Source organism: Streptomyces sp. NPDC043952 (assembly GCF_056435325.1).
Map to the genome: position 1 here is coordinate 225,288 of NZ_JBWKES010000007.1, position 56,632 is coordinate 281,919.

Here is a 56,632-nt window from a genome sequence, read left to right on the forward strand (position 1 = left end):
GTGGCGCGGAGGTTCGGGGGCTCTGGGCGTTCGGGGCTTCTCCAGTGGCGCCCGCCCGCCACCCTGCCGCACCGACGCCGCCCAGCCGCACCGCCGTTGCCCTGCCGCACCGTCGCCGCCCTGCCGCACCCGCCCGCCGCTCCGCCGCCGCACCCGCAGGCAGCGGGCCGCCGTACCCCGCTCACCCCTTCCCGCAGACGCCGGGCGCCGCATCAGCCGCCGCCGTGCCGCACCCGCGGACGCCCGGCCCCGCCCCGCCGCCGCCCTGCCGCACCCGCCGCCGGCCTGCCGCACCTGCGGGCGTCGTCTCCGCCCAGCCTCCCCCGCGGGCGTCGCGCCCGCTCAGCTTCTCCCGTGCGCGCCGTCCGTGCTCAGGCCCTCCCGTGGGCGCCGTCTCCGCTCAGCCCCCGTGGGCGCCGTCCCTGCTCAGGCCCTCCCGCGGGCCCCATCTCCGCTCAGCCTCTCCCACGAGCGCCATCTCCGCTCAGCCCCTCCCACGGGCCCCATCCCCGCCCAGCCCCACCCGCGGGCGCGTCGTCCCCATCCCCGCCCCCGTCGGCGCCGTACTCGCCCCGTCCCTCCCGTCGGCGCCGTACTCGCCCCGCCCCTCCCCCCGGCGCCTTCCCCGCGAGCGCCACCCCCACCCCGCCCCTCCCTCCCGCGCCACCCCTAGCCCCTCCCCCTCCTCCGCGCAACACGCTCGCAAGCCAATCGTTCGCTGTGTGCGACAGCCCTGTGAGAGGACTCGGAGAACGTGTTCAGACGCTGTTTGCCTCGAATCGATAACGGCTTCGAGAGAGGGTTTTTTGCGACATCTACGCGCGTTACGATGCCGCGAAGCCGTCGCCGCCGGGGTGTTCGGCTCAAGCGCCGACATGGCGCTCAGGTCAGGTGAAGGAGCCTTCCCGTGCGCCGGGTAGCCAAGCTTTCCGCTGCGTGTCTCGCCACCGCAGCCCTCGCCCTTTCCGCCACCGCGTGTGGCAAGACGTCCTCCGAAGACGCCGGCTCGTCCCCCTCGGGCGGCGCCAAGGGCGGTATCAAGATCGGTCTCGCCTACGACGTCGGCGGCCGTGGTGACCGGTCCTTCAACGACTCCGCCGCGCGCGGTGCCGACAAGGCCGAGAAGCAGTTCGGCGGCTCCATCAAGGAGCTGACCGCGAAGACCTCGGACACCCCCGCCGACCGGGTGCAGCGCCTCACCGACCTGGCCCAGGCCGGCTACAGCCCGATCATCGCCGTCGGTTACACCTACGCGCCCGCCGTGCAGCAGGTCGCCAAGCAGTTCCCGAAGACCTCCTTCGGCATCGTCGACTCGGTCGTGGACGGCAAGAACGTCAACAGCATCACGTTCACCGAGGAGCAGGGCTCCTACCTCGCCGGTGTCGCCGCCGCGCTGAAGACCAAGAAGAACCACGTCGGCTTCATCGGCGGTGTCGACACCCCGCTGATCAAGAAGTTCGAGGCCGGTTACGTGCAGGGCGTGCACGACACCAACCCCAAGGTGAAGGTCGACGTCCAGTACCTGACCCACGGCCAGGACACCTCCGGCTTCTCCAGCCCGGACAAGGGCCAGCAGGCCGCGCAGGGCATGCTCGACAACGGCACCGACGTCATCTACACCGCGGCCGGCTCCTCCGGCACCGGCGCGATCGAGGCCGTGAACGGCGTCAAGGGCGCCTGGGCGATCGGCGTGGACTCGGACCAGTACAACATTCCGGGCATGGCGAAGTACAAGAGCTCGATCCTGACCTCCATGGTCAAGAACGTCGACGTCGGTGTCTTCGACTTCATCCAGTCCGTCAAGAACGGCAAGCCGCTGGCGGGCAACAACGTGTACTCCCTCGCCAAGGGCGGTGTCTCCCTGGCCACCAGCGGTGGCTACCTGAAGGACATCCAGCCCAAGCTGGACGCCGCGAAGCAGAAGATCGTCGACGGCAAGATCAAGGTCAAGACCACCCCTTGATCCCACCTGAGTGACAGGTAAGGGTCCGGCCCGTCCGGACCCCGGCTCGGCGCGGGGGGCCGTTCGCGCTCCCTCCGCCGGGCCATAACAATGTGTCAACTCTACGCGTGTAGCTACGAGTTGCCGCGCTAGCGTCGCCGACGCCTGCCCTCCCTCCCCTTACGCAGCCCCTTTCCCCGAGGAGAGTGCGCCATCAACGCGTCCAGCCCTCCCGCTGCCGTCGAACTGCGCGGCATCACCAAGCGCTTCCCCGGCGTCGTCGCCAACCGCGACATCGACATCACCGTCGCCAAGGGCACCGTCCACGCCCTGTGCGGTGAGAACGGCGCCGGCAAGTCCACCCTGATGAAGATCCTCTACGGCATGCAGCAGCCGGACGAGGGCACCATCACGATCGACGGCGAGCAGGTCGTCCTGCACAACCCCGCCGACGCGATCGCCCGCGGCATCGGCATGGTGCACCAGCACTTCATGCTCGCCGACAACCTCACCGTCCTGGAAAACGTCGTCCTCGGCGCGGAGAAGCTCCACGGCATCGGCGGCAAGGCCCGCGCGAAGATCAAGGAGATCTCCGACGCGTACGGCCTGAACGTGCGCCCCGACGTCCTCGTCGAGGAGCTGGGCGTCGCCGACCGCCAGCGCGTGGAGATCCTCAAGGTCCTCTACCGCGGCGCCAGGACGCTCATCCTGGACGAGCCGACCGCCGTGCTCGTGCCCCAGGAGGTCGACGCCCTCTTCGACAACCTGCGCGAGCTGAAGGCCGAGGGCCTCACCGTCATCTTCATCTCCCACAAGCTGGGCGAGGTGCTGTCCGTCGCCGACGAGATCACCGTCATCCGGCGCGGTACGACGGTCGGCACCGCCGAGCCGGCCTCCACCACCCCCCGCCAGCTCGCCGAGATGATGGTCGGCAGCGAACTGCCCACCCCGGTGACCGAGGAGTCCACGGTCACCGACATCCCGATGCTCACCATCGAGGGGCTGCACCTCAGCCAGACCGACCTCGACGGCGTCGAGCGCGTCATCCTCGACCAGATCTCCCTGACCATCCACAAGGGGGAGATCCTCGGCATCGCCGGCGTGGAGGGCAACGGCCAGTCCGAGCTGGTCGAGGCCATCATGGGGATGCGCGACCCGGACGCCGGGACCATCACCCTCGACGGCACCGACATCTCGGGGCGCGCCACCCGGCAGCGCCGCGAGGCCGGCATCGGCTACATCCCCGAGGACCGCCACCGCCACGGCCTCCTGCTGGAAGCCCCGCTGTGGGAGAACCGCATCCTCGGCCACGTCACGGAGAAGCCCAACTCCCGCGGCGGCCTGCTGGACACCAAGGGCGCCCGCGCCGACACCGAGCGGATCGTGGCGTCGTACGACGTCCGCACCCCCGGCATCGACGTCACCGCGGCCTCGCTGTCCGGCGGCAACCAGCAGAAGCTGATCGTCGGCCGCGAGATGAGCCACGCCCCCAAGCTGCTGATCGCCGCCCACCCCACGCGCGGTGTGGACGTCGGCGCGCAGGCGGCCATCTGGGACCACATCCGCGAGGCCCGCCGCGAGGGCCTGGCCGTGCTGCTGATCTCCGCCGACCTGGACGAGCTGATCGGCCTGTCCGACACCCTGCGGGTGATGTACCGCGGCCGCCTGGTCGCCGACGCCGACCCCGCCACCATCACCCCCGAGGAGCTGGGCTCCGCCATGACGGGTGCGGCCACCGGCCACCTGGAGCACGCAGAGGACGACGCCCGATGAACAAGCTGACCTCACGGATCGACAAGGAGCGGCTGCTCCTCGGGATCGCGGCGCCGCTGCTCGCGATCGTCGCCGCGCTCGTCATCACCGCCCTGGTGATCCTCGCGACCGGCAAGAACCCCGGCCCCGCCTTCAGCGACATGATGACCTACGGCTTCGCCAGCGACAGCCAGGTCTACATCCTCAACAAGGCGTCCACGTACTACCTCGCGGGCATCTCGGTCGCCATCGGCTTCCGGATGAACCTGTTCAACATCGGCGTCGACGGCCAGTACCGGCTCGCCGCGTTCTTCGCCGCCGTCCTCGGCGGGGCGCTGACCCTGCCGGGCTGGCTCTCCATGCTGCTCATCCTCGTCTGCGCGATGGCGACCGGCGCGGTGTGGGCGGCCATCGCCGGTGTGCTCAAGGTGACCCGCGGCGTCAGCGAGGTCATCTCCACGATCATGCTGAACTCGATCGCCACCGCGATCATCGGCTACCTGCTCCAGCCCGGAAAGCTGGCGCAGCTCTACCAGGGCGGCACCGTCGTCGCCACCAAGCCGCTCCCGGCGGCCTCGCACTTCTTCCTGATCAACACCGGTCCGGGCGGCGATCTGGACGGCTTCATCGTCATCGCCGCGATCGTCGGCGTCGCCTACTGGTTCGTCCTCGGCCGCACCCGCTTCGGCTACGACCTGCGCACCGTCGGCCAGTCCGAGAGCGCGGCCACCGCGAGCGGTGTCTCGGTGAAGAAGATGGTCGTCACCAGCATGATCATCTCGGGTGCGGCGGCCGGTCTGATCGGCATGCCGACCCTGCTCAACGAGAGCTACCAGTACAGCAGCGACTTCCCGACCGGCATCGCCTTCACCGGCATCGCCATCGCGCTGCTCGGCCGCAACAACCCGATCGGCATCGCGCTCGGCGCCCTGCTGTGGGGCTTCCTGGAGCGCACCACCAACCACCTGGAGTTCCAGGGCTACGACAAGGAGATCCTCGGCGTGATCCAGGGCGTCATCGTCCTGTGCGTCGTGATCGCCTACGAGGTCGTACGCCGCTACGGCCTCAAGCGCCAGCAGCAGAAGGTCGGCGCCGAACTCGCCGCCCAGGCCGCCGCCGCCCCGAAGAAGAAGCTGGAGGTGGCGTGATGACTGCCACGATGACCGACGCGCCGCCGCCGGCGGCCCCCAAGGCTCCGGGCGCCGCCGCGCCCAAGGGTTCGAGCCGCTCGCTCGGCCAGATCCTGGTGCTCGTCGCGGGCGCGCTGCTGCTCCTGGCCGCGGTCCGGATGATCACCGGCTCGCAGGACCTGGATTCCGCGGGCCAGGTCAGCGCCGCCCTCGGGCTCGCCGTGCCGATCGGCCTGGCCGGTCTCGCCGGTCTGTGGTCGGAGCGGGCCGGCGTGGTCAACATCGGGCTTGAGGGCATGATGATCCTCGGCACCTTCGGCGCCGGCTGGGCCGGCTGGCAGACCAGCCCCTGGCTCGGCCTGCTGTGCGGCATCGGCTTCGGTGTCCTCGGCGGCCTGGTGCACGCGGTCGCCACCATCACCTTCGGCGTCGACCACATCGTCTCCGGTGTCGCGCTCAACCTGCTCGCGCTCGGTGCCACCCAGTACCTCGCCAAGCTGAGCTTCACCAGCGGCGCCGCCTCCAACGCCGGCGGCAACCCCAAGCAGTCCCCGCCCGTGGACGCCCTGCCGGACGTCACCGTTCCGGGTCTGTCCGACGGCCTCCAGTCGCTGGAGCAGCACCACTGGTTCCTGGTCTCCGACCTGGCCGGCATCCTCGGCGGCCTGGTCACCCACCTGTCCGTGGTGACCGTGCTGGCCGCGGTGCTGTTCGCGGGCAGCTGGTGGCTGCTGTGGCGCACCCCCTTCGGGCTGCGGCTGCGCTCCTGCGGCGAGAACCCGGTCGCGGCGGAGTCGCTCGGCGTCAACGTCTACACGTACAAGTACGCGGCCGTGGCCGTCTCCGGCGGTCTGGCCGGCCTCGGCGGCGCCTTCCTCGCGCTGGTCACCTCGCACACCTACCTGGAGGACCAGACCGGCGGCCGCGGCTACATCGGCCTCGCCGCGATGATCTTCGGCAACTGGCGTCCCGGCGGCCTCGCCATGGGCGCGGGCCTGTTCGGCTACTCCGACGCCCTCCAGCTGCGCAACGGCGGTACGACCGTGCACGCGCTGCTGCTCCTGCTGGTCGTGCTGCTCGTCGCCCTGGCCGCCTGGAAGGTGTACCGCAAGGCCGCGTGGCACGGCGCGATCAGCCTGGTCGTGGCGGCGGTCGTCATGGTCTGGTACCTGTTCACCGACGAGGTGCCGAGCGACTTCGTGGGCGCCACGCCGTACGTCGTCACGCTGCTGGTGCTGTCGCTGTCCGCGCAGCGCCTGCGGATGCCGAAGGCGGACGGCATGCGGTACCGGAAGGGCCAGGGCAAGTGACCGAGAACGCGGCCGGTTTCGACTGGGAGGCGCTGCGCGCCGAGGCACGGGAGGCGATGGCGCACGCCTACGCTCCCTACTCCGGCTACCCGGTCGGCGTGGCGGCCCTGGTCGACGACGGCCGCACCGTCACCGGCTGCAATGTCGAGAACGCCTCGTACGGCCTGGGCCTGTGCGCCGAGTGCGGCCTGGTGTCGCAGCTCCAGCGCACCGGCGGCGGTCGCCTGACGCACTTCACCTGCGTGGACGGCGAGGGCGCGCTGCTCGTGCCGTGCGGGCGCTGCCGTCAGCTGCTGTACGAGTTCGGCGGCCCGGAACTCCTCCTGGACACCCCCGCGGGCGTCCTGCCGCTGTCCGAGATGCTGCCCCAGGCCTTCGGCCCGGACCATCTCACCAAGTAACTCCCGTACGGCCCTCCTGCCGCGCCCGCGCGCAGGGGGGCCGTACTCCTTGCACCTCCCGGAAGGAAGCCACCAGCCATGGCCATGGACGCCATCTCCGTCATCCGCACCAAGCGGGACCGCGGCGAGCTGACCGACGCGCAGATCGACTGGGTCATCGACGCGTACACCCGTGGCGAGGTCGCCGACGAGCAGATGTCCGCGCTCGCCATGGCGATCCTGCTCAACGGCATGAACCGGCGCGAGATCGCCCGCTGGACGGCGGCCATGATCGCCTCCGGCGAGCGCATGGACTTCTCCACGCTGTCCCGCCCGACCGCCGACAAGCACTCCACCGGCGGCGTCGGCGACAAGATCACCCTGCCGCTGGCCCCGCTGGTCGCGGCCTGCGGCGCGGCCGTGCCGCAGCTGTCCGGCCGGGGTCTCGGCCACACCGGCGGCACCCTGGACAAGCTGGAGTCCATCCCCGGCTGGCGCGCGCTGCTCTCCAACGAGGAGATGCTGAGCGTGCTCGACGGCGTCGGCGCGGTGATCTGCGCGGCGGGCGACGGCCTCGCCCCCGCGGACAAGAAGCTGTACGCCCTGCGCGACGTCACCGGCACGGTCGAGGCGATCCCGCTGATCGCCTCCTCGATCATGTCCAAGAAGATCGCCGAGGGCACGGGCTCGCTGGTGCTGGACGTGAAGGTCGGCACCGGCGCGTTCATGAAGAACCTGGCCGACGCCCGCGAACTGGCCTCCACCATGGTCGGCCTGGGCACGGACCACGGTGTGCGTACGGTCGCCCTGCTCACCGACATGTCCACCCCGCTCGGCCGCACCGCGGGCAACGCGCTGGAGGTCCGCGAGTCGGTGGAGGTCCTCGCGGGCGGCGGCCCGGCGGACGTGGTCGAGCTGACCCTCGCGCTGGCGCGGGAGATGCTGGACGCGGCGGGCCTGAAGGACGCGGACCCGGCGAAGGCGCTGGCCGACGGCTCTGCGATGGACGCCTGGCGCCGGATGATCGCGGCCCAGGGCGGCGACCCGGACGCGCCGCTGCCCACCTCCCGCGAGCAGCACGTGATCACCGCCCCGTCCTCGGGTGTCCTGACCCGTCTGGACGCCTACGACATCGGCATCGGCGCCTGGCGCCTCGGCGCCGGCCGCGCCCGCAAGGAGGACCCGGTGCAGGCCGCCGCGGGCATCGAACTGCACGCCAAGCCGGGCGACACCGTCACCGCGGGCCAGCCCCTGCTGACCCTCCACACGGACACTCCCGAGCGCTTCGACTACGCCCTGGAGGCGGTGTCCGGCTCCTACGACATCGCGCCCGAGAACACGTCCTTCTCGGCGACGCCGGTCGTGCTGGAGCGTATCGCCTGACCTGCGGTTTCCTGGTACGGGTGAACGGGATCGGCTGAAGTCAGCCGGTCCCGTTCGGCGTCTGTGACGGTCTCAGGGACGGATGCATGGTCTGGCTCATGGACGGGTCCGGGGGTGCCCGCCCGCTTTTCGCTCCCACGCGCCGTGTCCGCCGGCCGGGCGGGTCACCCCAGGAGCGCGGCCACCCCCACCAGCACCGGCACCGACACCACCGTCGACAGGAGGATCGACTCGCGGGCCAGGGACTGGGCGACGTGGTAGCGGCTGGCGTAGGTGAAGAGGTTCTGGGCGGCGGGGAGGGCGGAGATGACGACGACGTCGAGGAGGGGGGCGCCGTGCAGGCCGAATACGCAGGTGGCGAGGGCCCAGGCGATCAGCGGCTGGCCCAGGGACTTCAACGCCACGGAGAGCAGGACGAGTTGACGTAGCAGTACCCGGTCAGTTCGGTCCGGTGTTCCTCCAGCGCGGCGTCGATCCCCGCCGCCCTCGCGTCACCCATCGCCCACCCACCCCTGTGGCCGTCCTGTACGCGCCTTCGCGCCCCGGCACTTGGGAAGCTACCGCAGCCCACTGACAACGACCGCCGGAGCAAGAAAGCGACCGGATCAGACCAGTTGCTTCACGGACATGAGTAGATGCCGATGATCCGCCGCCCCGACACCACTCAGCAGCACCCGCTGCCCCGCCCCGAGCATCTCGAACCGCAGCCGGGAACAGCCGAAGGAGGCCACCGCGTCCAGCAGATACGCCGGATTGAACGCCACCGTCAGCTCCGGCGCACCCCGCAGCACGGCCGGCAGCCGCTGCGCCGCCACATCGTCCCCGTACCCGGCCCGCACCAGCAGCGCGCCCTGCGCCGCCGCGAACTCCAGCCGCACCGGACTGTTCGCCTCCGCCACCACCGCGACCCGCCGCACCGCCTCCGCCAGCGCCGCGGTGTCCACCTCGGCGACCGAGGCATCCGCCAGCGCGAACAGCGTGCCGTACCCCGGCAGCCGCCCCTCCAGCCGGCGCAGCAGCGTCCGCGCGCCCCCGCCCTCGAACCCGACGGCCTCCGCGCCCGCCGCCCCCGGATCCAGCAGGATCCGCACCGAGCCGCAGCGGGCGAGCCCCCGCGCCGTCTCCAGCAGCCGCCGCGCGGGCACCAGCACCACCACCGGCTCCCCGGCCACCCCCGCCCCCGGCTTCCACTCCAGCCGCCGTACGGCATAGCGGTACCGGTCCGACGCCGACAAGGTCAGCTCCCCGCCGGCCAGCCGGAGCTGGACCCCGGTGAGCACCGGCAGCGTGTCATCGCGCCCCGCCGCCACCGCCACCTGCCCGACGGCCGCCGCGAACGCCTCCGCGTCCACCGCGCCGTACTCCGCCGGTGCCGGGGGCAGCGCCGGGTACTCCCCGTACGGCAGCGTCGACAGCCCGAACCGGGTGCCGTCCGCCGTCACGGTGAACTGCGACTCCTCCAGCGCGCAGCTCACCGGCCCCTCCGGCACCACCCGGCAGATGTCCAGCAGCCGCCGCCCGAGCACCAGCACCCGGCCCGGCGCGGCCACCTCCGCCCCGGTCTCCACCCGGACCGCGGTCTCGAAGTCGTATCCCGCCACCGTCAGCCGCCCGGCCCCGGCGGTCAGCAGCAGCCCGCCCAGCACCGGCACCGGCGTCCGCGCGGGCAGCGCCCGCGCCGCCCGGCCCACGGCCTCCGCCAGCTCCCCGCGCGCGATCCGGAACTCCATACGGCAAACCCCCTGCTCGACGGCCCAGTCGTCCCCGGACGCTATCCGCGCCCACTGACAACCGGCCCCGACCAGGGGGAACGCGCTGATCCGCGGTGAGGTGCTAGGCCGTGACCGGCTCCCGGCGGGCCGCGCGGGAGCCCAGGAGGGTGATGGTGACGACGCCCAGGACGGCGAGGAGGCCGACGGTCACCGTGCCCGGCCAGCCGTTCGCGTGGAAGGCGAGGGCGCCGACCGTGGAGCCGACGCTGGAGCCGATGTAGTAGGCGGACTGGTAGAGCGCGGAGGCCTGGGCACGGCCGTGGGTGGCGGTCTTGCTGACCGCCGAGGAGGCGACCGCGTGGCCCGCGAAGAAGCCCGCGGTGATCAGCACCAGGCCGAGCAGGACGAGGGGGAGAAAGGAGGCGAGGGAGAGGAGCAGGCCCGCCGTCGTCGTGCCGCCCGCCAGGTACAGCGCGCCGCGGCGGCCGAGCCGGCCCACCAGGCGGCCCGCCGTGGACGCCGAGACCGTGCCCACCAGGTAGACCAGGAAGATCGAGCCCACGATGCCCTGCGGCAGCCCGAACGGCGCGCCCGTCAGCCGGTAGCCGATCACCGTGTACACGCTGCCGAACACCGTCATGAACAGCGCGCCGATCGCGTACAGGCGGCGCAGCAGCGGGTCGGAGAGGTGGCTGCGGACCGTGCCCAGCAGCACGCGCGGGCGCAGCGAGCCCGCCGTGAAGTGCCGGGGTGCGGGCAGCAGCAGCCGGAACGCCACCGCGCACCCGACCGCGATCACCCCGATCACACCGACCGACACCCGCCAGCCCCACAGCTGCGCCACCCAGCCGGTGATCACCCGGCCGCTCATCCCGCCGACGCTGTTGCCCGCGACGAACAGGCCGATCGCCGTGACCAGCGCCCGCGGGCGCACCTCCTCGGCCAGGTACGCCTGCGCCGAGGCGGGCAGCCCGGCGAGGGCCGCGCCCTGCACCGCGCGCAGCGCGACCAGCGCGCCGATCGACGGCGCGAAGGGCACCAGCAGGCCGACGGCCACCGCGACCGCGAGCGAGGCCGTCATCACCGTACGCCGCCCGAAGCGCTCCGACAGGGCGCTCATCGGCAGCACGAACAGCGCGAGCCCGCCGGTCGCGGCCGCCACCGTCCAGCTCGCCTCGCTCGCCGCGACCCCGAAGTCGTCGGAGATCAGCGGCAGCAGGGCCTGGGTGGAGTAGAGAAGGGCGAAGGTCGCGACCCCGGCGAGGAAGAGGGCGAAGCTCATCCGGCGGTAGCCGGGGCCGCCGGGGGTCAGCCGGGAGTCGGAGGAAGAGGAGGTGCTGACAGGGGACGTGGCGTCCAGGGTGGTGGACGCCCCGGTACTGGCGGGAGACATGCTTCGACCGTAAGGACGTCCCTCTCATCCGTCCAATGCATGGAATCGCCATAATCGTTCTCATGGAGCATCAGCAGAGGTCACGGAAGCGGCTGTCACCGTCCAGTGACAGAGAAGACATGGCGCTGTTGCTCGCGCCCCGCCTCGCCTACTTCGCCGGGGTGGCCCGCAACGAGCACGTCACCCGCGCCGCCGGGGAGCTGAACGTCCCGCAGTCCACCCTCTCCCGCGCGATGGCCCGCCTTGAGCAGGACCTCGGTGTGGAACTGTTCGCCCGCCGCGGCCGCACCCTCGTCCTCACCACCGCCGGCCGCACCTTCCTCGCCTCCGTCGAGCGCGCCCTCGCCGAGGTGGAACGCGCCGCCGAGGAGGTCCGCGCCGACGCCGACCCCGCCACCGGCAAGGTCGCCTTCGGCTTCCTGCACACCATGGGCGCCGAGACCGTGCCCGGACTGCTGGGGGCCTTCCGCGCCGAGCACCCGCGCATCCGTTTCAGCCTGGTCCAGAACTACGGCGAGGCCATGCTGGAGGGCATGCGCGCCGGCCGCCTCGACCTCTGTCTGACCTCGCCCGTCCCGGACGCCCCCGATCTCGTCGCCCGCCGCCTGGACGAGCAGAAGCTCCGTCTCGTCGTCCCCGCCGACCACCGGCTCGCGGCCCGCCGCCGGATCCGGCTGGCCGAGGCGGCCGAGGAGAACTTCGTGACGCTGGAGCCCGGTTACGGACTGCGGCGCATCACCGACGCCCTGTGCCGCGAGGCCGGGTTCGCGCCCCGGATCGCCTTCGAGGGGGAGGAGGCCGAGACGCTGCGGGGCCTGGTCGCGGCCGGTCTCGGGGTCGCGCTGCTGCCGCCGCCGACGGTGCCGCGGCCGGGGGTGGTGGAACTGACCGTCACCGCGCCGCGCGCCGTCCGCGAGATCGGCGTCGCCTGGCCGGCCGACCGCCCGGACACCCCGCCGGTCGCCGCCTTCAAGAAGTTCCTGCTGTCGAGGCGGGGAAACCTGCTTCCTTCCTGAACGCCCTTGCCAGGCGCGGTGGTTCAGCGCCGCCGCAGCGACTTGCCGAACCCCACCGCCAGCGGCATCCGCAGCCCGATCGGCGGCGGCGCCGCCAGCGCGTCTTCGACCGGCCGGGAGAACGGGTGCCCGAACAGCGCGCCCCGCACGAAGTCGGCGGCCAGGCACTCCACTTCGTCCCGGTGGCCGCCCAGCCGGTGCCCGTCCGAGTGCACCTCGAACCGGCACACCTCCCGGTTCACCTTCTTCGCCCGCGCCACGAGCCGGAACGACAGCTCCGGATCACTGCGCTCGTCGTTCGTGCCGTGCACGATCAGCACCCGCCGCCCCACCAGCTGCTTCACCGGCTCGGCGGGCGCGGCCACATCCTCCTCGGGCAGCCAAGGCGCCAGCGCCACCACCGAGTTGACGGCTTCGTGCCCGCCCGCCCGCAGCGCCGCCCGGCCGCCCATCCCGACGCCGACCAGGCACACCGGCACATCTCCGTACCGCCGCCCGATCTCGTCGGCCGCCCACTCGGCGTCGGCGGCCGGATGCGCCTCGCTGCCGTTCCACCCGCGGTAGCGGTAGCGGACGGCGTGTACGGCCAGCCCCTCGCCCTTCGCCGCACGGACGAACCGCCGGCCCAGCGAGCGCACGAACACCGCCGGCCCCACCGGGGACGGCCTGCGCGCGGAGACCTCCTCCCCGCCGGGGAGCAACAGCACCGCCCCGCACACCGATTCCGGCCCCGGCCCGACCACCCTGCCCAGCCCGGCCGTCCGGACCGGCGTCGCTTGCTGTCCCATGACAGAACAGTGTCAGAAGCGGCGGTGTACGAAACCCGTACTGGCGGTCACCGTTGGGTCTCGGCGCAAAGGAGACGGAAAGCGGACGGAAAACGTCCCGCCATGTCCGGGTACGGACCCGGAGATTTCTACGCGCGTAGGCGTTACAGTGCGGAAATGACGAGCCAGACTGCACCGAAGGGGGCCGTCCCGGCGAACGTGCCGGGGCAGGTACCGACGCCGGACCAGATCCGCCGGGCGCCCAAGGTTCTGCTGCACGATCACCTCGACGGCGGGCTCCGGCCCGGCACCGTCGTCGAACTCGCCCGTGAGTCCGGATACGCGGAGCTTCCCGAGACCGATCCCGGCAAGCTCGGGATCTGGTTCCGCGAAGCCGCCGACTCCGGGTCGCTGGAGCGCTATCTGGAGACCTTCCGGCACACCGTCGGCGTGATGCAGACCCGCGACGCGCTGGTCCGGGTCGCCCGCGAGTGCGCCGAGGACCTCGCCGGGGACGGGGTGGTCTACGCCGAGGTGCGGTACGCCCCCGAGCAGCACCTGGAGCAGGGGCTGACCCTGGAGGAGGTCGTCGAGGCCGTCAACGAGGGCTTCCGGCAAGGCGAGCGGCTCGCTCGGGAGAACGGCCACCGGATCCGGGTCGGCGCCCTGCTCACCGCGATGCGGCACGCGGCCCGCTCCCTGGAGATCGCCGAACTCGCCAACCGCTACCGGGACTCCGGCGTCGTCGGCTTCGACATCGCCGGCGCCGAGGCCGGGCACCCGCCCACCCGGCACCTGGACGCCTTCGAGTACCTCAAGCGCGAGAACAACCACTTCACCATCCACGCCGGAGAAGCCTTCGGACTGCCCTCCATCTGGCAGGCGTTGCAGTGGTGCGGCGCCGACCGGCTCGGGCACGGGGTGCGGATCATCGACGACATCGAGGTACGCCCCGATGGGTCGGTGCGGCTCGGGCGGCTCGCGTCGTACGTCCGGGACAAGCGGATCCCGCTGGAGCTGTGCCCCAGCTCCAACCTCCAGACGGGGGCCGCGCCCTCCTACGCCGAGCATCCGATCGGCCTGCTGCGCAAGCTTCTGTTCCGGGCCACGGTTAATACCGACAATCGGCTTATGTCGCATACCAGCATGAGCCAGGAGTTCGAGCATCTTGTCGACGCGTTCGGGTACACGCTCGACGACCTCCAATGGTTCTCTGTCAATGGGATGAAATCAGCGTTCATTCCTTTCGATGAACGTCTCGCGATGATCAATGACGTCATCAAGCCCGGATACGCCGAACTGAAATCCGAATGGCTGTTTAGGTCCACCGCTCCCACCAGCGGTTCTGCGGAAACCGAGGGGTAAGTCGCCGTCGCTCTCGGTGCGGAATGCGGACGCGCTTTCACGAGGTGTCCGCATTTCGGTGTTTGCGGGCCGGGGTGCGGCGCGTTTACGGTCATGGACCGCTCCTGAAGTTTTCCGTCTCCGCATTCAAGGACGCATTCACCATGAAGCAGTCTGCCGTCAAGACCCTCGGTGTCGCCGCCCTCGGTGCCGCCTTCGCCGCCGTCGGCGCCGGCGCCGCCAACGCGGCCCCCGCCGCGCCCGACGCCACGCAGGTCACCAAGGCACTGCCGGGGGCCGTCGGGGCGCTCACCCAGGGGCAGGGCGCCGTCGCCTCCGGAGTGAGCGCCGCGAAGCCCGCCGTACAGCGGGTGCTCGCGCAGGGGCCGACCGGGCTGCTCGGCGGACTGCCGCTCGGCAGCACGGGCCTGCCCACGCACGGCATGGGCGTCAACGGGATCCCGCTCGGCTGACGCGGCCCTCCGGCCGGCGCCGTCCTTCGACACGGCCCCGCCGGGGCGTTCCGGGTCCGACCGGGGCGCCCCGGCGGTGTGCTGCGTCGCCGGGGCCACCGGGGTCACCAGCTGGTGGCGCGGGCCTTGTCCTCGGACGGCAGCAGGATCCACAGGGCTATGTAGAGCAGGAACTGGGGGCCCGGCAGCAGGCAGGACAGCACGAAGATCACGCGCATCGTGGTCGTGGAGGTACCGAAGCGGCGGGCCAGCCCCGCGCACACTCCGCCGATCATGCGGCCGTGGGTGGGTCGGGCAAGGGCGGTCATGACGCATCCTCCGTGGTCGTCGTGGTCGTCGGTCGACGCGATCAGCTGTCTACGACGATACGGACACGAAGGGGACGAAGCGTCACTCTAAGGAGCGATTCCGACCCTGGGAATCGTCGGGGTACGCCCCTGAGGAAGCCCCTCCTGGAAGGGGGCCGGCTCCGCCTCCAGCCGCTCGCGCAACCGCTCCCACCTGCGCAGACGCGCACGGGCCGCGGGCACGACGAGCAGATGGGCCAGGATCACCCCGGCCGTGTTCAGCAGCAGCGAGTCGACGTCCACCACCCGGCCGGGCACCCCGGTCTGGAGCAGGGCGATGCCGAGCGAGATCAGGCTGGCCGCGGCGGCGGTGCGCAGCAGCGAGGCGAGCGGGGAGACGGTCAGCCGCCCGTGGGCCATCGGCAGCAGCACCCCGAGCGGCGCGAGCAGCGCGAGCCCCTCACCGAGCGGCTTCACCGCGCCCGGCCACCCCAGCGCCAGGTCGGCGCGGATACCGGCCAGCGGGCGCAGGTTCGGTGGCGTCACCCAGGGGACGTCCAGCGGCCGCAGCATCAGCCAGGCGACGAAGATGAGGTGGGCGAGGAGGAGGATGCCTCCTGCCGTCCGGACGCGGATGGCGGCGATGCCGCCGAAGTCCCCTTGACCCTGCACGCCCCCCAAGACGCGCGGGCGCGCACGATCGGTTCCGCGTCGTGCACGAGCCGGCCCTCGAACGGTTTCGCATCGGGCGCGAGCTGGCCCTCGAACGTCCGGACGACCGGCCCGAAGAAGCGGGCAGCACCCCCGGTTCACCGGGCAGCGCCCCCGTTCACCGGGTGGGAAGACCGGCGCGGCACGGCCCCCTCGGACCGGCAGACGTGTCCCGGACCGGCAGGCGCGTCTCGGGTGCCGCAGGGCGGAGACCGGGGGGGCGTCGGGCCGGAGGAGCCTGAGCGCCGGGTGCCCGGTCCCGGACCCGGTCCCGCACGCACTGCTGGACACCGGCACCGCGATCGCCCGGGCGCTCACCGGCGGCGCGACCACCGAGCCCATGGCAGGGGCGTACGGCTCCTCGGGGGCGGTACGGCTCCCCGGCGCTTCGCTACTCCGTCCCTACTCCGTCTCCTCCGGTACCTCGCTCGCCGGTGGTGCCGTCGTGACCGGGTGGTTGCGGACGTCGTCCGTGCAGGCGTAGCGGCGCAGGGGCGAGGGGGCGGGGCCGCCCAGGGTGACCGAGCCGTCGCCCTCCGTCGCGGCGGAGTCGGAGAGGGTGCAGACCACCTGGGCCAGCCCGGCGGCGGGAAGGCGGGAGGGGGCGGTGCTCAGCCGGAGCGTGTCCTCGGGATCGTGCGGTGCGGGCCCGGAGACGCTCAGGCCGCCCGGCACGTACGTGGTGTAGCCCGCGGACCGCTCCGCCGACGAGGGGGCCGCGGCCAGCTGGTCCAGCAGGCCCTGGGCCACCATCACCCGGCGGCGGGCGTCGGGCGTGCCCTCGGGGACCCGTACCGTGCGGTCCACGGTCACCAGGGACGCTCCGCACAGCAGGAAGACCTGCACGGGCACGCCCTGCGCCGCCAGGTCCGGGCCCGCCAGCGAACAGGGCACCCGCGAAGGCGCCGGCCCGAAGTCGGTCGGTACCTGCGTGGCGCGGATCCCGCAGCCGGTGAGCAGGGCGCCCAGGAGGGGCAGGGCCAGCCAGCGGCGCCCGTGCCGTGATCGTCGTACCGTCGTCGTCATCGCCCCTCCTTCCCCTGCGCCGTGCCGCCGGCCTTCTTCTCTGCGTTCTGGCCGTTCTGGCCGTTCTGGCCGTTCCCGCCGTTCTCGTCCGGTTCCTCCGTCAGTTCGGACGCGTCCCGTGGCAATCGGAGGGTGAACACCGCGCCGCCCTCGGGGGAGTTGGCCGCGGTGATCTCGCCGCCGTGGATGTGCGCGTTCTCCATCGCGATGGAGAGGCCGAGGCCGCTGCCCTCCGAGCGGGGGCGGGAGGCGCTGGCCTTGTAGAAGCGGTCGAAGACGTGCGGGAGGACGTCCTCGGGGATGCCGGGGCCGTGGTCGCGGACCTGGATGACCACCGAGTCGGCCGCCTCGCGCACCGAGACCCGTACCGGCGAGCCGCCGTGCTTGAGGGCGTTGCCGATCAGGTTGGCGAGGATCACGTCGAGGCGGCGCGGATCGAGGCGGGCGTGGATGCCGCGCTCGGCGTCCAGCTCCACCGCGTCCAGCCAGGCGCGCGCGTCGATGCAGGCGGTGATCTGGTCGGCGACGTCGACGTCGTCCAGGACCAGCCGGGCGGTGCCCGCGTCGAAGCGGGTGACCTCCATGAGGTTCTCCACCAGGTTGTTCAGCCGGCGCGTCTCGCTGACGACCAGCCGGACCGCGGGCTCGATCATCGGGTCCATGCTGCCCGCGTCCGAGTCCAGCTCCTCCTCCAGCACCTCCGTGACGGCGGTGATGGCGGTCAGCGGCGTACGCAGCTCATGGCTCATGTCCGCGACGAAGCGCCGGGAGGCGTCGTCCCGCGCGGCCATCTCCGCGACACGCTTCTCCAGCGCCTCCGCCGCGTTGTTGAACGTCCGGGACAGATCGGCGAGTTCGTCCGTCCCCGACACCCGCAGCCGGGTGTCCAGCCTGCCCTCGCCGAGCCGCCGGGCGGCGACGCCGAGGCGGTGCACCGGCTTCAGTACGGTCGTGGCGGCGGCCTGCGCCAGCAGCGCGGCGCCGATCAGCGCGAGACCGGTGGCGATGCCCAGCGACCAGGCCAGCGAGTCGAGATCCTTCGCCTCCGGCTCAAGGGACTTCTCCATGTAGCCGGTCGGACCACCGCCGATCACCCGCGTACCGGCGACCAGATACGGCGTGCCGTGGTCCACCACCCGCTGCCAGTACAGGTGGTACGGCTGCTTGTTGGTGTCACTGATCTCCTGCTTCCGGCCCACCGCCGTCCGCAGCGACGCGGGCACGTCCTCCAGGGAGAACCCGTTGATGCCGCCCGAGTTGCCGTACACCGTCTTGCCGCGCGCGTCCTGGCCGACCAGGAGCACGCTGAAGCTCTCGCTGCTGGCCGCCATCTGCCCGGCGGTGCGCTGGAGTTCGTCCTGGGTGGGATGGGCCGGCAGCGCGCCCGCGCGGTTCTGCATCTCCTGGCGGAAGTCGCGCAGCACCGCGTCCTGGGCGCGGGTGAGCACCGCCTCGCGGTTGAGCCAGTAGGCGATGCCCGACGCCGACACCGCGGCGGTGAGGGCGACCAGCCCGAAGACGACGACGAGCCGCAGCCTGAGACTGGTGAGTTTGAGCCGGGACAGACCTCCCCTGCGGCCCGCGGACCAGCCGCGCAGCCCGCCTCGCGTATCGCTCACTGAGGAGTGTCCAGGCGGTAGCCGACACCACGGACGGTACGGATCAGGGTCGGGGACGAGGGGACGTCCTCCACCTTGGCGCGCAGCCGCTGCACGCACGCGTCGACCAGGCGGGAGTCGCCCAGGTAGTCGTGCTCCCACACCAGCCGCAGCAACTGCTGGCGGGACAGCGCCTGGCCGGGCCGCCGGCTCAGCTCCAGGAGCAGCCGCAGCTCGGTCGGGGTGAGCTGGAGGTCCTCGCCGTTCTTCGTCACGGTCATCGCCGAGCGGTCGATGACCAGGCTGCCGAAGGTCGCCGAGTCGTTGGACTCACGCTCGCCGCGGCGCAGCACGGCACGGATCCGGGCGTCCAGGACCCGGCCCTGGACCGGCTTGACCACATAGTCGTCGGCGCCGGACTCCAGCCCGACCACCACGTCGATGTCGTCACTGCGCGCGGTCAGCAGGATGATCGGCAACTGGTCCGTGCGCCGGATGCGCCGGCACACCTCGAACCCGTCGATACCGGGCAGCATCACGTCCAGCACGATCAGGTCCGGCCGCTGCTCGCGCAGCAGCTTCAGACCGTCCTCGCCGCTGGCAGCGGTGGCCACACGGTGTCCCTGGCGCGTCAGGGAGAGCTCCAGGGCCGTACGGATGGCGTCGTCGTCCTCGATCAGCAACAGGGAAGGCACCCGCTCATTCTGGCCCATGGACGGGGTGTCGTACGACCGGTCCGGCAGAGCCCCGCAGTATCCCCACGAGCCGTTCCGCGCTAGCGGCACCGGCTGTGTACTCGCTGTGACGGCGCCGAAGGGCGGGGGCCCTGTGACAGGTCTGTGACAGTCGGCGGACACGGCGATGAAGTGATCCCGGCAGGCTTTTGGTCACGGGCACGGCGCGCAGCCGGATCCGGCCGAACTGGCCGGAAAGGCCCGGAGTGCGACCGGGCCAGGCCCGGAGCAGGACAGAAGCACCGGAAGTCCACGACGGGGAGCGCGAGATGAACACGCTGCACAGCATCAGCACCAGCGCAGTGGTCACGCGTCTGCACGACGTGCACCGGGGTTCGGAGAAGTCCGGCGGTGACGGCGGTACCTCCCGCACGAGCGTGTTCGAGCGCGGGGGCGTGCGGGGGTGCGCTCGCGGTGCCGGGCGTCAGCACGGCGGGTACGGGCAGCAGCCCTACATGTCGGTCGTCGACGCGCGTACGGGGGACACGGGGGATACGCACGGGGGGAGCGCGTACAAGGAGGACACGGGGGAGCGACGCTCGCTGACGGAGGCGGAGTTCACCGCCTACGTCCAGGAGCGCCGCGCCTCCCTGTACGCCACCGCCTACCACCTGACCGGCGACCGTTTCGAGGCCGAGGACCTGCTCCAGAGCGCGCTGTTCTCGACCTACCGGGCGTGGGACCGGATCAGCGACAAGGCGGCCGTCGGCGGCTACCTCCGCCGCACGATGACGAACCTGCACATCAGCGCCTGGCGGCGCCGCAAGCTCAACGAGTACCCGACCGAGGAACTGCCCGAGACGCCCGGCGAGACGGACGCGATGCGCGGCACCGAGCTGCGCGCGGTCCTGTGGCAGGCGCTGGCCCGGCTGCCCGAACTGCAGCGCACCATGCTGGTCCTGCGCTACTACGAGGGCCGTACGGACCCGGAGATCGCGGACATACTCAACATCAGTGTCGGCACGGTGAAGTCCAGCATCTGGCGCTCGCTGCGCCGGCTGCGCGAGGACGAGGTCCTCAGCTTCGGCCGTGACGAGGAGAACGCCTTCGGCGAACTGGTCGCCTGAGGTACGGGGGACGGGGGCCGGACCGCTGGGGGGGGTCCGGTGAGCACGGGGGACGACGGGGGGCCCGACGGGGGCACGGGGTAACCGCTGTGGGGGTGGTGGCCCGTGAGAGGAGCAACGGGGGATACGGGGGGACGGGGGAATCACGGGGGAGGTACCGGAGAGGGGCCGGTCGGACTGGGGGGTCCGGCCGGCCCCTCTTCGCTGTCCCTTCCCCCGCTCCGCTTCACTACGCCGTGGTGTACCTGCCGGCCCACTGTGCCACCGCGAGCCGGCGCAGGGCCTCGTCCCGGTCGCACGGGTGCGCGCCCAGGGACACCTGGCGGGCGACGATCGTGCGCTCCGCGCGCATCAGCCGCCAGCCGCGGCGCAGCAGGAACGGCACGGACTTACGGCCCTCCTTCAGATCGCGCACGAAGCGCCGCCGGAAGGTGGTGACCGCCCCGCGGTTCAGGCAGAGCGCGTCGGCGAGGACGCCGAGTTCCCGGCAGCGTCCGACGATCTCCGCGGCGAAGATGCCCTCCGCGATGAACACGGGCGTACGGTCCAGCCGCAGCGTCTCCTCGCCGGTACGGGCGCTGAGCGCGATGTCGTACACCGGAACCGGCGTCGAACCCGTGGCACACAACCGGGTGATGGCGTCGAGCGCGACCTGGGCGTCCCAGGAGTCGGGGTGGTCCCAGTCGATGTCCGAACTCCCCTCCACCAGGGGCAGAGTCGGGTCGTCGGCCTCCTTGTAGAAGTCGTCCAGGCGCAGGACGGGCAGCCCGGAACGGGCGGCGACCAGGGACTTGCCCGAACCCGAGGGGCCGCACAGCAGCACGACTCGGGCGGGGGACGGGGGATGAATGCTCACGGAACACCAGTTTGACGCATGGCGTGGCGCCTGCCGACCCCGCGGTTCGCTTTTGAAGCACGGACCGCCTCTCAACTACCCTGTGTGCCGACATCATTACCCTGCGCACCAGAAGGTGGCACCAGCGATGGCCCGACACAGCAAGCCCCAGCCCCGCACCGCGCGCCGTGCCCTGTTCGCCCTCGTGACCGCCGGTGCGGCGCTGGGCGCGGGGGCGGCGACGGCCCACGCCGACACGGACGCCCCGCTCGTGGACGTGCCGTGGCGGCCGACGTCCCTGGGCAAGATCGACCCCCAGGCCGGGCTCACGGTCCTCACCGGCACGGTCGGCTACGTCACCGGTCCGATCGCCGGCCTCAAGCCCAACCCTCTGGCCGGCACCGGCGTCGACCCCCTCGACAACGGAGTGGGCACCCAGGTCGCCGACTTCAAGCCGGTGGGCTCCCAGATGCTGACCACCCCGATCGCGGAGGCACAATCCCTGGGCTCGGTACCGGTGGTGGGCCAGGTGCTGACGGCCTTGACTCACTGAGGAGCCCCACTCCTTGGGCGGCCCGTCCGCCAACCAGTCCCGCTGTCAGCTCCGACCCGTGTCGAGGTCAGCTCCGACCCGTGTCGCGCGGAGAGCCGCGCCTCCCCGGTGCGGGGAAGCGCGGCTCTCGGGCCGGGGCGGGTCGGTCAGTAGGACGAACCCGTGGCGCCCAGGGCGCCCGTCGTGTGCCAGACCGTCTTGGTTTCCAGGAAGGCCGTCAGGCGCTCGGTGCCGGGCGGCTGCGTGAAGTCGGTGTCCCGGCGGCGCAGCACACGCTTCAGGTTGTCGGCCGCCGCGATCTCCAGCTCCTTCGCCAACTCCGCGTCCGCGCCCGCGAGATCGATCGCGTTGACGTCCTGGTGCGCGGCCAGTGACGGGGCGATCTCGGCCGCGCGGCCGGAGAGGATGTTCACCACGCCGCCCGGCACGTCGGACGTGGCCAGCACCTCGGCGAGGGAGAGAGCCGGGAGCGGGGCCTTCTCGGAGGCGATGACGACCGCCGTGTTGCCGGTGGCGATCACCGGGGCGAGGACCGAGACCAGGCCCAGGAAGGAGGAGTCCTGGGGGGCCAGTACGGCGACCACGCCCGTCGGCTCCGGCGTGGACAGGTTGAAGAACGGACCCGCGACCGGGTTCGCGCCACCGACCACCTGGGCGATCTTGTCGGTCCACCCGGCGTACCAGACCCAGCGGTCGATCGCCGCGTCCACGACGGCCGCGGCCTTGGACTTGGACAGGCCCTCCGCCTCGGCCACCTCGCGCACGAACTGCTCGCGGCGGCCCTCCAGCATCTCCGCGACCCGGTACAGGACCTGACCGCGGTTGTAGGCGGTCGCGCCGGACCAGCCGCCGAACGCCTTGCGGGCCGCGACCACCGCGTCCCGCGCGTCCTTGCGGGAGGACAGGGGAGCGTTGGCCAGCCAGTTGTTCTTCGGGTCCGTCACCTCGTACACCCGGCCGCTCTCGGAACGCGGGAACTTGCCGCCCACGTACAGCTTGTAGGTCTTGAAGACGGAAAGTCGTGCGTCAGACATCGAGGTACGCCTCCAGGCCGTGGCGGCCGCCCTCGCGGCCGAAGCCCGACTCCTTGTAACCGCCGAACGGCGAGGTGGGGTCGAACTTGTTGAACGTGTTGGACCAGACGACACCGGCGCGCAGCTTGCCCGCGACGGCCAGGATGCGGGAGCCCTTCTCGGACCAGATGCCCGCCGACAGGCCGTACTGCGTGTTGTTCGCCTTGGCGACCGCCTCGTCCGGGGTGCGGAAGGAGAGGACCGACAGCACCGGGCCGAAGATCTCCTCGCGGGCGATGGTGTGGGCCTGGGTGACGTTGGTGAACAGCGTCGGCGCGAACCAGTAGCCGGCGCCCGGCAGTTCACAGGCGGGGGACCAGCGCTCGGCGCCCTCCGCCTCGCCCGCCTCGGCCAGCGCCGTGATCCGGGCCAGCTGCTCCGCGGAGTTGATCGCGCCGATGTCGGTGTTCTTGTCCAGCGGATCGCCCAGACGCAGCGTGGACAGACGGCGCTTCAGCGCGTCCAGCAGCTCGTCCTGGATCGACTCCTGGACCAGCAGCCGCGAACCGGCGCAGCAGACCTGGCCCTGGTTGAAGAAGATGCCGTTCACGATGCCCTCGACGGCCTGGTCGATCGGGGCGTCGTCGAAGACGATGTTCGCGCCCTTGCCGCCGAGTTCGAGGGTGAGCTTCTTGCGCGTGCCGGCCATGGTCCGCGCGATCGCCTTGCCGACCGCCGTCGAGCCGGTGAACGCGACCTTGTTCACGTCCGGGTGCGCGACCAGCGCGGCCCCGGTCCGGCCGTCACCGGTCACGATGTTGACGACGCCCTTGGGCAGACCCGCCTGGCGGCAGATGTCCGCGAAGAACAGGGCCGAGAGGGGGGTGGTCTCCGCCGGCTTCAGGACGACCGTGTTGCCGGTCGCCAGCGCCGGGGCGATCTTCCAGGCCAGCATCAGCAGCGGGAAGTTCCACGGGATGACCTGGCCGGCCACGCCCAGCGGCCGCGGGTTCGCGCCGAAGCCGGCGTGGTCGAGCTTGTCGGCCCAGCCCGCGTAGTAGAAGAAGTGGGCGGCGACCAGGGGGAGGTCCGCGTCGCGGGTCTCCTTGATCGGCTTGCCGTTGTCCAGCGTCTCCAGGACGGCCAGTTCCCGGCTGCGCTCCTGGATGATCCGGGCGATGCGGAACAGGTACTTGGCGCGCTCGGCGCCGGGCAGCGCGGACCACTTCTCGAAGGCCTTGCGGGCGGCCTTCACCGCGCGGTCGACGTCCTCCTCGGAGGCTTCGGCGACCTCCGACAGCACCTCTTCGGTGGACGGCGAGACGGTCTTGAAGACCTTGCCGCCGGTCGCCTCGGTGAACTCGCCGTCGATGAACAGGCCGTAGGACGGCGCGATGTCGACGACGGAGCGGGACTCGGGCGCCGGTGCGTACTCGAATGCGGATGCGGGTGCCATGGTGATCAGTCCACCGTCACGTAGTCGGGGCCGGAGTAACGGCCGGTGGCCAGCTTCTGACGCTGCATCAGCAGGTCGTTGAGCAGCGAGGAGGCGCCGAAGCGGAACCAGTGGTTGTCCAGCCAGTCCTGGCCCGCCGTCTCGTTGACCAGGACGAGGAACTTGACGGCGTCCTTGCTGGTGCGGATGCCGCCGGCCGGCTTCACGCCGACCTGGATGCCGGTCTGGGCGCGGAAGTCGCGCACCGCCTCCAGCATCAGCAGGGTGTTGGCGGGCGTCGCGTTGACGGCGACCTTGCCCGTCGAGGTCTTGATGAAGTCGGCACCCGCGAGCATGCCGAGCCAGGAGGCGCGGCGGATGTTGTCGTACGTCGACAGCTCGCCGGTCTCGAAGATGACCTTCAGCCGGGCGCTCGTCCCGCAGGCCTCCCTGACGGCGACGATCTCGTCGTACACCTTCAGGTACTTGCCCGCGAGGAACGCGCCGCGGTCGATGACCATGTCGATCTCGTCGGCGCCCGCGGCGACGGCGTCGCGCACGTCGGCCAGCTTCACGTCGAGCGCGGCACGGCCGGCCGGGAAGGCGGTGGCGACCGAGGCGACCTTGACGCCGGAACCGGCGACGGCCTCCTTGGCGACGGCCACCATGTCCGGGTAGACGCAGACCGCGGCCGTGGTCGGTGCGGTGCGGTCGGTCGGGTCCGGGTGGACGGCCTTGGCGCCGAGCGCCCGGACCTTGCCCGGAGTGTCCGCGCCTTCCAGCGTCGTCAGGTCGACCATCGAGATGGCGAGGTCGATGGCGTACGCCTTCGCGGTGGTCTTGATGGAACGGGTGCCGAGCGACGCGGCGCGCGCCTCCAGGCCGACCGCGTCGACGCCGGGCAGCCCGTGCAGGAAGCGGCGCAGTGTGCTGTCGGACGCGGCGACGTCGGCGAGCGCATGTGCGGGGGGTGCAGTGGTGGGCATGGTCACCAGACGAGCATATCTACGCGCGTAGCGGCTGTACACCCCCGGTTCGGATTCCGGTCCTTCCGCCGTGCGCGGGCCGCCGGGGATCACGGATGGATACGGGTCTCGGGGTACATGGCGGCGCCCGATCCGGCGTCGTGCACAATCGGGCCATGACGACCCCGGACAACAAGCCACCCGCGTCGGAGCCTCCGGTGCCCGCCGTGAAGGACCGGATCTACCGCTCGCCCATGGGGCTCGCCGGCGGCGTGCTGCTGCTCGCGGTCGTCGCCTGGCTGGGCTTCGACGCGCTGGTCAACGGCCACGGCCGCACCCCCTGGCTCGCGCTGGCCACGATGATCCTGGGCGTTCCGCTGGTGATCGCCTTCACGCTGCGTCCGGCGGTGTTCGCCAGCGAGGAACGGCTGCGGATCCGCAACCCGTTCCGGGTGATCACCGTGCCGTGGGGCGAGGTCGAGGCCCTGCGCTCCAGCCTCACCAACGAGGTGCGCACCACGTCGGGCGCCACGTACCAGCTGTGGGCGGTGCCCGTGTCGCTGCGCGCCCGCAAGAAGGCCGAGCGGCGGACGGCGAGCGCGGCACGGCGGGCGGCGGGCGGCGGGCTCGGCTCCGGGCTCGGCGCCAGGGGCCTCGGCTACGGCGGGGTCACCGCGCGCAGCGCCGACACCGGGCCGACGCGGGCGGAGGGCGACAAGGCCATGGACGACCTGCGCGATCTGCTCGACCGGTGCGGCAAGGAAGAGTCCGCCCAGGGCGCTACGACGATCCGCTGGGCCTACGAGGTGGCGGCACCGGTGCTGGCGGGAGCCGTCCTGCTGGCGGTCCTGCTGGCGACCGGCGGCTGAACCGCGGCGGACCGGGGGCAGACCGGCGGCCGAGTCGGGGTGGGCCGGGGGCAGGCCGGCGGCCAAGCTGGGGCGGGCCGGGGGCAGGCCGGCGCCTGAGCCGGGGCGGGCAGGGAAGCAGACCGGCGGCTGAGCCGGGGTGGGCCGGGGCAGGCCGGCGGCTGAGTTGGGGTGGGCCGGGGGCAGGCCGGCGCCTGAGCCGGGGCGGGCAGGGAAGCAGACCGGCGGCTGAGTCGGGGCGGGGCGGGGGCAGGCCGGCGGCTGAGTCGGGGTGGGCCGGGGGCGCGGCGGGACGCAGCCGTAGGCGGCAGTACGCAGCCGCGGTCGGCGCGGCGCGCAGCCTTGGACGGCGCGACACGCAGTCGTGAAGGCGCGGCACGCGGTCTTGGACGGCGCGGCACGCGGTCGTGGACGGTGCGGCGCGCAATGGTGGTCGGCGTGGCGCGCAGCCTTGGACGGCGCGACACACAGTCGTGAATGGCGCGGCACGCGGTCGTGGACGGCGCGGCACGCGGTCGTGGACGGTGCGGCGCGCAACGGTGGTCGGCGTGGCGCGCGGTCGTGGGCGAGGCGACTCGCAGTGGTAGGCGGGCCGCGGTACGCAGCGGTGGTCGGCGCGGCACGCCGCCAGGGCGAGGTGACGCGCAGCGGTCGGGGGCGGTGGTCGGCGCGGCACGCCGCCATGGGCGAGGTGACGCGCAGCGCTCGGCGGCGCGGTACGCGGTCGTGGACGGCGCCGCCTACCGCAGCCGTACGGCCCGCACCGCACCGGGACGGACCAGGGGCACCCCTGGGGTCGGGATCCGGGGGTGCCCCTGGTTTTTCCGGTGTGTTCCGGTGGCTCCGGTGGTTTCAGATGCCGGCGGCCGCGGAGAGGTCGCGCTTGATGGCCGCCAGGAGCTCCTTCGCGCGGGCGTGGGCGGCCGGAAGGCCGTCGCGTGCCGGAACCGGCACGACGACCTCCAGGTAGCACTTCAGCTTCGGCTCGGTGCCGCTGGGCCGGACGATGACGCGGGCGCCGTCGAGGGTGTAGCGCAGGCCGTCCGTCGGCGGCAGCGTCTCCGTGCCCTTGGTCAGGTCCTCCGCGCGGGTGATGGCCAGGCCCGCGAGCCGCGTCGGGGGCTGCTCGCGCAGCCGGCGCATCGCGTCGGCGATCAGGGAGAGGTCCTGGACGCGCACGGACAGCTGGTCGGTGGCGTGCAGACCGTGCTCGACGGCGAGGTCGTCCAGCAGGTCGAGAAGGGTACGGCCCTCCTCCTTCAGCCCGGACGCCAGCTCGGTGATCAGGAGGGCAGCGGTGATGCCGTCCTTGTCGCGCACGCCCTCGGGGTCCACGCAGTAGCCGAGGGCCTCCTCGTAGCCGTAGCGCAGGCCCTCGACGCGGGCGATCCACTTGAAGCCGGTGAGCGTCTCCTCGTACGGCAGCCCCGCCTTGCCGGCGATCCGGCCGAGCAGGGAGGAGGAGACGATCGACTCCGCGAAGGTGCCCCGCGCGCCGCGGCGCACCAGGTGGGCGGCGAGCAGCGCGCCGACCTCGTCACCGCGCAGCATCCGCCAGTCGGCGCCGTCCTTGACGGCCACGGCGCAGCGGTCGGCGTCCGGGTCGTTGGCGATCACCAGGTCGGGGTCGGTCGCGCGGGCCCGGCCGAACGCCAGGTCCATCGCGCCCGGCTCCTCGGGGTTGGGGAAGGCGACGGTGGGGAAGTCCGGATCCGGCTCGGCCTGTTCGGCGACCAGCACCGGCTCCGGGAAGCCGGCGCGGGCGAAGGCGGCGAGGAGAACGTCCTTGCCGACGCCGTGCATGGCGGTGTAGACGGTGCGGGCGGTGCGCGGGGAGCCGGCGGCCAGCACGGCGTCGGTACGGGCCAGATAGGCGTCCAGGACCGCGTCGTCCAGGGTCTCCCAGCCGGACTCCGGGCGGGGCACGTCGGCCAGCGAGGCGATCGCGTCGATCTCGGCGGCGATGCCCGCGTCGGCCGGGGGCACGATCTGGGAGCCGTCGCCCAGGTACACCTTGTAGCCGTTGTCGCGCGGCGGGTTGTGGCTGGCGGTGACCTCCACGCCCGCGACCGCGCCCAGGTGCCGGATCGCGAAGGCGAGCACGGGGGTGGGCAGCGGACGGGGGAGTACGGCGGCACGCAGCCCGGCGCCGGTCATCACGGCGGCGGTGTCGCGGGCGAAGTCGGCGGACTTGTGGCGGGCGTCGTAGCCGATGACGACGAGGCCGGCGCCGGGACCCCCGTGGGGGGTGCCGTTCTTCTTCAGGTACGCGGCGAGACCGGCGGCGGCGCGGATGACGACGCTCCGGTTCATGCGCATCGGGCCGGCACCGAGTTCGCCGCGCAGGCCGGCGGTGCCGAACTGGAGGGTGCCGGCGAAACGCGCCGCCAGCTCCTTCTCGTCACCGGCCTCGATCAGCTCGGCGAGTTCGGCGCGGGTGTCCGGGTCGGGGTCCTCGGCGAGCCAGGCGCTGGCCCGCGCGATCAGATCGTGCACCTTGGGATCAACCTCTCCTGTGTTTGCCGATGCCCTGCCCTTCCGGCCTCCCGGCTCGGTCGGTCGGCCGGGAGGTGAACGGGCGGGACGGGGCGGGTGGGGGTGGCTCTGGTCGGCTGGGCTGGGGGGCGGCTTGGGCCGCAATTGTTTCGCGTGGCGGTGGGGGGGTGGGTGCTGTGCGGGCGTGGCCGTGGCGGGGTGGGTGCCGCCCGGTCCCCCCGCGGACGCGGTAGCGGGTCGGCGTATCCGCGTACCCCTTGCCGTGGCGGGCGGCTCGCTCGGCCTGCTCGTACCGGCTCGGGGAGCGCGGCGCCGCCGGGTGCTCCCGGTCGTACGCCGGGGCGCGCGCCGGTCGAGCGCCAGGCCCCGGTGGTGTCCGGTCGGTCGTCGTCGCAGTGCGGCCCGCCGGGCTGTCTTCGCCGCCCGGTACCGAACCGGACCGCTCACGCGTGTCCCGCCCAGCGCCCGGTCGGACGGCCCGCACCCCCTGGCCCCCTGGTGCCCGCCCGCATCACGCACACCGCCCACCACCGGCAGTGGCGTACCCGCGACCCGGCGCCGGTCAGGACCCGTGCGGCACCCGGCACCGCCAGGGACGCGCATCCCGCACCGCCGGAGGCCCACACGCCTCACCGTCAGGGACATCCACGCCCCGCCTCCGCCGCAGCCCTTGAGGCCCCCGCGCCCCGGTGCGTCAGCCGGATCCCCCGGCGTCCAAGGTCACCCGATGCCGATGCCGATGCCGATGCCCCGGCCCCCGCCGAGGGCTACAGCTTCCGCAGCACCTGCGCGAGCAGCGTCCCCATGCGGGCGGCCGAGTCGCGGCCGGCCTGGAGGACTTCCTCGTGGTTGAGGGGCTCGCCGGTCATGCCCGCGGCGAGGTTGGTGACCAGCGAGATGCCCAGGACCTCGGCACCGGCCTCGCGCGCGGCGATGGCCTCCAGGACCGTGGACATGCCGACGAGGTCCGCGCCGATGACGCGGGCCATGCGGATCTCGGCCGGGGTCTCGTAGTGCGGGCCGGGGAACTGCGCGTAGACACCCTCCTCAAGGGTGGGGTCGACCTCCTTGCACAGGGCGCGCAGCCGCGGCGAGTACAGGTCGGTCAGGTCCACGAAGTTCGCGCCCACGATCGGCGAGGTGGCCGTGAGGTTGATGTGGTCGCTGATCAGCACCGGCTGGCCAGGCCGCATGCCCTCGCGCAGACCGCCGCACCCGTTGGTGAGCACGATGGTCTTGCAGCCGGCGGCGACGGCCGTGCGGACGCCGTGCGAGACGGCGGCGACGCCACGGCCCTCGTAGTAGTGGGTGCGGCCCAGGAAGACGAGCGCGCGCTTGTCGCCGAAGGAGTACGAGCGGACCTTGCCGCCGTGCCCCTCGACGGCCGGCGGCGGGAAGCCGGGCAGCTCCGTGACCTGGAACTCCGCGTCGGGGGCACCGAGGGCGTCGACGGCCGGAGCCCAGCCGGAGCCCATCACGAGGGCAACGTCGTGGGTCTCGGCGCCGGTCAGTTCGCGCAGGCGCGCGGCGGCGGCGTCGGCGGCGGCGTACGGGTCGCCCTGGATGTCGTCCGGAAGAAGAGATGCGTTCACGTGGACGAGGGTAGCCGCTTCTCGCCTACGCGCGTAGATGACAGACCTCACGGGATTGCGATCGTTGTCTTGTCGTTTCCGACGATGGCTTCGGCGATGGCTTACCGCGGGTACGCCGCGGCCGCCGCGTGCGCGCCCGGCTCAGCAGGGGCGCTTGCGCAGCTCCATCACGTAGTCGTGGGGCGCGCCGGCGGACTCCGCGGCGTCGGCGATCTCGCCCAGGTAGCGGGCCGAGGGAAGGCCGCCCTCGTAGTCGTCCAGGACGTACGTCCAGGCCGATTTCTCGCCGTCCAGGGTGTGCACGCGCACACGCATGCGGCGGTACGTGCCGAGGTCCACGCCCTCCCAGCGGTCCAGCGACTCCTCGTCCATGGGCGCGATGTCGTACAGGCCGACGAACACCTGGGCCAGCGGCTCCTCGACGATCGTCGCGAGGGCGCCCTCCCAGCCGAGCTGCTCCCCGCCGAAGGTCAGCCGCCAGTCGTTCAGCCAGCCCGTGGCGCGCAACGGGGAGTGCGGGGCGCGGCGGGACATCAGCCGGGCGTCGAGGTTGCCGGCGTAGGCGGCATAGAGCGACATGGGGGAGAGGGTACGGCAGCGCCCCCGACCGGCTCGCGCGCCCCGGAAGCGAGCCTGAGGGCGCCCCTGGCGTACGGCACCTCGGGGAACGCGTGTCGGGAAGGCGCGTCGGCGCACATAGATGCACGTCGGCGCGTGTCGGCGTGGTGCCGGAAAGGGACCGGCGCCCCCTGGGCAGTGGCATCTTGAAGCGTGCGGGACAATGGGGTACGTGACTCGGATCGTGATCATCGGTGGCGGACCTGGCGGATATGAAGCGGCGCTGGTGGCCGCGCAGCTCGGCGCGGAGGTGACCGTCGTCGACTGCGACGGTCTGGGCGGCGCGTCGGTGCTCACCGACTGCGTGCCGTCCAAGACCCTCATCGCGACGGCCGAGGTCATGACGACCTTCGACTCGTCGTACGAGGAACTCGGCATCATCGTCGCCGACGACACCCCGCCGCTGGAGCGGGCCGCGCGCGTCGTCGGCGTGGACCTGGGCAAGGTCAACCGACGGGTCAAGCGGCTCGCGCTGGCGCAGTCGCACGACATCACCGCCTCCGTGACGCGCGCCGGCGCGCGGGTCATGCGCGGGCGCGGACGCCTGGAGGGCATGCAGGCGCTCGACGGGTCGAGGAAGGTCGTCGTCACCGCCGCCGACGGCACCGAGGAGACCCTCACCGCGGACGCCGTCCTGATCGCGACCGGCGGTCACCCGCGCGAGCTGGCCGACGCCCAGCCCGACGGCGAGCGCATCCTCAACTGGACCCAGGTCTACGACCTGGACGAGCTGCCGGAAGAACTGATCGTGGTCGGCTCCGGTGTGACCGGCGCCGAGTTCGCCGGTGCCTACCAGGCCCTCGGTTCCAAGGTCACCCTCGTCTCCTCCCGCGACCGGGTGCTGCCCGGCGAGGACCCGGACGCCGCCGCCGTCCTGGAGGACGTCTTCCGCCGCCGCGGCATGAACGTGATGGCCCGTTCCCGCGCGCAGTCCGCCAAGCGCGTCGGCGACCGGGTCGAGGTCACGCTCGCCGACGGCCGCGTCATCACCGGCACCCACTGCCTCATGGCCGTCGGCGCCATCCCGAACAGCGCGGGCCTCGGCCTGGAGGAGGCCGGCGTCAAGCTGCGCGACTCCGGGCACATCTGGACCGACAGGGTCTCCCGCACCACCGCGCCCGGCGTCTACGCGGCCGGTGACGTGACCGGTGTCTTCGCGCTCGCGTCCGTCGCCGCCATGCAGGGCCGCATCGCGATGTACCACTTCCTGGGCGACGCGGTGGCCCCGCTGAACCTGAAGACGGTCTCCTCCAACGTCTTCACCGACCCCGAGATCGCCACCGTCGGCTACACGCAGGCGGACGTGGACGCGGGCAAGATCGACGCGAAGGTCGTCAAGCTGCCGCTGCTGCGCAACCCGCGCGCCAAGATGCAGGGCATCCGGGACGGCTTCGTGAAGATCTTCTCCCGGCCGGGCACGGGGATCGTCGTCGGCGGTGTGGTCGTCGCGCCGCGCGCCTCGGAACTCATCCACCCCATCTCGATCGCCGTCGACAACAATCTGACAGTCGAACAGATCGCGAACGCCTTCACGGTGTACCCGTCTCTTTCGGGGTCGATCGCGGAGGTCGCGCGGCAGCTGCACACCCGCAAGGCGAGCGCCGAGGGCTGATGACCTGCGGCAACTCCCCGCTGGTCGCGGAGAGTTGCCGTACGTGCGGCTGGCATAGTCGGAAGGGATAGGTCGCGGGAAGGTCCTATACCACTTCCGGTTCTGCCATGCGAACAACTTCTGTTAATCGGCGCAAACTGCTGAAACCAGACGGTCGCTGGGGTTACTGTCAGTTTCGTGTTCGCTGCTGAACGTCGCCAATTGATCCTCGAAATGGTGCGAGCGAACGGTGCCGTGTCGCTCCGTGAGCTCGCCCGCGTCGTCCAGACCTCCGAAGTGACCGTACGGCGGGACGTGCGGGCACTGGAGGCGGAAGGACTCCTCGACCGCCGGCACGGCGGTGCCGTACTGCCGGGTGGGTTCACCCGTGAGTCCGGTTTCCCGCAGAAGTCGCATCTCGCGACCGCCGAGAAGACGGCGATCGCCGATCTCGCGGCCGGCCTCGTCGAAGAGGGCGAGGCGATCGTGGTCGGTGCGGGTACGACCACGCAGGAGCTGGCCCGCCGGCTCGCCCGCGTGCCGGGTCTCACGGTGGTCACCAACTCCCTCCTGGTCGCACAGGCGTTGGCCCATGCGAACCGGGTGGAGGTCGTGATGACCGGTGGCACCCTGCGCGGCTCCAACTACGCGCTCGTCGGCTCCGGCGCCGAGCAGTCCCTTCAGGGGCTGCGGGTGTCGAAGGCGTTCCTGTCCGGGAGCGGCCTTACGGCCGAACGCGGGCTGTCCACCTCCAACATGCTCTCGGCATCGGTGGACCGGGCGCTCGTGCAGGCCGCCGCCGAGGTGGTGATCCTCGCCGATCACACCAAGCTGGGCACGGACACGATGTTCCAGACCGTGCCGACGGAGCTCATCACCCGTCTCGTCACCGACGAACCGCCCGCGCACGACGACCGCGCCGCCACCGAGTTGCAGGCCCTCGCCGACCAGGGGGTGCAGATCGCCGTGACCGGGGCGAACGGAAGCTCGGGGGGTGACCAGGTCCCGCCGGCCCGCCGCCCCCAGCTGCCGGGACCACGCCGGGGCAACCCCCTCCGCTCCACCTCGGTCCTCTCCGACCAGCCCCCACCGGAACGCTCCCGCGTCGCCGACCTCCGCCGCAGGTGAGCTGCGCTCGCTTGGCCGGGGGGGTTGGGGGAGCTTGACGAGGCGGCTTGGTGGGGCTGGGTCGCCGGGCTCCGCCGTAGGTGAGTTGCGCTCGCTTGGCCGGGGGTTGGTTCGGTGGCTCAGGGTGAGTGGGGACGGCTCGGCCCTGGGCCGCACGGACGGGCTGAGCCGTGGGGCCAACTTGTTGTGGGAGGGGGCTGGGGGACGGCATCCGAGTGGTTAGGCCGCCGACTCCATCGCGAGTGAGCTGCGCTCGCTTGGCCGGGGAGTGGGGGAGCTTGACGAGGCGGCTTGGTGGGGTGGGTCGCCGGCCTCCGCCGTAGGTGAGCTGCGCTCGCTTGGCCGGGGGCGGCTGGAGGGGGCGGCCCTGATGGTGGTGGCTTTGTGGGGGCGGGTAATTGACAGCCCATCAGATGAGCTGCGCTCGCTCGTGGGCGGGGCGGGGCGGGGCGGTGGTTCGTACGGGCGGGCTGAGCCGAGGGGTCGAAGCGACTGCGGGAGGGTGGGTCGGGCGCTCCATCGGCGGTTTACGGCGCCGGGAGCCGCACAGGCGTGGCCGGTAGGGCTGCGGATGGCAGACCGCCGGGGCCGCTCGGGGGAGCCGACTGGAAGCCGGGGCCCGCTGTTCCGCGCTGGAGGCGAGAGTCGACCGTCGTCAGGACGCCCGTGGGCTTTCGGCTTCGTACATCCTCGCCGGGCCGGTGCCGTCCGCCCCGCCCGGCCCCGACGTCCGCGCCGTCCTGCCGCCGAGTTTTCTCCCCCACGCTGTCGGCAGCTCCCCACCCTGAGCCCCACCCCTCAACGTGCCCACCCACAGCCCACCGCCGAGCCGCTCCCCCAGCGCGCCCGCCCGCTCCTCACGCCCTTGGGCCGTCCGCAGCCCCCGTCGAGCCGCCTTCCAGCGCACCAGCACGTCCCCGAACCACCGCACCTCACCCCCTGAGACGCCATAGCCCACCGCCGAGCCGCCCCCTCCAACGCACCCGCCCTCAGCACACCTCCCCCCGACAACAAACCGGCCCCCGGTGCACAAAGCGCCAGGAGCCGGTTCGGTGTCGTACAGGTGGGCGTCAGTCCTTGATCTCGCAGATCGCGGCGCCCGAAGTGATGGACGCGCCGATCTCCGCGACCAGGCCCTTGATCGTGCCAGCCTTGTGGGCGTTCAGGGGCTGCTCCATCTTCATGGCCTCCAGGACGACGACCAGGTCGCCCTCCTTGACCTCCTGGCCCTCCTCGACGGCCACCTTGACGATGGTGCCCTGCATCGGGGAGGCGAGGGTGTCGCCGGAGGCCACGGGGCCGGACTTCTTCGCGGCGCGGCGCTTGGGCTTGGCACCCGCCGCGAGGCCGGTACGGGCCAGCGACATGCCCAGTGAGGACGGCAGGGAGACCTCAAGGCGCTTGCCGCCGACCTCGACCACCACGGTCTCGCGGCCCGCGTCCTCCTCCGCCTCGGCGTCGGCCGGCGCCGCGAACGGCTTGATCTCGTTGACGAATTCCGTCTCGATCCAGCGGGTGTGGACCTTGAACGGGTCCGTGGAACCGGTGAGTTCGGGGGCGAAGGCGGGGTCCCGGACCACCACGCGGTGGAAGGGGATCGCCGTCGCCATGCCCTCGACCTGGAACTCGTCCAGCGCCCGCGCGGCCCGCTCCAGGGCCTCCTTGCGGGTGCGGCCGGTCACGACCAGCTTGGCGAGGAGCGAGTCCCACGCCGGGCCGATGACCGAGCCCGACTCCACACCGGCGTCCAGCCGGACACCGGGACCGGACGGCGGGTCGAACGTGGTGACCGTACCGGGCGCGGGCAGGAAGTTGCGGCCCGGATCCTCGCCGTTGATGCGGAACTCGAAGGAGTGACCGCGCAGCTCCGGGTCGCCGTACCCGAGCTCCTCGCCGTCGGCGATGCGGAACATCTCGCGGACCAGGTCGATGCCGGCGACCTCCTCGGTCACCGGGTGCTCCACCTGGAGGCGGGTGTTGACCTCCAGGAAAGAGATCGTGCCGTCCTGGCCGACCAGGAACTCACAGGTGCCCGCGCCCTCGTAGCGGGCCTCCTTGAGGATGGCCTTGGAGGCGCGGTACAGCTCGGCGACCTGCTCCTCGGAGAGGAACGGCGCCGGGGCCTCCTCCACGAGCTTCTGGTGGCGGCGCTGGAGCGAGCAGTCACGGGTGGACACGACGACCACATTGCCGTGCTTGTCCGCCAGGCACTGGGTCTCCACGTGCCGCGGACGGTCCAGGTAGCGCTCCACGAAGCACTCGCCGCGCCCGAAGGCGGCGACCGCCTCGCGCACCGCCGAGTCGTACAGCTCCGGCACCTCTTCGAGGGTGCGGGCGACCTTCAGGCCGCGGCCGCCGCCGCCGAACGCCGCCTTGATGGCGATCGGCAGACCATGCTCCTCGGCGAAGGCGACGACCTCGTCGGCGCCCGAGACCGGGTCGGGCGTGCCGGCCACCAGGGGCGCGCCGGCGCGCTGGGCGATGTGCCGGGCGGCCACCTTGTCGCCCAGGTCGCGGATGGCCTGCGGCGGCGGGCCGATCCAGTTCAGACCGGCGTCGATGACGGCCTGCGCGAACTCGGCGTTCTCCGAGAGGAAGCCGTAGCCCGGATGGATGGCGTCCGCGCCGGACTCACGAGCCGCGTTCAGGACCTTCTCGATGTCCAGGTAGCTGGTTGCCGGTGTGTCACCGCCCAGGGCGAACGCCTCATCCGCAGCGCGGACATGCAGAGCGTCCCGGTCCGGGTCCGCGTAGACGGCAACGCTCGCGATCCCCGCGTCCCGGCAGGCCCGAGCCACCCGGACAGCGATTTCGCCACGGTTGGCGATGAGCACCTTGCGCACGATTGAGGCTCCCTCCTTGAAACAAGCCGAGTTTAGGGACTGCCGACACGCCTCTTCGACCCGTCCCCAATGGTGAGCTTGCCCACACGGAGCGTGATGCGGGGCTCGCCCGACCCGCGAAAGTCCTCGTGGCACCTTGCTACGCAGGACTCCTCCGGAAAACCCTAGCCCTGCCATGTGGCCAAGGTCTCTGTAAGGGCGTGCTGCGGCCCACTCGGTTTCTTTGTCGAGTCCCTACGAATGGCCCAATGATTCTTTGCTGGCGCACGAACCCTTGTCCCCTGGTTTACCCGTTAGTAGCGTTCGCCCTGTCCGGACGTACTGCGGGTAACCGAGGGGTCGGTGGGGCGGGTGGTGCGCAGAATCGTGGCGTGGGTGGTGACCGTCGTCCTCCTCGTGGAGGCGCTCGGCATCGGGGCGCTGAACTGGTTCCTCGGCGTCGTCGTGGAGCGGCAGAAGATGTCGATGGCCGGCCTGGACCCGCAGCTGATGTCCACGTCCTCGAAGATCGGCGGCGTCGTCTTCGGCCTCTACTTCCTGCTGTGCGCCCTGGTCGCCCTGCTGGTGGCGGTCCGCGACCGCGCCCCGGCCGGCTTCGGGCGCGTCGTGCTGATCAGCGCGGCGGTCGTGCACGGCCTGCTGGGCGCCTTCGCCTGGGGCCTGGTGAACGCCACGGCCTTCCTGGTGATGGTCGTGGTGCTGGCGCTCCTGGTGCTGCTCCTGGTGTCGTACGACCGCGACGGCGGCCCCGTCCGGGCCGCGTCCGGCGGGGGCGGCGGGACGGGCGGCGATCCGAGGGCCGCGGACGAGCCGGTGGACGCGCCCGCCGCCGCGCCGGGCGGGCCGGCCGCCGGGCACCCGGCGCGACCGGGGGAGGGGGACGACGAGCCGCAAGACGCCGTCCCCGAGCGGGTCAGCCGGCCGGTGCCCACAACTCCGTGATGCCGACGCCCAGTTCGGCCAGCAGCTTGCGCACCAGGGGCAGGCTGATGCCGATCACATTGCCGTGGTCGCCGTCGATGCCCTCGATGAAGGGGGCGGAACGGCCGTCCAGGGTGAACGCCCCGGCGACGTACAGGGGCTCCCCGGAGGCCACGTAGGCGGCGATCTCCTCGTCGCTGGGCTCGCCGAAGCGTACGACGGTGGAGGCGGTCGCCGAGACATAGCGCTTGGCCGCCGTGTCCCAGACGCAATGCCCCGTCTGGAGGACACCGGCCCGGCCGCGCATCGACTTCCAGCGGGCGGTGGCCTCCTCGGCGTCCGCGGGCTTGCCGAGCGCCTGCCCGTCCAGCTCCAGCACCGAGTCGCAGCCGATCACCAGGGCGCCCTGCACGTCCGGCAGCGCCGCCACGACGGACGCCTTGGCCTCGGCGAGGGCGAGCGCCAGTTCGGCCGGGGTGGGGGCGGTGACGGCGTCCTCGTCGACCCCGCTCACGATGACCTCGGGCGTGAGGCCCGCCTGCCGCAGCAGGCCGAGGCGGGCGGGGGACTGGGAGGCGAGCACGAGTCGCCTGCGGTGTGTTGCGGTCATGCGGTCAGGTTAGTCACCCGGTTGCGGGCCCGCGCGAATCGCCGGCGGCCGGCTCAGCGCAGGCCCATCAGCGCGGCCACGACCATGGCCGCGGTCACCGCCACGGCCATGAGGACGCCGAGCCGCCGCAGCATGTCCTGCGCGTCGCGCAGCTCTTTCGGCGGTTCGTCTTCCGGGTCTGACCACAGCACTCGTCCAGCGTGCGGGTGGCGGGCCGCCGGGCGCCTGAGTAGCCGTACTCAAATAGGCGCCCGGACTCCCGCCACCGTGCGCGGTTTCCGCACCCCTGGGGAGCCCGGCCTAGCTCGGCCAGTAGGTGCGGGTCCAGGCCGCCGCGCCCGCGCGGGGGAGGCGGGCGGCGGCGATGCGGGCCGGGTCGGACCACGCGTCCTTCGGGCCCCGCGCGCCGGACGGCGCGGCAGCGACCGCCGCGGCGCGGGCGCGGACCACCGCCAGGGCGGCGGCCAGCTCCTCGGGGGTCGGGTTGCCTCGTACGACCTTGATCGTCATGTCGGCTCCTGTCGGTCGGCCGGGCCTAGAGGGGGATGTTGCCGTGCTTCTTCGGAGGCAGTGATTCCCGCTTGGTGCGCAGCTGACGCAGGCCCCGGACGATGTGGGCGCGGGTGTCGGACGGCATGATCACCGCGTCGACGTAGCCGCGCTCGGCCGCCACGTAGGGGTTGAGGAGGGCGTCCTCGTACTCCTGGATCAGCCGGGCCCGTACGGCCTCCACGTCCTCGCCGCTCGCGGCCGCCTCGGCGAGGGTGCGCCGGTGCAGGATGTTGACCGCGCCCTGGGCGCCCATGACGGCGATCTGGGCGGTCGGCCAGGCGAGGTTGAGGTCGGCGCCCAGGTGCTTGGAACCCATCACGTCGTAGGCGCCGCCGAAGGCCTTGCGGGTGATCACGGTGATCAGCGGGACGGTGGCCTCGGCGTAGGCGTAGATCAGCTTGGCGCCGCGCCGGATGATGCCCTCGTGCTCCTGGCCGACGCCCGGCAGGAAGCCGGGCACGTCCACGAAGGTGAGCACCGGCAGGTTGAACGCGTCGCAGGTGCGCACGAAGCGGGCGGCCTTCTCGGAGGCGTCGATGTCCAGGCAGCCCGCGAACTGCATCGGCTGGTTGGCGACGACGCCCACCGGGTGCCCCTCGACCCGGCCGAACCCGGTGACGATGTTCGGCGCGAACAGGGCCTGCGTCTCGAAGAACTCGCCGTCGTCCACCACGTGTTCGACCACCGTGCGGATGTCGTACGGCTGGTTGGCGCTGTCCGGGACCAGGGTGTCCAGCTCGCGGTCCTCGTCGCTGACGGCGAGGTCCGCCTCCTCCGGGAAGACCGGGGGCTCGGAGAGGTTGTTGGACGGCAGGTACGACAGCAGCTGCTTGATGTACTCGATGGCGTCCTTCTCGTCCCCGGCCATGTGGTGGGCCACGCCGGAGACGGCGTTGTGGGTACGGGCGCCGCCCAGCTCCTCGAAGCCCACGTCCTCACCGGTGACGGTCTTGATCACGTCGGGTCCGGTGATGAACATGTGCGAGGTCTGGTCGACCATGACCGTGAAGTCGGTGATGGCCGGGGAGTACACCGCGCCGCCCGCGCAGGGGCCGACGACCAGGGAGATCTGCGGGATGACACCGGAGGCGTGGGTGTTTCGGCGGAAGATCTCGCCATAGGCGCCGAGCGAGGCGACACCCTCCTGGATGCGGGCACCGCCCGAGTCGTTGATCCCGATGACCGGGCAGCCGGTCTTCAGGGCGAAGTCCATGACTTTGACGATCTTCTGGCCGTACACCTCGCCGAGGGCGCCGCCGAAGACGGTGAAGTCCTGGGAGAACACGGCGACCGGCCGGCCGTCGACCGTTCCGTAGCCGGTGACGACACCGTCGCCGTAGGGCCGGTTCCGCTCCAGGCCGAAGTTGGTGGAGCGGTGCTGGGCGAACTCGTCCAGCTCGACGAACGACCCCTCGTCCAGGAGCAGTTCGATCCGCTCACGGGCGGTCAGCTTGCCCTTGGCGTGCTGCTTCTCGACGGCGCGCTCCGAGCCGGCGTGCGTCGCCTCGTGGATGCGCCGCTTGAGATCCGCGAGCTTGCCCGCGGTCGTGTGAATGTCGATCCCTTGGATCTCTTGACGCTCTTCCGGCTCGGACATCGGGATGCGGCTCCCTGCCTGCTCAAAAGGGGGGACGGTTACTCGTTCGTAGAGTAGTGCTGGGGCTACCGATCAGCACTGCGTCGTTTGCCACACCTAGGGTGGCTTGCATGACGCCCCGAGATGCAGCAGACGACAACCCCGGCCGCTGGTCCGATCTGGACCGCCCGCCGCTGAACGAGACCGCCCTGCGCCGCGCGCTGGTGCGCGAGGGCGGGCTGTGGTCCGCGCTGGAGGTGGTGCAGCGCACCGGCTCCACCAACGACGACCTCGTGGCCCGCGCCGCGGCCGGCCCGGTGGCCGAGGGCACGGTGCTGGTCGCGGAGGAGCAGATTGCCGGGAAGGGCCGCCTGGACCGCCGCTGGACGGCGCCGCCGCGCTCCGGTCTCTTCGTCTCGGTGCTGCTGCGGCCCGCGGAGGTGCCGGTGGACCGCTGGGGGTGGCTGCCGCTGCTCACCGGCGTCGCGGTGGCGACCGGGCTGGCGCGGGCGGCGGGCGTGGACACGGCGCTGAAGTGGCCGAACGACCTGCTGGTGACGGTCGACGGGGAGGAGCGCAAGGCGGGCGGCATCCTGCTGGAGCGGGCCGGCGAGGACGGTGTCGTCATCGGCTTCGGCCTCAATGTCTCGCTGCGCGCCGAGGAGCTGCCGGTGGCGCGGGCGGGTTCGCTGCTGCTGGCCGGCGCGGTGAGCACGGACCGCGACACGCTGCTGCGGGCGGTACTGCGCTCCCTGGAGGACTGGTACGGCCGCTGGCGCGCGGCGGGCGGCGACCCCTCGGCCTCCGGCCTCCAGGAGGCCTACGCGGCCGGCTGCGCGACGCTCGGGCGCACGGTACGGGCGCAGCTGCCGGGCGACCGCGACCTGGTCGGCGAGGCGGTGGCCGTGGACGGCGACGGCCGCCTGATCATCGCCACGGCGGAGGGCGTCCAGGCACCGGTGGGCGCGGGCGACATCGTGCACCTGCGCCTGGCGTGAGGGGTGCGGGGGCGCGATCGACCACGACGGCCCCGCGGATGCGCACGTCGCACGAGCCCCCCATGCTGAGTGCGGGGACCTGGAGGCCGCAGGCCACCAGGAAAGGCGTCGGCTCGAACCCCGCCACACGACCCGGCACCGGACAAGCAGACCTCGGCCGAACCCGACGGAGTGAGCTGGCGCACACCTGCCGTAGAGTTGAGGCCGGTCGTACCTGACCGCGGCAGATCGGAAGGGCAGCAGGCGTGACCGTCGACGACACGGGCCCCGGCGAGCAGGACCGGACGGACCCCAGCGCCGCCGACTCCGGCGAGGACCCGCTCGCGCTCCGTCTCGAACAGCTCATCCTGGGCGCCGAGCGCCGCTACACCCCTTTCCAGGCCGCCCGCAGCGCCGGTGTCTCCATGGAACTGGCATCCCGTTTCTGGCGGGCGATGGGCTTCGCGGACATAGGCCAGGCCAAGGCCCTCACCGAGGCCGACGTCCTCGCGCTGCGCCGGCTCGCCGGTCTCGTGGAGGCGGGGCTGCTCAGCGAGGCCATGGCCGTGCAGGTGGCCCGCTCCACCGGGCAGACCACCGCCCGGCTGGCCGAGTGGCAGATCGATTCCTTCCTGGAGGGCCTGACCGAGCCCCCCGAGCCCGGCATGACCCGCACCGAGGTGACGTACCCCCTGGTCGAGCTGCTGCTGCCGGAGCTTGAGGAGTTCCTGGTCTACGTGTGGCGGCGGCAGCTCGCCGCCGCGACCGGGCGCGTCGTCCAGGCCGCGGACGACGAGGAGATGGTGGACCGGCGCCTCGCCGTCGGCTTCGCCGACCTCGTCGGGTTCACCCGCCTGACCCGCCGTATGGAGGAGGAGGAACTCGGCGAACTCGTCGAGGCCTTCGAGACCACTGCCGCCGACCTGGTGGCCGCGCGCGGCGGCCGGCTCATCAAGACCCTCGGCGACGAGGTCCTGTTCGCCGCGGACGACGCGGGCACGGCCGCGGACATCGCGCTGCGCCTGGTGGAGACGCTGGCGAACGACGAGACGATGCCGGAACTGCGCGTCGGCATGGCGTTCGGCACCGTGACCACCCGGATGGGCGATGTGTTCGGCACCACGGTGAACCTGGCCTCCCGGCTGACCTCCATAGCCCCGCGCGACGCCGTCCTGATGGACAGCGCGTTCGCCCGGGAACTGATCCGCACCGGCGAGGCGCCCGCCTCGGAGGCGGCGGCGGCCGAGGCCGCGGCGACCGCCGAGAAGGAGGGCGAGGAGCCGCCGTCGTACCGCTTCGCGCTCCAGCCGATGTGGCAGCGTCCGGTGCGCGGCCTCGGCGTGGTCGAGCCGTGGCTGCTCACCCGCAGGGACGAGCAGCAGCAGTAGCCACCTGGCCGCCCGTCAGCCTCCGTGGCCGCTCAGCAGGTTCACGTCCACGCAGAGGGCGATGATCGGCAGGCACAGCCCGCCCGGAGCGGGCGCGGGGGTGACGTGGGTCGGCGTGGGCGCCGGTGTCGTCGGCGGGGCCGGGCGCGAGGTCGGCGCGGGCGGTGCCGGTGCGGTGGCCGTGGGCCGGGGCGGGGCGCTCGGCGCGGTGCTCGTTCCGGGCGCCGATGGCATCCCGCGACCCGAACCGCCCGAGCTCCCCGAGCCTTCTGGTCCGTCCGAGGAGCCCTTCGCGACAGTTCCGGTGGGTGTCGGCGCGGGGGTCCGGCCGTCCGGGCCGGTGGCCGCCGGGGACGGCGCGTGCGGGCCGGTGGCCAGGGTGCCGGTGGTGGTCGTCGCCGCAGGGCCGCCGCTCGGGGACGTGCCGGTCCTCGGGCCGCCGCTTGCGATGCCGCCGGAACCGAGCCGGGGTTCGGCCGCCGCGGTGCCGGGGGCGCCGACGCCGGACTGCGGGGTCATGCGGACCAGGCTGAGCGCCCCGGCCGCGAGGACGAGCCCGCCCGCGGCGAGCAGGGCCCTGCGCGGACGGGGTTTACGGTGCCGTCCGCGACGAAGGCCGCGGAACCGGCCGCCCGGCTCCTCCACCGCCCCTGCCAGGTCTATCCGAGTACGTGTCTGCGCCATGCCCGTTCTCCCCCCACAGCTCCCCACGAGTGCCCGCGGCTCCCCGCGCTCCCCTCGCGCCCCCACCGCGCAGCGCACGCTATGCGCTCGTGTGGGTGATGTGGGGCGAGACGGCCGGGATGTCACTCGAACGGGCGTAGCGGTACGGGGTTTCCTGTGATCGGGTGCGGCTGCGATGATCGGGCCGTCAGGGGTTAACCCGCGTTAACACGTGTACCGGAGGAAGCGATGAGCGAGGCGCGGTTCGGGGAGTTCGTGCTGGTACGGCGGCACGGGTACGTCGCGGAGCTGGTCCTGGACCGGCCCAAGGCCATGAACGCCGTCTCCACGGAGATGGCCCGCTCGATCGCGGCCGCCTGTACGGCGCTGGGGGCGGACCGGGACGCACGGGTGGTCGTCCTCACCTCGTCGCACGAGCGGGCGTTCTGCGTCGGCGCGGACCTCAAGGAGCGCAACTCCTTCAGCGACGCGGACCTGGTCCGGCAGCGGCCGGTGGCGCGGGGGGCGTACACCGGCGTACTGGAACTGCCGATGCCGACGATCGCGGCGGTGCACGGGTTCGCGCTGGGCGGCGGGTTCGAGCTGGCGCTGTCCTGCGACCTGATCGTGGCCGACCTTACGGCCGTGGTGGGGCTGCCCGAGGTGTCCGTGGGCGTGATTCCGGGCGGCGGTGGCACGCAGCTGCTGCCCCGGCGGGTCGGCGCGGCGCGGGCGGCCGAGCTGATCTTCTCGGCGCGGCGCCTGGAGGCCGCGGAAGCCGGCGAGATGGGGCTCGTGGACCACGTGGTCGAGGAGGGCCGGGACCGGGAGGAGGCGCTGGAGCTGGCGGCGCGCATCGCCGCGAACTCCCCGGTGGGCCTGCGCGCGGCGAAGCGGGCACTGCGGCTGGGGCAGGGCCTCGACCTGCGGGCCGGTCTGGAGGTCGAGGACGCGGCATGGCGGTCGGTGGCCTTCTCCGGCGACCGCGCGGAGGGTGTCGCCGCCTTCAACGAGAAGCGGAAGCCGCAGTGGCCGGGGGAGTAGGGGCTCCCTGGGGTACGGGGGCGCACGTACACCGCCCCTCGCCACGCGGCGGCGCTCGCGGCCGGGCCCGGGGTGCTTCCCTGCCGTGTGGCGAAAACTGCGGCCATTCCGGGCATGTCGCCTAATAACATCCCGTTGTGATCATGGTCACGATAGGGATTCTTGGATCTTGCTTTAGGAATGGCTTAACGTCTGTTCAGTTCGCCCGGCCTGACCAGCCGGACGGCTGAGAATAACCAGGGGGAGAAGGAACGGGGGCCGTTCAGTTTCCACGCCAAGCGGCGCATCCGTATGCCCTCTCCCCCCGATCGCAGGGAAAGTGTACGTGAAGCACAACTACATCCGCATAGTCGCCGCTACCGCCATGGCCGGTGTCGCCTTCGGCATTGCCGCTCCCGCTGCCAACGCCCACTGCCGAGGGTGAGGGGCAGACGGGCCTGGCCTCGGTGAAGGGCAAGGCGGGCGCCGTCATCGCGCTGCTGAAGAAGTCGCCGGGGCTGTTCAAGGCGGCTGTGAAGGCGGCGAAGAAGGGTGCTCGCGCTTTCGAGAGCTGGGTCAACAGCCTGTCCAACTGGAACCCGGTCAAGTGGGCCATCAAGTCCGCTCCGAGACCATCATCTGGGAACTCGTCAAGTATCTCGCCAACCAGTGACCTGCGGGATGTTCCGGAACTCCCGGATTTCCCTTTCGGGATACCGCTACTGATGGGCTGCTCGCTCCACAAGCGAAAACTCTATTTTGGATAGCAGTCCAAAGACGGCTCCTCCCGGAAACTCCGGGAGGAGCTCACTGATGTGGAGGTGAAGATGAAGAAGACTCCCGAGCAGATGGTCTCTGACAATATGTGGGGCTCGTCGGCGCTTTTCTGTGTGGCCGCCTTTGTCGCTTTCGTCATCGTCGGCGGCGAGTCCGCGACGCGCGTCGGGTGGATCCTGTACTTCGTCGGCTGGGTGCCCCCGGTCTGCATGGCGGTGTGGTGCGCGGTGCGGCGCAGGTCGCCCGGTGTCGGAGGGGCCTTCGCTTTCACCCTCCTTCCGCTGTTCGGGTTGCTGTTCCGGCTTGTCCATGGATGAGCGGAGCACCCTCGGAAATCGGGCAGGCGAGGAATGAGGTGCCGGTGACGGACGTGGCGGTCCAGGTGCGCGAGCTACGGCGTGCTTTCGGAAGGAATTAGGTACTCGACGGCATATCGATGGATCTGCGTGCCGGATGCGTGACCGGCTTCGTCGGCTCCAACGGCTCCGGCAAGACGACGACGCTGCGCGCCATGCTCGGCCTTCTCCCGGCCGAGGGGCGCACGCTGTTCTTCGGCCGTCCCCTCGCCGCCTGGCGGTCCCCCTCCCGCATCGTCGGGGCGGCGTTCACCGGGGTGGCGGGACACCCGAAACACCGGGTACGCCATCATCTGCGCATGGTCGCGGCCGGGGCCGGGGTGCCCGCCCGGCGCGCGGACGAACTGCTGGAACAGGTCGGCATGCGGGAAGCCGCCGGCACCCGGCTGTCGGCCCTGTCGCCGGGCATGTCACAGCGCATCGGCATCGCCCAGGCACTCATCGCCGAGCCCCGCGTGCTCATCCTGGACGAGCCCGCGAACGGTCTCGACCCCCACGCCATCCGCTGGCTCCGCGACTTCCTGCGGACGATCGCCGACACGGGAACCGCGGTTCTCCTCTCCAGCCACCTCCTGGCCGAGATGCAGCAGATGGCCGACCGGGTCGCCGTGCTCTCACGGGGGAGGGTCGTCGCCGAGGCCGCCATGAGCGACCTTCTCGCGTACGCCGACCGGCAGTCCGTGGTGCGGATCCAGTTCGCGCCCGACGACGCCCCCGCGCTCACCGGCCTGGCCCGCCGGGAGGGGTTCGAGCTGAGCCGCACCGGCCCGGACACCGCCGACGTCACCGGCATCGACCGGGAGAAGCTGGCCCGTCTCTGCCTCGAACTCCGTGTCCCTTTGTTCCAGTTGTCGGAAGACCGGTCCAGCCTCGAAGACTTCCACCTGACCATCGCGCACGAGGAATTCAAGATCGCATGAGCGGCACGGCGCACACGGGCCACACCATCGACACCGCGCGCTCCGGAGCGGCAGAGTGGTGGCGCGCCTGCCACTACGAACTGCGCCACCTGGCCGCGCTGCGCTCCACCTGGGTCCTTGCCTCCATCGTCGTTCTCCTGGCGCTGTGGGTGCCCCTGGCGGCGCCCTTCCTCATCGAGTCCTCCAAGGACATGACCGACCCGGAGCTGGCGCATTCCGTGCAGTGGTCGCCGGCCCTCTTGCAGATCCCCGGCCTTGCCGTCTACCTCCTCGTACTGGGGGCCGGCCCGGTGTCGACGGAACTGCTGCGCGGCGCGAGCCGGACCACCTGGCTCACGGCGGCGTCCCGCGGTCACGCCTTCTGGGCCAAGTGCGCGGTCGGCGCCACGATCGGTGTGACGGTGTCCGCGGTGACCGGCCTGCTGGAGAGCGCCGGCCTCGCGGTGGTGGCCGCGGCCAAAGGCATCCACCCTCCGCTCTGGGCAGAGCTGATCGGCGCCACCGCGCGACTCGCGCTCTGGATGGCCTGCTGGATGCTGCTGTGCCCGTCGGTGGCGGCGCTGCTGCGCAACCGGGTCGGCCCGGTCCTGGTGCTGCTGCTGGTGCCGCCGCTGGGAGAACGGGTCCTGAGCGCCCTGTCCGGGCAGATCCCCGGCATCCGTCTCGACAGGGCGGCCGAGTGGCTGCCCTTTGCCGCCGGTCAGCGGATGCTGTCCGCCGACACCGCGCATGACGCCCTCCTGGGCGGGGCCGTCTTCGTGGCCTTCACCGCGGCGGTCGCGGCGGCCGGCCACGCGGTCTACACGCGCCGGACCGGCTGACATGCCGCAGGAGTCCGGACCGGCGCACCGCGCGACCGTCCCCGCACGGCGAACGCGAGGCCGGAGCGCCCCGAACAAACCCCCTATTCGCCGCATCCATGTACCTATCTGACAAAATCCTCCCTAGCCTGGAGTAATGGGCGACGACAAGCGGCTTGCCGCAGTGGTGGCGTTGGCGCAGGGGATGGCCGCGGCACGCACCCCTGAGGACTCGTGGCACGCCGCCGCGCTCGGCGCCTGTCACGCGCTGGACGGCAGCTTCGCCGCGCTGTCGGTGTGGGAGCGCGAGCTGGGCCGGCTGCGGGTCCTGGTGAACGTGGGGGACCGGTGCCCGGACGAGGAGGAGTTCCCCGAGGCCGAGTCGTACCCGGTGCACCAGTTCCCGGAGATCACCGAGTTCCTGCACGAACGCTGGGCCGGCGGCGGTGGTCCCAACGCCTGGGTGGAGACCGCCGAGGGCACCGCCGCCGGCGTCCCCGGTTACTTCCACCAGCGCGTCGCCGCCCTGCGCCGCCGCGGCCGTGGCTGCTGTGTCGTCGCCCCCGTCGTGCTGCACGGCAGGGCCTGGGGCGAGGTCTACGTCGCCCGTGCCGTCGGAGCTCCGGTGTTCGGCCGCCCGGACGCCGACTTCGCGACCGTGCTCGCCGCCGTCGTCGCCGCGGGGCTCGCGCAGACCGAGCGCCTGGAGGAGGCCCGCCGGCTCGCCTACACCGACGCCCTGACCGGCCTCGCCAACCGCCGCGCCGTCGATGTGCACCTCGACGAGGCGCTCGAACGGCACCGCGCGGACGGCGCCGTCGTCAGCCTCGTGGTGTGCGACCTGAACGGGCTCAAGCGGGTCAACGACACCCAGGGCCACTCCGTAGGCGACCGGCTCCTCGAACGCTTCGGCTCGGTGCTGTCGCTGTGCGGTGCGATGGTGCCGGGCGCGCTGGTCGCGCGGCTCGGCGGGGACGAGTTCTGCCTCCTCGCGGTCGGCCCGCCCGCCGACGCCGTGGTCAAGGCGGCGGACGAACTGTGCCGCCGCGCGGGCGAGTTGGAGCTGGGGGAGGGGGTGGCCTGCGGGGTCGCCTCGACCGAGGACCCGATCGGCCCGGTGGCCGACGGGCGGCGGCTGTTCCGCCTCGCGGACGCCGCGCAGTACCGTGCCAAGGCGATGCGCGCCGACCGCCCCGTGGTCGCCGGGCGTGAAGGCCCCGACGATCCCGTCGTCCGCCTCGCCGACGCGCCGCCGCCGCCCCGCGAGCGCCGCCGCTTCCGCGGCCGCAACCCCTGAGGGCTGCGACGAAGCCCACATCGCCGGGTAAGGGGCGCACCCCGTCCCCACTAGTGACAGCGCCGCATTCAATGCGTACGCTCCTGAATATGGATATGCACACTGTGGTGGTGGGGACGACTGGTGTCTCGGCGTCCGACGTTCTCGCCGTGGCGCGCGGCGCTGCCCGCATCGAGCTGTCGGAGGAGGCCGTGGCCGCGCTGGCCGCGGCCCGCGAGATCGTGGACGCGCTGGCGGCCAAGCCGGATCCGGTCTACGGCGTCTCCACCGGTTTCGGCGCCCTGGCGACCCGGCACATCAGCCCGGAACTCCGCGCCCAGCTACAGCGCAACATCGTCCGCTCGCACGCCGCCGGCATGGGCCCGCGGGTGGAGCGGGAAGTCGTACGGGCCCTGATGTTCCTGCGCCTGAAGACCGTCTGCTCCGGACACACCGGCGTGCGCCCCGAGGTCGCGCAGACCATGGCCGACGTGCTCAACGCCGGGATCACCCCGGTCGTGCACGAGTACGGCTCTCTCGGCTGCTCCGGCGACCTCGCCCCGCTGTCCCACTGTGCCCTGACCCTGATGGGCGAGGGCGACGCCGAGGGCCCCGACGGCGTCGTACGGCCCGCCGGCGAACTCCTCGCCGAGCACGGCATCCAGCCCGTCGAGCTGCGCGAGAAGGAGGGCCTGGCCCTGCTCAACGGCACCGACGGCATGCTCGGCATGCTGATCATGGCCCTCGCCGACCTCGACACCCTCTACAAGTCCGCCGACATCACCGCCGCCCTCAGCCTGGAGGCGCTGCTCGGCACCGACAAGGTGCTCGCGCCCGAGCTGCACGCCATCCGCCCGCACCCCGGTCAGGGCGCCGCGGCCGCCAACATGCTGGCGGTGCTGGAGGGTTCCCAGCTCACCGGGCACCACCAGGACGACGCCCCGCGCGTCCAGGACGCCTACTCGGTGCGCTGCGCCCCGCAGGTCGCGGGCGCCGGCCGGGACACGATGGCGCACGCCCGCCTGGTCGCCGAGCGCGAGCTGGCCGCCGCCGTGGACAACCCGGTGGTGCTGCCTGGGGGCACCTCCCAGGCTTTCGGCTCTGGGGGAGGGCGGGTGGAGTCCAACGGCAACTTCCACGGCGCGCCCGTGGCCTATGTGCTGGACTTCCTCGCCGTCGCCGCCGCCGACCTCGGCTCCATCGCCGAGCGCCGCACCGACCGGCTGCTCGACAAGAACCGCAGCCACGGCCTGCCGCCGTTCCTCGCCGACGACGCCGGCGTGGACTCCGGTCTGATGATCGCCCAGTACACGCAGGCCGCCCTGGTCAGCGAGATGAAGCGGCTCGCCGTACCGGCCTCCGCGGACTCCATCCCGTCCTCCGCGATGCAGGAGGACCACGTCTCCATGGGCTGGTCGGCCGCGCGCAAGCTGCGCACCGCCGTGGACAACCTCACCCGGATCATCGCCGTCGAGCTGTACGCGGCCACCCGCGCCCTCGAACTGCGCGAGGGCCTGAGCCCGGCGCCCGCCTCCCGTGCCGTGATCGAGGCCGTCCGCGCCGCCGGTGTCCAGGGCCCTGGACCGGACCGTTTCCTGGCCCCCGACCTGGCCGCGGCCGACGCCTTCGTGCGCGGCGGCCACCTTGTCGAGGCCGTGGAGAAGGTCACCGGACCGCTCCAGTAGGCCGGACCGCTTCAGTAGCCGGTCCGCTTCAGTAGCCGGATCGCTCCAGTAAGCGGCCCGTTCCAGTAGCCGGATCGCTCCAGTAGGCGGCCCGTTCCAGTAGCCGGTCCGCTCCAGCAGGCGGCCCGTTCCGGCAACCGGCAAGCACAGGGGCCCTGGTGATGCCCAGGGCCCCTTCGCCGTCACGTCAGCCTGGTCTCCTGCGCCCGCACGACCGCCGGCGTCACCGTGTACGCCTTCCTGGCCATCATCGCGCCCAGGTTCGACGTGAAGTAGACGGACAGGGTGGAGCCGTGCCGGTCCACCTCGGCGTGCACGGGTGCCGTGCCCCCGCCGTCCCCGCCGCCCTCTTCCATCGTCGCGGCGAACGCCACCGACGCGTCCCCGCCGCCCGCGGGCTTCTCCCCGGCCACCCTGGTGAACTTCACCGAGGTGCCCGCCTGCCGGCCGGTGAAGCCGCCCGCGCACGCCTTCAGGGCGGCGGACAGCGACGTCAGGGCCCGCTCGGCGCCGTCCCCCTCGTACGAGGCGAGCGTCACCGTGGTGACGTCCCGGTCGAGGGACTTCTGCATCGTCTCCTCGAACTCGCCCTCGTCCATGTCGTCCAGGGACGTCGGCTTGGCCGAGGGCCGCTTCTTCGCGTTCTCGGTGACCATGCGGTCGGTGCTCGCCGGCGCGGCGGTGGGCGGGAGCCCGCTCATCACCCGTGTCAACGGGTCGCAGGCCGTCTTGTCGGTGGTGATCCGCTTGGCGCGGCTCTCGGGCACCGCCCCGACCTGGTAGCCGGGCAGCGCGTCCTGAGTGACGATCAGCTTCCGCAACTCGGCGGCGCTCAGCGCCTTCCCCGCCGTCTTCGGATCCGGGGCGTCCTTCGACCCTCCGTCAGAACAGCCCGTGACAAGGGCGAACGACAGCGCGCTCACGGCGACGGCGGCGCACAGCCGGGCGCCCGATGATCTCTTCATAGGGCGAACTATGTAATCCCTGTGAAAGATCAGTCAAGGGAGATTAAAAACCCAGGCGTTCGCGGCGCACCGAATACACCACGAATCCGGCGCCCAGCGCGAGGAAGAGGCTCCCGCCGACGACGTACGGCGTGGTGTCCGGGCTTCCGGTGTCGGCGAGCCGGTCGCCGTCCGCCGTCGCCGAATCGGTTCTGGCCGCCGTCGTCACCGCGCTCGCCTGCTCGGCGGCGGGCCGGGAGAAGGTCGTGACGGAGCCGGCCGCCATGTTGCGCGCCGGTTCCTCCTGGGACGCGTGCGCGGACGGGACGAACCACAGGGCGCACAGCAGAGTGCCCGCGGCGGTGGCGGTCAGCAGCGGACGGCGAGCGGATGACACGGAATATCGATCCCCTTGTGACGCTGGCGAATTGGCCGGGTGAACCGATGTTAGTGAAAGTCGCGGGTCACGGGAAAGTCACGGGAGGTTTCGGCCGTACGCTCCCGCCATGAGCGATGAAGAGACATCACGGTATGTACGGCTTCGGGTGGAGCTGGTGGTCGAGGTCCAGGACGACGACGAGGTAACCAGGGCCGCGCTGCGCCGGCTCGCCGCCGACCCGGAACTGCCGGAAGCCGAGCGGGACCAGGCCGAGGGTGCTGTGACGGAGGACACCGCGGAGGCCCTCGCCTATCTCGTGGATCCGTTCGACCTGGTCAGCGCGGTGCCCGGCGTGGAGCTCCAGCAGGCTTCCTGGTCGAGTGAGCGGATCGACTACGACCCGGACTCGCCCGAATGGGACATCGACGGCGATGATGAGGAGGACGACGAAGAAGACGCCGTCGGCTGAGCGCTCAGGGGCGGGTCAAACCCCGGACGGCGAGGGCCGTCCGGGGTTTTGTCGTGCGGGGGGGCGCACGGACCGATCGCACACCACCACCCGCCCGGCGACGTACCGCGGCACGGCCACCCGCCCGGCGACGCACCGCGGCACAAGTCGGCGGACGTGGCGTGCCCCACAGATCCACTGGTTCCGGAACGGGACGAACCGGCCGTAGCGTTGAAGGTTCTTGCGGGGGACTCTCGGGGTTATCTGCGACTCGGCAACGATGGAGAAGCTTGTGATGACGGACGGTAAGCGGCGCAAGGGCCTGGTGGCCGCGTCCGCGCTGCTCGGCGGTGTGCTGATGCTCTCGGCCTGTTCCGGAGGAGACAAGGCCGCGGCCCACGGCGGCGGTGAATCATCGCAGGCCCAGGCCGACGCGGCGGCCGCCAAGAAGTCGTCCGAGGCGCAGATCGCGGTCACCCCGAAGGACGGCTCGGACAACGCGTCGATCAACAACTCCGGCACCGTCACCGTCAGCAAGGGCACGCTCACCGGTGTCACCATGACCACCGAGGACGGCAAGGCCGTCGCCGGCCAGCTGTCCGCGGACAAGCTGAGCTGGAAGCCGACCGTCCAGCTGGAGCGCTCCACCACCTACAAGATCGCCGCGACGGCCAAGGACTCCCAGGGCCGCATAGCCCACGAGAACGCGTCCTTCACCACCGTTTCCCCGGCGAACAGCTTCATCGGCACCTACACCCCCGACAACGGCTCGACCGTCGGCGTGGGCATGCCGGTGTCGATCAACTTCGACAAGGCGATCACCAACAAGGCGGCCGTGCAGAAGGGCATCACGGTCAGCTCCAGCAGCGGCCAGGAGGTCGCCTGCCACTGGTTCAACGCCAACCGCATGGACTGCCGCCCCCAGGACTACTGGAAGGAAGGCTCCACCGTCACCCTGAAGCTCGCCCTCGACGGCGTCCAGGGCGCGAACGGCGTCTACGGCGTCCAGCAGAAGACGGTCACCTTCCACATCGGCCGCAACCAGGTCTCCTACGTCGACGCGCAGACCCACCAGATGAAGGTCACGCAGGACGGCAAGGTCGTCAAGACCATCCCGATCTCCGCCGGCGCCCCCGAGCACACCACGTACGAGGGCCAGATGGTGATCTCCGAGAAGTTCAAGCAGACCCGTATGAACGGCGCGACCGTCGGCTTCACCGACGACGACGGCAAGGGCGAGTACGACATCAAGGACGTGCCGCACGCCATGCGCCTGACCACCTCCGGCACCTTCATCCACGGCAACTACTGGGGCGCCCCCTCGGTGTTCGGCAGCGTCAACACCAGCCACGGCTGCGTCGGCCTCCAGGACGTCAAGGGCGCGGGCGACCCGAACACCCCGGCCGCCTGGTTCTACAACCACTCGCTGATCGGTGACGTCGTGGTGATCCAGCACACCGGCGACAAGACCGTCGCCCCGGACAACGGTCTCAACGGCTGGAACATGGACTGGGCCCAGTGGAAGGCCGGTTCGGCCGTCTGAGCCGCGCCCCCGACAGCCCCTCCAGTGCCGCCCCTCCGGGGGCGGCACCGCTGTTTCCGGGGTTTCTTATCCAGCTCTCACAGTGGACTCAGCATGCCGTCACGGTGTGTTCCTAACGTGCGGCGCATGTTCTTCACCTACCTGAGGCGCGAGCTGCGCCGCCGTCGGAAGGCGGCGCTCGTCGTCGCCTCCGGCCTCGCGCTGGGCATCGCGCTGGTCATCGTGGTCAACTCCGTTGCCAGCGGCATGGGCAAGGCCCAGGACAAGGTCCTCCAGTCGCTCTACGGCCTCGGTACGGACATGACGGTCACCAAGGCGGCCACGCCCACCGCCGCGGGCTCCCAGCAGCCCCGCTTCCAGTTCGGCGCGCACGGCGAGGGCGACAAGACGACGCAGAGCAGCGACCGGGTCCGGGTACAGGGCTTCAGCACCCTCGCCTCCTCCACCGTCTCCAAGGTCTCCGGCCAGCAGGGCGTGGCGGCGGCCGCCGGCGGCCTCAACCTCTCCGTGGTCAAGGTCAGCGGCACCTTCACCCGCGGCCAGTACCAGCAGAGCGGCGGCGGTAGCGGCTACGGCTTCCGGCGCGGCAGCAGCGGCCAGCCGCAGGGCGAGGTCAAGGGCGGCGGCGCCGACTTCAACATCAACCAGTACACGGTCTACGGCACCGACGTCACCCAGACCGGACTGGGCCCGCTGACCTCCTCCAAGATCACCAGCGGGCGCGGCTTCAAGTCCACCGAGACGAACGCCAAGGTGGCCGTGGCCGACTCGGCGTACGCCAAGGAGAAGAAGTACAAGGTCGGCTCCACCGTCACCATCAAGGGCACCACGTACAAGGTGATCGGCATCGCCACCGCGGACAGCGGCGACTCGGCGGCCAACCTGTACATCCCGCTGGAGCAGGCGCAGACCCTCGCGGGCGAGAAGGACAAGGTCACCACGATCTACGTGCGGGCGACCGACTCCCAGAAGATCGACGCCGTCAAGAGCACCATCCAGAAGAACGTCTCCGGTACGACGGTCACCACCTCCTCCGACCTCGCCAAGACGGTCTCGGGCTCCCTGTCCACCGCCTCCTCGCTCGCCACCAACGTCGGCAAGTGGCTGTCGATCGCGGTGCTCGTGGCCGCGTTCCTGGTCGCCGGCCTGCTCACCTCCTCCGCGGTCTCCCGCCGGGTGCGCGAGTTCGGCACCCTGAAGGCGCTGGGCTGGAAGTCGGGCCGGGTCACCCGGCAGGTGGTCGGCGAGGCCATCGTCAACGGCCTGGTGGGCGGCGTCCTCGGCATCGCCCTGGGCCTCGCGGGCGCCTACGTCGTCACCGCGATCAGCCCGACCCTCCAGGCCCAACTGGGCGCGAGCGGGAGCGGCTTCGGCGAGCGCCCCGGTGGCGGCAGCTTCGGCGGGGGCGGCGGCGCCGGGTTCGGCGGTGCCGGCCGGCAGGCCGCGAAGTCCCTGGAGGTGGCCCTGACGGCCCCGGTGAGCCTGACGACCATCCTGCTGGCGGTCGGCCTCGCGGTGGCGGGCGGCCTCATCGCGGGAGCCTTCGGCGGCTGGCGCGCCTCCCGGCTGCGCCCGGCGGACGCGCTGCGGCGGGTGGAGTAGCCGCCCCGCGCGCGACCGCCCTCCCCGAAATCCCTCCCAGGAGCCACCATGTATGAACTCAAGAACGTCACCAAGCGCTACACCCGCGGCAAGGAGAGCATCCACGCCCTCGACGGCGTCGACCTGACCATCGGCGACGGCGACCGCCTCGTCATCCAGGGCCCCACCGGCGGCGGCAAGTCCACCCTGCTCCAGATGCTCGGCGGCCTCGACCGGCCCACCTCCGGCGAGGTGGTCCTGGACGGCACCGACCTGGCCAAGCTGAGCGAGGCCCGGCTGACGCGGGTGCGCAGCGAGAACATCGGCTTCGTCTTCCAGTCCTTCAACCTCATCCCCACGCTCACCGCCCAGGAGAACGTGGAGACCGCCCTCGTACCGCTCGGCATCAAGACGAAGCAGCGGCGCGAACTCGCCGCCGAGGCGCTGGAATCCGTCGGCCTCGGCGAACGCCTGGGGCATCTGCCCGGCGAGATGTCCGGCGGCCAGCAGCAGCGCGTCGCCATCGCCCGCGCGCTGGTGAAGAAGCCCAAGGTGCTGCTCGCCGACGAGCCGACCGGCAACCTCGACGAGAGCACCCGCGACGAGATCATGGACGTACTCGAACGGCTGTGGAAGGAGCACGGGCTGACCTTCATCATGGTCACCCATGACTCCTCGCTCGCCAAGAAGGCACCGCGTCTCGTCACCATCCGCAAGGGCAAGATCACGGTGAAGGAGAACGCGGGCACCTGACGCCCGGCCGCGCGGGGGCTATGCGGAGGTCCCCGCGCGGGTCGCGTCGGTTCCCCAACTGGCCAGCAGCCGCAGGGACTCGGCGGACGGCGAGCCCGCTTCCGCGTGGTAGGTGAGCAGGCACTGGTCGGTGCCGTCCGACATGCGGAACGACTCGTAGTTCAGGGCGAGGTCGCCCACCAGCGGATGGTGCAGCCGCTTGACGCCGTAACTCTTCTCCTTGACGTCGTGCGTGGCCCACAGCCGGCGGAACTCCTCGCTCTTGACGGAGAGTTCCCCCACCAGCGCGGACAGCCGGGGGTCGTCCGGATAGCAGCCCGCGTCCATGCGCAGCGCGCAGACGATGTCGATCGCCTTCTGCTCCCAGTCGACGAACAGGTCCCGGTACTCGGGCCTGAGGAACACCAGGCGCGCCCAGTTCCGCTCGGCCACCGGCAGCTCCGCCCAGTCGCCGAAGACCGCCGCCGCCATCCGGTTCCAGGCCAGGATCTCCGAGCGCCGGCCCACGATGTACGCGGGCACGCCCTCCAGCGTGTCCAGCAGCTGCCGCAGCGCCGGCCGCACCTGCTGCTGCCGGGCGGCCGGCTTCTTCTTGTGCGCCTTCGGCCTGGCCAGATGGGTCAGATGCGCGTGCTCGGCGTCCGTGAGGCGCAGGGCGCGGGCGATCGAGTCCAGGACCTCCGCCGACACATTGCGGCCGTTGCCCTGCTCCAGGCGCGTGTAGTACGCCACCGACACCCCGGCCAGCTGCGCCAGCTCCTCCCGGCGCAGCCCCGGCACCCGGCGGTGCCGGCCGAAGTCGGGCAGCCCCACGTCCTCGGGCTTGAGCCGGGCCCGCCGGCTGCGCAGAAACTCGCTGAGCTCGGCCCGCCGGTCCAGGGGCGGGCCGGTCACCGCGGTGTCCTGCTGTTCTTCCATACCGCAAGTATCCGCCGCCCCCGCTGGTCGTAGGCCTGCCAGCCTGACCCCGCCAGTGGTAGGCACAGCGGTCGTACGCAAAGGCGTGGCCTGGGTGCTTCGCGGGACAGGGGGCACCCTTGAGGTGTGCTCGGCGGACACGCAGCCGGGCACACGTCAGACCTTGTGAGGGAGAACCCCGCCATGACCACAGTTGCCGCGTACGCCGCACCCGCCGCGAAGGCCCCGCTGGAGCGGACCGAGATCGAGCGACGGGCGGTGGGCGAGTTCGACGTCCTGATCGACATCAAGTTCGCCGGTATCTGCCACTCCGACATCCACCAGGTCCGCGAGGGCTGGGGCAAGGCGTCCTTCCCGATGGTGCCGGGCCACGAGATCGCGGGCGTCGTCACGGAGGTCGGCTCCGGCGTGACGAAGTACGCCGTCGGCGACCGGGTGGGCGTCGGCTGCATGGTCGACTCCTGCCGGGAGTGCGACAACTGCAAGGCCGGCCTCCAGCAGTACTGCGAGCAGGGCCCCACCTGGACGTACAACGACACCGGCCGGGACGGCACGCCGACGTACGGCGGCTACTCCCAG

The 56,632-nt window shown here is 72.0% G+C and carries 53 protein-coding genes and 1 pseudogene (1 of these 54 running past the window's edge); 29 read left to right on the forward strand and 25 right to left on the reverse strand.

Annotation, left to right across the window (positions count from 1 at the left end):
* The first annotated feature begins 907 nt into the window (after positions 1-907).
* From AC069R_RS11215 to AC069R_RS11240, 6 genes are all read left to right on the forward strand, one after another.
* On the forward strand, positions 908-1,963 hold the full coding sequence (locus AC069R_RS11215) for a BMP family lipoprotein (protein WP_478766411.1): 1,056 nt from the start codon (positions 908-910) through the stop codon (positions 1,961-1,963).
* Positions 1,964-2,155: 192 nt separating this feature from the next.
* Positions 2,156-3,715 (forward strand): ABC transporter ATP-binding protein, encoded by a 1,560-nt coding sequence (locus tag AC069R_RS11220; RefSeq protein ID WP_478766557.1) that lies wholly within the window; start codon positions 2,156-2,158, stop codon positions 3,713-3,715.
* Positions 3,712-4,842: an ABC transporter permease gene (locus AC069R_RS11225; protein WP_478766413.1), complete on the forward strand. Its 1,131-nt coding sequence runs from the start codon at positions 3,712-3,714 to the stop codon at positions 4,840-4,842. Before AC069R_RS11220 ends, AC069R_RS11225 begins: the two co-directional genes overlap by 4 nt.
* Positions 4,842-6,134: an ABC transporter permease gene (locus AC069R_RS11230; RefSeq protein WP_478766415.1), complete on the forward strand. Its 1,293-nt coding sequence runs from the start codon at positions 4,842-4,844 to the stop codon at positions 6,132-6,134. The genes AC069R_RS11225 and AC069R_RS11230 overlap by 1 nt, the downstream gene beginning before the upstream one ends.
* Positions 6,131-6,535, forward strand: a complete 405-nt coding sequence (locus AC069R_RS11235; protein WP_397984361.1) for a cytidine deaminase — start codon at positions 6,131-6,133, stop codon at positions 6,533-6,535. Before AC069R_RS11230 ends, AC069R_RS11235 begins: the two co-directional genes overlap by 4 nt.
* 78 nt (positions 6,536-6,613) lie before the next feature.
* Complete coding sequence (locus AC069R_RS11240) at positions 6,614-7,897, forward strand: thymidine phosphorylase (RefSeq protein ID WP_478766418.1); 1,284 nt, start codon at positions 6,614-6,616, stop codon at positions 7,895-7,897.
* Positions 7,898-8,061: 164 nt separating this feature from the next.
* Here AC069R_RS11240 and AC069R_RS11245 read toward each other — a convergent pair.
* The 3 genes and pseudogenes from AC069R_RS11245 to AC069R_RS11255 all read right to left on the reverse strand — a co-directional run.
* Positions 8,062-8,322, reverse strand: a pseudogene (locus AC069R_RS11245) (AEC family transporter); the annotation flags it as partial.
* A 180-nt stretch (positions 8,323-8,502) separates the two neighbouring features.
* Entirely contained in the window at positions 8,503-9,627 is a 1,125-nt protein-coding gene (dnaN, locus tag AC069R_RS11250) for a DNA polymerase III subunit beta (RefSeq protein WP_478766420.1), read from the reverse strand.
* A gap of 103 nt (positions 9,628-9,730) precedes the next feature.
* On the reverse strand, positions 9,731-11,002 hold the full coding sequence (locus tag AC069R_RS11255; RefSeq protein WP_478766422.1) for an MFS transporter: 1,272 nt from the start codon (positions 11,000-11,002) through the stop codon (positions 9,731-9,733).
* 62 nt (positions 11,003-11,064) lie between these two features.
* On the opposite strand from AC069R_RS11255, the gene AC069R_RS11260 reads away from it, so the two are divergent.
* Complete coding sequence (locus tag AC069R_RS11260) at positions 11,065-12,018, forward strand: LysR family transcriptional regulator (protein WP_478766424.1); 954 nt, start codon at positions 11,065-11,067, stop codon at positions 12,016-12,018.
* Between the two features lie 23 nt (positions 12,019-12,041).
* On the opposite strand, the gene AC069R_RS11265 is transcribed toward AC069R_RS11260, so the two are convergent.
* A complete protein-coding gene (locus AC069R_RS11265) occupies positions 12,042-12,806 on the reverse strand; it encodes an alpha/beta hydrolase (protein WP_478766426.1) in 765 nt (254 codons plus the stop codon).
* A gap of 156 nt (positions 12,807-12,962) precedes the next feature.
* On the opposite strand from AC069R_RS11265, the gene AC069R_RS11270 reads away from it, so the two are divergent.
* Together AC069R_RS11270 and AC069R_RS11275 are read left to right on the forward strand one after the other, a co-directional pair.
* Positions 12,963-14,150, forward strand: a complete 1,188-nt coding sequence (locus AC069R_RS11270) for an adenosine deaminase (RefSeq protein WP_478766428.1) — start codon at positions 12,963-12,965, stop codon at positions 14,148-14,150.
* A gap of 143 nt (positions 14,151-14,293) precedes the next feature.
* Entirely contained in the window at positions 14,294-14,602 is a 309-nt protein-coding gene (locus AC069R_RS11275) for an ATP-binding protein (protein WP_397984351.1), read from the forward strand.
* Between the two features lie 104 nt (positions 14,603-14,706).
* Here AC069R_RS11275 and AC069R_RS11280 read toward each other — a convergent pair whose 3' ends face one another.
* The 5 genes from AC069R_RS11280 to afsQ1 all read right to left on the reverse strand — a co-directional run bounded on the left by AC069R_RS11280 (position 14,707) and on the right by afsQ1 (position 18,919).
* Positions 14,707-14,910, reverse strand: coding sequence for a PspC domain-containing protein (locus AC069R_RS11280; protein WP_478766430.1), 204 nt, complete (start codon positions 14,908-14,910; stop codon positions 14,707-14,709).
* 87 nt (positions 14,911-14,997) lie between these two features.
* The gene (locus AC069R_RS11285; RefSeq protein WP_478766432.1) at positions 14,998-15,561 is read right to left on the reverse strand and encodes a VanZ family protein; all 564 of its coding nucleotides are present in this window, start codon (positions 15,559-15,561) and stop codon (positions 14,998-15,000) included.
* Between the two features lie 441 nt (positions 15,562-16,002).
* The gene (locus tag AC069R_RS11290) at positions 16,003-16,626 is read right to left on the reverse strand and encodes a hypothetical protein (protein WP_478766434.1); all 624 of its coding nucleotides are present in this window, start codon (positions 16,624-16,626) and stop codon (positions 16,003-16,005) included.
* Positions 16,623-18,245 (reverse strand): sensor histidine kinase, encoded by a 1,623-nt coding sequence (locus AC069R_RS11295; protein ID WP_478766436.1) that lies wholly within the window; start codon positions 18,243-18,245, stop codon positions 16,623-16,625. Before AC069R_RS11295 ends, AC069R_RS11290 begins: the two co-directional genes overlap by 4 nt.
* Positions 18,242-18,919 carry a two-component system response regulator AfsQ1 gene (gene afsQ1, locus AC069R_RS11300; protein ID WP_478766438.1) on the reverse strand — a complete coding sequence of 226 codons (678 nt, stop codon included), beginning with the start codon at positions 18,917-18,919 and terminating at the stop codon, positions 18,242-18,244. The genes AC069R_RS11295 and afsQ1 overlap by 4 nt, the downstream gene beginning before the upstream one ends.
* A gap of 308 nt (positions 18,920-19,227) precedes the next feature.
* Between afsQ1 and AC069R_RS11305 the strand changes: the two genes are divergently transcribed.
* A complete protein-coding gene (locus tag AC069R_RS11305; protein WP_478766440.1) occupies positions 19,228-20,025 on the forward strand; it encodes a SigE family RNA polymerase sigma factor in 798 nt (265 codons plus the stop codon).
* A gap of 229 nt (positions 20,026-20,254) precedes the next feature.
* On the opposite strand, the gene AC069R_RS11310 is transcribed toward AC069R_RS11305, so the two are convergent.
* Positions 20,255-20,881, reverse strand: a complete 627-nt coding sequence (locus AC069R_RS11310; protein WP_478766442.1) for a uridine kinase family protein — start codon at positions 20,879-20,881, stop codon at positions 20,255-20,257.
* Positions 20,882-21,008: 127 nt separating this feature from the next.
* Here AC069R_RS11310 and AC069R_RS11315 point away from each other — a divergent pair, with 127 nt between their 5' ends.
* Positions 21,009-21,413, forward strand: a complete 405-nt coding sequence (locus AC069R_RS11315; protein WP_478766444.1) for a hypothetical protein — start codon at positions 21,009-21,011, stop codon at positions 21,411-21,413.
* 146 nt (positions 21,414-21,559) lie between these two features.
* Here AC069R_RS11315 and AC069R_RS11320 read toward each other — a convergent pair whose 3' ends face one another.
* Genes AC069R_RS11320 through deoC form a run of 3 tightly spaced genes read right to left on the reverse strand, consistent with a single transcriptional unit; the run spans position 21,560 to position 24,847 of the window.
* Positions 21,560-22,447: an aldehyde dehydrogenase family protein gene (locus AC069R_RS11320; RefSeq protein ID WP_478766446.1), complete on the reverse strand. Its 888-nt coding sequence runs from the start codon at positions 22,445-22,447 to the stop codon at positions 21,560-21,562.
* A complete protein-coding gene (locus AC069R_RS11325; protein ID WP_478766448.1) occupies positions 22,440-23,882 on the reverse strand; it encodes an aldehyde dehydrogenase family protein in 1,443 nt (480 codons plus the stop codon). Before AC069R_RS11325 ends, AC069R_RS11320 begins: the two co-directional genes overlap by 8 nt.
* 5 nt (positions 23,883-23,887) lie before the next feature.
* Positions 23,888-24,847 carry a deoxyribose-phosphate aldolase gene (deoC, locus tag AC069R_RS11330; RefSeq protein WP_478766559.1) on the reverse strand — a complete coding sequence of 320 codons (960 nt, stop codon included), beginning with the start codon at positions 24,845-24,847 and terminating at the stop codon, positions 23,888-23,890.
* A gap of 155 nt (positions 24,848-25,002) precedes the next feature.
* On the opposite strand from deoC, the gene AC069R_RS11335 reads away from it, so the two are divergent.
* The gene (locus AC069R_RS11335; RefSeq protein WP_478766450.1) at positions 25,003-25,695 is read left to right on the forward strand and encodes a PH domain-containing protein; all 693 of its coding nucleotides are present in this window, start codon (positions 25,003-25,005) and stop codon (positions 25,693-25,695) included.
* A gap of 852 nt (positions 25,696-26,547) precedes the next feature.
* Here the strand turns inward: AC069R_RS11335 and AC069R_RS11340 are convergent.
* From AC069R_RS11340 to AC069R_RS11350, 3 genes are all read right to left on the reverse strand, one after another.
* Positions 26,548-28,191 carry a phospho-sugar mutase gene (locus AC069R_RS11340; RefSeq protein ID WP_478766451.1) on the reverse strand — a complete coding sequence of 548 codons (1,644 nt, stop codon included), beginning with the start codon at positions 28,189-28,191 and terminating at the stop codon, positions 26,548-26,550.
* 767 nt (positions 28,192-28,958) lie between these two features.
* Positions 28,959-29,783, reverse strand: a complete 825-nt coding sequence (locus AC069R_RS11345; protein ID WP_397984338.1) for a purine-nucleoside phosphorylase — start codon at positions 29,781-29,783, stop codon at positions 28,959-28,961.
* A 141-nt stretch (positions 29,784-29,924) separates the two neighbouring features.
* Complete coding sequence (locus AC069R_RS11350) at positions 29,925-30,362, reverse strand: gamma-glutamylcyclotransferase family protein (protein ID WP_478766453.1); 438 nt, start codon at positions 30,360-30,362, stop codon at positions 29,925-29,927.
* A 202-nt stretch (positions 30,363-30,564) separates the two neighbouring features.
* Here AC069R_RS11350 and AC069R_RS11355 point away from each other — a divergent pair, with 202 nt between their 5' ends.
* Both AC069R_RS11355 and AC069R_RS11360 read left to right on the forward strand, forming a co-directional pair.
* Positions 30,565-32,013, forward strand: a complete 1,449-nt coding sequence (locus tag AC069R_RS11355; protein ID WP_478766455.1) for an NAD(P)H-quinone dehydrogenase — start codon at positions 30,565-30,567, stop codon at positions 32,011-32,013.
* Between the two features lie 177 nt (positions 32,014-32,190).
* Entirely contained in the window at positions 32,191-33,120 is a 930-nt protein-coding gene (locus tag AC069R_RS11360) for a DeoR/GlpR family DNA-binding transcription regulator (RefSeq protein ID WP_478766457.1), read from the forward strand.
* 1,070 nt (positions 33,121-34,190) lie between these two features.
* On the opposite strand, the gene AC069R_RS11365 is transcribed toward AC069R_RS11360, so the two are convergent.
* On the reverse strand, positions 34,191-35,963 hold the full coding sequence (locus AC069R_RS11365) for an acetyl/propionyl/methylcrotonyl-CoA carboxylase subunit alpha (RefSeq protein ID WP_478766459.1): 1,773 nt from the start codon (positions 35,961-35,963) through the stop codon (positions 34,191-34,193).
* 351 nt (positions 35,964-36,314) lie between these two features.
* On the opposite strand from AC069R_RS11365, the gene AC069R_RS11370 reads away from it, so the two are divergent.
* Positions 36,315-36,905, forward strand: coding sequence for a hypothetical protein (locus AC069R_RS11370; RefSeq protein WP_478766461.1), 591 nt, complete (start codon positions 36,315-36,317; stop codon positions 36,903-36,905).
* Here AC069R_RS11370 and AC069R_RS11375 read toward each other — a convergent pair.
* The 4 genes from AC069R_RS11375 to AC069R_RS11390 form a co-directional block, all read right to left on the reverse strand.
* On the reverse strand, positions 36,877-37,494 hold the full coding sequence (locus tag AC069R_RS11375; protein ID WP_478766463.1) for a Maf family protein: 618 nt from the start codon (positions 37,492-37,494) through the stop codon (positions 36,877-36,879). The two genes, AC069R_RS11370 and AC069R_RS11375, sit on opposite strands and share 29 nt — an antisense overlap.
* 53 nt (positions 37,495-37,547) lie before the next feature.
* Complete coding sequence (mmpB, locus tag AC069R_RS11380) at positions 37,548-37,685, reverse strand: morphogenic membrane protein MmpB (RefSeq protein ID WP_397984332.1); 138 nt, start codon at positions 37,683-37,685, stop codon at positions 37,548-37,550.
* Between the two features lie 109 nt (positions 37,686-37,794).
* Positions 37,795-38,004, reverse strand: coding sequence for an acyl-CoA carboxylase epsilon subunit (locus tag AC069R_RS11385; protein ID WP_478766466.1), 210 nt, complete (start codon positions 38,002-38,004; stop codon positions 37,795-37,797).
* Between the two features lie 25 nt (positions 38,005-38,029).
* Positions 38,030-39,643 (reverse strand): acyl-CoA carboxylase subunit beta, encoded by a 1,614-nt coding sequence (locus tag AC069R_RS11390; RefSeq protein ID WP_478766468.1) that lies wholly within the window; start codon positions 39,641-39,643, stop codon positions 38,030-38,032.
* A gap of 110 nt (positions 39,644-39,753) precedes the next feature.
* Here AC069R_RS11390 and AC069R_RS11395 point away from each other — a divergent pair, with 110 nt between their 5' ends.
* Together AC069R_RS11395 and AC069R_RS11400 are read left to right on the forward strand one after the other, a co-directional pair.
* On the forward strand, positions 39,754-40,620 hold the full coding sequence (locus AC069R_RS11395; protein ID WP_478766470.1) for a biotin--[acetyl-CoA-carboxylase] ligase: 867 nt from the start codon (positions 39,754-39,756) through the stop codon (positions 40,618-40,620).
* Between the two features lie 245 nt (positions 40,621-40,865).
* Complete coding sequence (locus tag AC069R_RS11400; protein WP_478766472.1) at positions 40,866-41,987, forward strand: adenylate/guanylate cyclase domain-containing protein; 1,122 nt, start codon at positions 40,866-40,868, stop codon at positions 41,985-41,987.
* A 15-nt stretch (positions 41,988-42,002) separates the two neighbouring features.
* On the opposite strand, the gene AC069R_RS11405 is transcribed toward AC069R_RS11400, so the two are convergent.
* On the reverse strand, positions 42,003-42,671 hold the full coding sequence (locus AC069R_RS11405; protein WP_478766474.1) for a hypothetical protein: 669 nt from the start codon (positions 42,669-42,671) through the stop codon (positions 42,003-42,005).
* A gap of 228 nt (positions 42,672-42,899) precedes the next feature.
* Between AC069R_RS11405 and AC069R_RS11410 the strand changes: the two genes are divergently transcribed.
* From AC069R_RS11410 to hutH, 7 genes are all read left to right on the forward strand, one after another.
* Positions 42,900-43,694 (forward strand): enoyl-CoA hydratase/isomerase family protein, encoded by a 795-nt coding sequence (locus AC069R_RS11410; protein WP_478766476.1) that lies wholly within the window; start codon positions 42,900-42,902, stop codon positions 43,692-43,694.
* 446 nt (positions 43,695-44,140) lie between these two features.
* Positions 44,141-44,440, forward strand: coding sequence for a hypothetical protein (locus tag AC069R_RS11415; protein WP_478766478.1), 300 nt, complete (start codon positions 44,141-44,143; stop codon positions 44,438-44,440).
* Between the two features lie 48 nt (positions 44,441-44,488).
* Positions 44,489-44,767 (forward strand): hypothetical protein, encoded by a 279-nt coding sequence (locus AC069R_RS11420; RefSeq protein WP_478766480.1) that lies wholly within the window; start codon positions 44,489-44,491, stop codon positions 44,765-44,767.
* Positions 44,768-44,880: 113 nt separating this feature from the next.
* Positions 44,881-45,726, forward strand: a complete 846-nt coding sequence (locus AC069R_RS11425; protein WP_478766561.1) for an ABC transporter ATP-binding protein — start codon at positions 44,881-44,883, stop codon at positions 45,724-45,726.
* The gene (locus AC069R_RS11430; protein WP_478766482.1) at positions 45,723-46,547 is read left to right on the forward strand and encodes a hypothetical protein; all 825 of its coding nucleotides are present in this window, start codon (positions 45,723-45,725) and stop codon (positions 46,545-46,547) included. The genes AC069R_RS11425 and AC069R_RS11430 overlap by 4 nt, the downstream gene beginning before the upstream one ends.
* 136 nt (positions 46,548-46,683) lie before the next feature.
* The gene (locus AC069R_RS11435) at positions 46,684-47,823 is read left to right on the forward strand and encodes a GGDEF domain-containing protein (RefSeq protein WP_478766484.1); all 1,140 of its coding nucleotides are present in this window, start codon (positions 46,684-46,686) and stop codon (positions 47,821-47,823) included.
* A gap of 95 nt (positions 47,824-47,918) precedes the next feature.
* Complete coding sequence (gene hutH / locus AC069R_RS11440) at positions 47,919-49,487, forward strand: histidine ammonia-lyase (RefSeq protein WP_478766563.1); 1,569 nt, start codon at positions 47,919-47,921, stop codon at positions 49,485-49,487.
* A gap of 182 nt (positions 49,488-49,669) precedes the next feature.
* Here the strand turns inward: hutH and AC069R_RS11445 are convergent, their stop codons facing one another.
* Together AC069R_RS11445 and AC069R_RS11450 are read right to left on the reverse strand one after the other, a co-directional pair.
* Positions 49,670-50,452 carry a hypothetical protein gene (locus AC069R_RS11445; protein WP_478766486.1) on the reverse strand — a complete coding sequence of 261 codons (783 nt, stop codon included), beginning with the start codon at positions 50,450-50,452 and terminating at the stop codon, positions 49,670-49,672.
* Positions 50,453-50,495: 43 nt separating this feature from the next.
* Positions 50,496-50,828, reverse strand: coding sequence for an LAETG motif-containing sortase-dependent surface protein (locus tag AC069R_RS11450; protein WP_478766488.1), 333 nt, complete (start codon positions 50,826-50,828; stop codon positions 50,496-50,498).
* A 109-nt stretch (positions 50,829-50,937) separates the two neighbouring features.
* On the opposite strand from AC069R_RS11450, the gene AC069R_RS11455 reads away from it, so the two are divergent.
* The 4 genes from AC069R_RS11455 to AC069R_RS11470 all read left to right on the forward strand — a co-directional run bounded on the left by AC069R_RS11455 (position 50,938) and on the right by AC069R_RS11470 (position 55,135).
* The gene (locus tag AC069R_RS11455) at positions 50,938-51,279 is read left to right on the forward strand and encodes a hypothetical protein (protein ID WP_478766490.1); all 342 of its coding nucleotides are present in this window, start codon (positions 50,938-50,940) and stop codon (positions 51,277-51,279) included.
* Between the two features lie 274 nt (positions 51,280-51,553).
* On the forward strand, positions 51,554-52,801 hold the full coding sequence (locus AC069R_RS11460) for a L,D-transpeptidase (protein WP_478766492.1): 1,248 nt from the start codon (positions 51,554-51,556) through the stop codon (positions 52,799-52,801).
* Between the two features lie 126 nt (positions 52,802-52,927).
* Entirely contained in the window at positions 52,928-54,403 is a 1,476-nt protein-coding gene (locus AC069R_RS11465) for an ABC transporter permease (protein ID WP_478766494.1), read from the forward strand.
* A 48-nt stretch (positions 54,404-54,451) separates the two neighbouring features.
* Positions 54,452-55,135, forward strand: a complete 684-nt coding sequence (locus AC069R_RS11470; RefSeq protein WP_478766496.1) for an ABC transporter ATP-binding protein — start codon at positions 54,452-54,454, stop codon at positions 55,133-55,135.
* Positions 55,136-55,153: 18 nt separating this feature from the next.
* On the opposite strand, the gene AC069R_RS11475 is transcribed toward AC069R_RS11470, so the two are convergent.
* Positions 55,154-56,053, reverse strand: a complete 900-nt coding sequence (locus AC069R_RS11475) for a helix-turn-helix domain-containing protein (RefSeq protein WP_478766498.1) — start codon at positions 56,051-56,053, stop codon at positions 55,154-55,156.
* A 183-nt stretch (positions 56,054-56,236) separates the two neighbouring features.
* Here AC069R_RS11475 and AC069R_RS11480 point away from each other — a divergent pair, with 183 nt between their 5' ends.
* A protein-coding gene (locus tag AC069R_RS11480; RefSeq protein WP_478766500.1) for an NAD(P)-dependent alcohol dehydrogenase crosses the window boundary here: on the forward strand, positions 56,237-56,632 show its 5' end (the start). Its footprint extends 645 nt past the window's final position; only the first 396 of its 1,041 coding nucleotides appear in the window; its start codon is at positions 56,237-56,239; the stop codon falls past the right edge of the window.

Coding starts and splice junctions, on each gene's coding strand:
- AC069R_RS11225 (WP_478766413.1), top strand. CDS start 3,712: ATGAACAAGCTGACCTCACGGATCGACAAGGAGCGGCTGCTCCTCGGG.
- AC069R_RS11230 (WP_478766415.1), top strand. CDS start 4,842: ATGACTGCCACGATGACCGACGCGCCGCCGCCGGCGGCCCCCAAGGCT.
- AC069R_RS11240 (WP_478766418.1), top strand. CDS start 6,614: ATGGCCATGGACGCCATCTCCGTCATCCGCACCAAGCGGGACCGCGGC.
- dnaN (WP_478766420.1), bottom strand. CDS start 9,627: ATGGAGTTCCGGATCGCGCGCGGGGAGCTGGCGGAGGCCGTGGGCCGG.
- AC069R_RS11255 (WP_478766422.1), bottom strand. CDS start 11,002: ATGTCTCCCGCCAGTACCGGGGCGTCCACCACCCTGGACGCCACGTCC.
- AC069R_RS11260 (WP_478766424.1), top strand. CDS start 11,065: ATGGAGCATCAGCAGAGGTCACGGAAGCGGCTGTCACCGTCCAGTGAC.
- AC069R_RS11265 (WP_478766426.1), bottom strand. CDS start 12,806: ATGGGACAGCAAGCGACGCCGGTCCGGACGGCCGGGCTGGGCAGGGTG.
- AC069R_RS11270 (WP_478766428.1), top strand. CDS start 12,963: ATGACGAGCCAGACTGCACCGAAGGGGGCCGTCCCGGCGAACGTGCCG.
- AC069R_RS11275 (WP_397984351.1), top strand. CDS start 14,294: ATGAAGCAGTCTGCCGTCAAGACCCTCGGTGTCGCCGCCCTCGGTGCC.
- AC069R_RS11280 (WP_478766430.1), bottom strand. CDS start 14,910: ATGACCGCCCTTGCCCGACCCACCCACGGCCGCATGATCGGCGGAGTG.
- AC069R_RS11290 (WP_478766434.1), bottom strand. CDS start 16,626: ATGACGACGACGGTACGACGATCACGGCACGGGCGCCGCTGGCTGGCC.
- AC069R_RS11305 (WP_478766440.1), top strand. CDS start 19,228: ATGAACACGCTGCACAGCATCAGCACCAGCGCAGTGGTCACGCGTCTG.
- AC069R_RS11315 (WP_478766444.1), top strand. CDS start 21,009: ATGGCCCGACACAGCAAGCCCCAGCCCCGCACCGCGCGCCGTGCCCTG.
- AC069R_RS11320 (WP_478766446.1), bottom strand. CDS start 22,447: ATGTCTGACGCACGACTTTCCGTCTTCAAGACCTACAAGCTGTACGTG.
- AC069R_RS11325 (WP_478766448.1), bottom strand. CDS start 23,882: ATGGCACCCGCATCCGCATTCGAGTACGCACCGGCGCCCGAGTCCCGC.
- deoC (WP_478766559.1), bottom strand. CDS start 24,847: ATGCCCACCACTGCACCCCCCGCACATGCGCTCGCCGACGTCGCCGCG.
- AC069R_RS11335 (WP_478766450.1), top strand. CDS start 25,003: ATGACGACCCCGGACAACAAGCCACCCGCGTCGGAGCCTCCGGTGCCC.
- AC069R_RS11350 (WP_478766453.1), bottom strand. CDS start 30,362: ATGTCGCTCTATGCCGCCTACGCCGGCAACCTCGACGCCCGGCTGATG.
- AC069R_RS11355 (WP_478766455.1), top strand. CDS start 30,565: ATGGGGTACGTGACTCGGATCGTGATCATCGGTGGCGGACCTGGCGGA.
- AC069R_RS11375 (WP_478766463.1), bottom strand. CDS start 37,494: ATGACCGCAACACACCGCAGGCGACTCGTGCTCGCCTCCCAGTCCCCC.
- AC069R_RS11385 (WP_478766466.1), bottom strand. CDS start 38,004: ATGACGATCAAGGTCGTACGAGGCAACCCGACCCCCGAGGAGCTGGCC.
- AC069R_RS11390 (WP_478766468.1), bottom strand. CDS start 39,643: ATGTCCGAGCCGGAAGAGCGTCAAGAGATCCAAGGGATCGACATTCAC.
- AC069R_RS11395 (WP_478766470.1), top strand. CDS start 39,754: ATGACGCCCCGAGATGCAGCAGACGACAACCCCGGCCGCTGGTCCGAT.
- AC069R_RS11405 (WP_478766474.1), bottom strand. CDS start 42,671: ATGGCGCAGACACGTACTCGGATAGACCTGGCAGGGGCGGTGGAGGAG.
- AC069R_RS11410 (WP_478766476.1), top strand. CDS start 42,900: ATGAGCGAGGCGCGGTTCGGGGAGTTCGTGCTGGTACGGCGGCACGGG.
- AC069R_RS11430 (WP_478766482.1), top strand. CDS start 45,723: ATGAGCGGCACGGCGCACACGGGCCACACCATCGACACCGCGCGCTCC.
- AC069R_RS11435 (WP_478766484.1), top strand. CDS start 46,684: ATGGGCGACGACAAGCGGCTTGCCGCAGTGGTGGCGTTGGCGCAGGGG.
- hutH (WP_478766563.1), top strand. CDS start 47,919: ATGCACACTGTGGTGGTGGGGACGACTGGTGTCTCGGCGTCCGACGTT.
- AC069R_RS11445 (WP_478766486.1), bottom strand. CDS start 50,452: ATGAAGAGATCATCGGGCGCCCGGCTGTGCGCCGCCGTCGCCGTGAGC.
- AC069R_RS11455 (WP_478766490.1), top strand. CDS start 50,938: ATGAGCGATGAAGAGACATCACGGTATGTACGGCTTCGGGTGGAGCTG.
- AC069R_RS11460 (WP_478766492.1), top strand. CDS start 51,554: ATGACGGACGGTAAGCGGCGCAAGGGCCTGGTGGCCGCGTCCGCGCTG.
- AC069R_RS11465 (WP_478766494.1), top strand. CDS start 52,928: ATGTTCTTCACCTACCTGAGGCGCGAGCTGCGCCGCCGTCGGAAGGCG.
- AC069R_RS11470 (WP_478766496.1), top strand. CDS start 54,452: ATGTATGAACTCAAGAACGTCACCAAGCGCTACACCCGCGGCAAGGAG.
- AC069R_RS11475 (WP_478766498.1), bottom strand. CDS start 56,053: ATGGAAGAACAGCAGGACACCGCGGTGACCGGCCCGCCCCTGGACCGG.